The 55,848-nt window shown below is 70.9% G+C and carries 56 protein-coding genes and 3 tRNA genes; 38 read left to right on the plus strand and 21 right to left on the minus strand.

The genetic code is table 11. From position 1 onward, the window contains the following. The coding region (locus HZF19_RS10140; RefSeq protein WP_208028663.1) for a DUF11 domain-containing protein at positions 1-2,359 on the plus strand (2,359 nt) is incomplete at its 5' end. Positions 2,360-2,388: 29 nt separating this feature from the next. Continuing rightward, positions 2,389-2,793, plus strand: a complete 405-nt coding sequence (locus HZF19_RS10145) for a hypothetical protein (RefSeq protein WP_208028664.1) — start codon at positions 2,389-2,391, stop codon at positions 2,791-2,793. Between the two features lie 9 nt (positions 2,794-2,802). Here the strand turns inward: HZF19_RS10145 and HZF19_RS16875 are convergent, their stop codons facing one another. Further along, a complete protein-coding gene (locus HZF19_RS16875) occupies positions 2,803-3,003 on the minus strand; it encodes an EAL domain-containing protein (RefSeq protein WP_307781199.1) in 201 nt (66 codons plus the stop codon). Positions 3,004-3,316: 313 nt separating this feature from the next. Here HZF19_RS16875 and HZF19_RS10155 point away from each other — a divergent pair, with 313 nt between their 5' ends. Genes HZF19_RS10155 through HZF19_RS10195 form a run of 9 tightly spaced genes read left to right on the plus strand, consistent with a single transcriptional unit; the run spans position 3,317 to position 10,461 of the window. After that, a complete protein-coding gene (locus HZF19_RS10155) occupies positions 3,317-4,498 on the plus strand; it encodes a 4Fe-4S dicluster domain-containing protein (RefSeq protein WP_208028665.1) in 1,182 nt (393 codons plus the stop codon). Beyond that, positions 4,495-4,974 carry a cyclic nucleotide-binding domain-containing protein gene (locus HZF19_RS10160; RefSeq protein WP_208028666.1) on the plus strand — a complete coding sequence of 160 codons (480 nt, stop codon included), beginning with the start codon at positions 4,495-4,497 and terminating at the stop codon, positions 4,972-4,974. The genes HZF19_RS10155 and HZF19_RS10160 overlap by 4 nt, the downstream gene beginning before the upstream one ends. Then, positions 4,964-5,818: an FAD/NAD(P)-binding protein gene (locus tag HZF19_RS10165; protein ID WP_208028667.1), complete on the plus strand. Its 855-nt coding sequence runs from the start codon at positions 4,964-4,966 to the stop codon at positions 5,816-5,818. Before HZF19_RS10160 ends, HZF19_RS10165 begins: the two co-directional genes overlap by 11 nt. After that, positions 5,815-6,666 (plus strand): NADH-quinone oxidoreductase subunit B family protein, encoded by an 852-nt coding sequence (locus tag HZF19_RS10170; RefSeq protein WP_208028668.1) that lies wholly within the window; start codon positions 5,815-5,817, stop codon positions 6,664-6,666. Before HZF19_RS10165 ends, HZF19_RS10170 begins: the two co-directional genes overlap by 4 nt. Then, on the plus strand, positions 6,663-7,964 hold the full coding sequence (locus tag HZF19_RS10175) for a Ni/Fe hydrogenase subunit alpha (protein WP_208028669.1): 1,302 nt from the start codon (positions 6,663-6,665) through the stop codon (positions 7,962-7,964). The genes HZF19_RS10170 and HZF19_RS10175 overlap by 4 nt, the downstream gene beginning before the upstream one ends. Next, complete coding sequence (locus tag HZF19_RS10180; RefSeq protein ID WP_208028670.1) at positions 7,961-8,479, plus strand: hydrogenase maturation protease; 519 nt, start codon at positions 7,961-7,963, stop codon at positions 8,477-8,479. Before HZF19_RS10175 ends, HZF19_RS10180 begins: the two co-directional genes overlap by 4 nt. Further along, the gene (locus tag HZF19_RS10185) at positions 8,479-8,724 is read left to right on the plus strand and encodes a HypC/HybG/HupF family hydrogenase formation chaperone (protein ID WP_208028671.1); all 246 of its coding nucleotides are present in this window, start codon (positions 8,479-8,481) and stop codon (positions 8,722-8,724) included. Before HZF19_RS10180 ends, HZF19_RS10185 begins: the two co-directional genes overlap by 1 nt. Next, entirely contained in the window at positions 8,717-9,676 is a 960-nt protein-coding gene (locus tag HZF19_RS10190; RefSeq protein ID WP_208028672.1) for a DMT family transporter, read from the plus strand. Before HZF19_RS10185 ends, HZF19_RS10190 begins: the two co-directional genes overlap by 8 nt. Continuing rightward, positions 9,673-10,461 (plus strand): DUF6390 family protein, encoded by a 789-nt coding sequence (locus tag HZF19_RS10195; RefSeq protein WP_208028673.1) that lies wholly within the window; start codon positions 9,673-9,675, stop codon positions 10,459-10,461. Before HZF19_RS10190 ends, HZF19_RS10195 begins: the two co-directional genes overlap by 4 nt. 52 nt (positions 10,462-10,513) lie before the next feature. On the opposite strand, the gene HZF19_RS10200 is transcribed toward HZF19_RS10195, so the two are convergent. Then, positions 10,514-10,747: an amphi-Trp domain-containing protein gene (locus tag HZF19_RS10200; RefSeq protein ID WP_208028674.1), complete on the minus strand. Its 234-nt coding sequence runs from the start codon at positions 10,745-10,747 to the stop codon at positions 10,514-10,516. Positions 10,748-10,904: 157 nt separating this feature from the next. On the opposite strand from HZF19_RS10200, the gene HZF19_RS10205 reads away from it, so the two are divergent. The 4 genes from HZF19_RS10205 (at position 10,905) to HZF19_RS10220 (ending at position 17,376) form a co-directional block, all read left to right on the plus strand. Next, on the plus strand, positions 10,905-14,396 hold the full coding sequence (locus HZF19_RS10205) for an ATP-binding protein (protein WP_208028675.1): 3,492 nt from the start codon (positions 10,905-10,907) through the stop codon (positions 14,394-14,396). 68 nt (positions 14,397-14,464) lie between these two features. Further along, positions 14,465-16,441, plus strand: coding sequence for an RCC1 domain-containing protein (locus HZF19_RS16880; protein WP_208028676.1), 1,977 nt, complete (start codon positions 14,465-14,467; stop codon positions 16,439-16,441). A gap of 47 nt (positions 16,442-16,488) precedes the next feature. After that, positions 16,489-16,677, plus strand: a complete 189-nt coding sequence (locus HZF19_RS10215; RefSeq protein WP_208028677.1) for a hypothetical protein — start codon at positions 16,489-16,491, stop codon at positions 16,675-16,677. Positions 16,678-16,746: 69 nt separating this feature from the next. Beyond that, a complete protein-coding gene (locus HZF19_RS10220; RefSeq protein WP_208028678.1) occupies positions 16,747-17,376 on the plus strand; it encodes a VC0807 family protein in 630 nt (209 codons plus the stop codon). Between the two features lie 72 nt (positions 17,377-17,448). Here HZF19_RS10220 and HZF19_RS10225 read toward each other — a convergent pair whose 3' ends face one another. Beyond that, positions 17,449-17,931 carry a flavin reductase family protein gene (locus tag HZF19_RS10225; protein WP_372443455.1) on the minus strand — a complete coding sequence of 161 codons (483 nt, stop codon included), beginning with the start codon at positions 17,929-17,931 and terminating at the stop codon, positions 17,449-17,451. A 72-nt stretch (positions 17,932-18,003) separates the two neighbouring features. Next, positions 18,004-19,611 carry an SGNH/GDSL hydrolase family protein gene (locus HZF19_RS10230; protein WP_208028680.1) on the minus strand — a complete coding sequence of 536 codons (1,608 nt, stop codon included), beginning with the start codon at positions 19,609-19,611 and terminating at the stop codon, positions 18,004-18,006. Between the two features lie 179 nt (positions 19,612-19,790). On the opposite strand from HZF19_RS10230, the gene HZF19_RS10235 reads away from it, so the two are divergent. After that, positions 19,791-21,284 carry a flavin-containing monooxygenase gene (locus HZF19_RS10235; RefSeq protein ID WP_208028681.1) on the plus strand — a complete coding sequence of 498 codons (1,494 nt, stop codon included), beginning with the start codon at positions 19,791-19,793 and terminating at the stop codon, positions 21,282-21,284. A gap of 22 nt (positions 21,285-21,306) precedes the next feature. On the opposite strand, the gene HZF19_RS10240 is transcribed toward HZF19_RS10235, so the two are convergent. After that, complete coding sequence (locus HZF19_RS10240; RefSeq protein ID WP_307781200.1) at positions 21,307-23,004, minus strand: phytoene desaturase family protein; 1,698 nt, start codon at positions 23,002-23,004, stop codon at positions 21,307-21,309. Positions 23,005-23,156: 152 nt separating this feature from the next. On the opposite strand from HZF19_RS10240, the gene HZF19_RS10245 reads away from it, so the two are divergent. After that, the gene (locus tag HZF19_RS10245; protein WP_307781201.1) at positions 23,157-23,492 is read left to right on the plus strand and encodes a DUF167 domain-containing protein; all 336 of its coding nucleotides are present in this window, start codon (positions 23,157-23,159) and stop codon (positions 23,490-23,492) included. A 494-nt stretch (positions 23,493-23,986) separates the two neighbouring features. Here the strand turns inward: HZF19_RS10245 and HZF19_RS10250 are convergent, their stop codons facing one another. From HZF19_RS10250 to pheA, 6 genes are all read right to left on the minus strand, one after another. After that, the gene (locus HZF19_RS10250; RefSeq protein WP_208028682.1) at positions 23,987-24,238 is read right to left on the minus strand and encodes a hypothetical protein; all 252 of its coding nucleotides are present in this window, start codon (positions 24,236-24,238) and stop codon (positions 23,987-23,989) included. Positions 24,239-24,331: 93 nt separating this feature from the next. Continuing rightward, positions 24,332-24,405, minus strand: a tRNA-Arg gene (locus HZF19_RS10255). Between the two features lie 170 nt (positions 24,406-24,575). Beyond that, entirely contained in the window at positions 24,576-25,055 is a 480-nt protein-coding gene (locus HZF19_RS10260; protein WP_208028683.1) for a transglycosylase family protein, read from the minus strand. Positions 25,056-25,493: 438 nt separating this feature from the next. After that, positions 25,494-25,582, minus strand: a tRNA-Ser gene (locus HZF19_RS10265). Positions 25,583-25,646: 64 nt separating this feature from the next. Next, positions 25,647-25,734: transfer RNA gene (locus tag HZF19_RS10270), tRNA-Ser, on the minus strand. Between the two features lie 25 nt (positions 25,735-25,759). Further along, entirely contained in the window at positions 25,760-26,731 is a 972-nt protein-coding gene (gene pheA, locus HZF19_RS10275) for a prephenate dehydratase (protein ID WP_208028684.1), read from the minus strand. A 19-nt stretch (positions 26,732-26,750) separates the two neighbouring features. Between pheA and larB the strand changes: the two genes are divergently transcribed. Together larB and larC are read left to right on the plus strand one after the other, a co-directional pair. Continuing rightward, positions 26,751-27,509, plus strand: a complete 759-nt coding sequence (gene larB, locus HZF19_RS10280; RefSeq protein ID WP_208028685.1) for a nickel pincer cofactor biosynthesis protein LarB — start codon at positions 26,751-26,753, stop codon at positions 27,507-27,509. Next, the gene (larC, locus tag HZF19_RS10285) at positions 27,502-28,755 is read left to right on the plus strand and encodes a nickel pincer cofactor biosynthesis protein LarC (RefSeq protein WP_208028686.1); all 1,254 of its coding nucleotides are present in this window, start codon (positions 27,502-27,504) and stop codon (positions 28,753-28,755) included. Before larB ends, larC begins: the two co-directional genes overlap by 8 nt. Before the next feature lie 12 nt (positions 28,756-28,767). Here the strand turns inward: larC and HZF19_RS10290 are convergent, their stop codons facing one another. Next, a complete protein-coding gene (locus HZF19_RS10290; RefSeq protein ID WP_208028687.1) occupies positions 28,768-29,817 on the minus strand; it encodes a fatty acid desaturase family protein in 1,050 nt (349 codons plus the stop codon). A gap of 40 nt (positions 29,818-29,857) precedes the next feature. Here HZF19_RS10290 and HZF19_RS17145 point away from each other — a divergent pair, with 40 nt between their 5' ends. Beyond that, entirely contained in the window at positions 29,858-30,655 is a 798-nt protein-coding gene (locus tag HZF19_RS17145; RefSeq protein ID WP_208028688.1) for a PaaX family transcriptional regulator C-terminal domain-containing protein, read from the plus strand. Positions 30,656-30,718: 63 nt separating this feature from the next. Here HZF19_RS17145 and HZF19_RS10300 read toward each other — a convergent pair whose 3' ends face one another. After that, positions 30,719-31,690, minus strand: coding sequence for a putative 2-dehydropantoate 2-reductase (locus tag HZF19_RS10300; RefSeq protein WP_208028689.1), 972 nt, complete (start codon positions 31,688-31,690; stop codon positions 30,719-30,721). A 23-nt stretch (positions 31,691-31,713) separates the two neighbouring features. Here HZF19_RS10300 and HZF19_RS10305 point away from each other — a divergent pair, with 23 nt between their 5' ends. Together HZF19_RS10305 and HZF19_RS10310 are read left to right on the plus strand one after the other, a co-directional pair. After that, positions 31,714-32,433: an MBL fold metallo-hydrolase gene (locus HZF19_RS10305; protein ID WP_208028690.1), complete on the plus strand. Its 720-nt coding sequence runs from the start codon at positions 31,714-31,716 to the stop codon at positions 32,431-32,433. 218 nt (positions 32,434-32,651) lie between these two features. Beyond that, on the plus strand, positions 32,652-33,923 hold the full coding sequence (locus tag HZF19_RS10310) for a diguanylate cyclase domain-containing protein (protein ID WP_208028691.1): 1,272 nt from the start codon (positions 32,652-32,654) through the stop codon (positions 33,921-33,923). 22 nt (positions 33,924-33,945) lie between these two features. On the opposite strand, the gene HZF19_RS10315 is transcribed toward HZF19_RS10310, so the two are convergent. After that, positions 33,946-34,305 (minus strand): hypothetical protein, encoded by a 360-nt coding sequence (locus HZF19_RS10315; RefSeq protein ID WP_208028692.1) that lies wholly within the window; start codon positions 34,303-34,305, stop codon positions 33,946-33,948. Positions 34,306-34,379: 74 nt separating this feature from the next. Here HZF19_RS10315 and HZF19_RS10320 point away from each other — a divergent pair, with 74 nt between their 5' ends. Then, entirely contained in the window at positions 34,380-35,666 is a 1,287-nt protein-coding gene (locus HZF19_RS10320) for an alkyl sulfatase dimerization domain-containing protein (protein WP_208028693.1), read from the plus strand. After that, a complete protein-coding gene (locus tag HZF19_RS10325) occupies positions 35,663-36,907 on the plus strand; it encodes an alpha/beta hydrolase family protein (RefSeq protein WP_208028694.1) in 1,245 nt (414 codons plus the stop codon). The genes HZF19_RS10320 and HZF19_RS10325 overlap by 4 nt, the downstream gene beginning before the upstream one ends. A 16-nt stretch (positions 36,908-36,923) precedes the next feature. Here HZF19_RS10325 and HZF19_RS10330 read toward each other — a convergent pair whose 3' ends face one another. Continuing rightward, positions 36,924-37,718: an SDR family NAD(P)-dependent oxidoreductase gene (locus HZF19_RS10330; RefSeq protein WP_208028695.1), complete on the minus strand. Its 795-nt coding sequence runs from the start codon at positions 37,716-37,718 to the stop codon at positions 36,924-36,926. Between the two features lie 111 nt (positions 37,719-37,829). On the opposite strand from HZF19_RS10330, the gene HZF19_RS10335 reads away from it, so the two are divergent. Further along, positions 37,830-39,017, plus strand: coding sequence for an acyl-CoA dehydrogenase family protein (locus tag HZF19_RS10335; RefSeq protein ID WP_208028696.1), 1,188 nt, complete (start codon positions 37,830-37,832; stop codon positions 39,015-39,017). Between the two features lie 19 nt (positions 39,018-39,036). Here HZF19_RS10335 and HZF19_RS10340 read toward each other — a convergent pair whose 3' ends face one another. After that, positions 39,037-39,519, minus strand: a complete 483-nt coding sequence (locus HZF19_RS10340) for a hypothetical protein (RefSeq protein WP_208028697.1) — start codon at positions 39,517-39,519, stop codon at positions 39,037-39,039. Positions 39,520-39,657: 138 nt separating this feature from the next. Between HZF19_RS10340 and HZF19_RS10345 the strand changes: the two genes are divergently transcribed. From HZF19_RS10345 to HZF19_RS10360, 4 genes are all read left to right on the plus strand, one after another. After that, on the plus strand, positions 39,658-41,175 hold the full coding sequence (locus HZF19_RS10345) for a sigma-70 family RNA polymerase sigma factor (RefSeq protein ID WP_208028698.1): 1,518 nt from the start codon (positions 39,658-39,660) through the stop codon (positions 41,173-41,175). Between the two features lie 65 nt (positions 41,176-41,240). After that, positions 41,241-41,873, plus strand: a complete 633-nt coding sequence (locus HZF19_RS10350; RefSeq protein WP_208028699.1) for a TetR/AcrR family transcriptional regulator — start codon at positions 41,241-41,243, stop codon at positions 41,871-41,873. Beyond that, positions 41,870-42,847, plus strand: coding sequence for an AurF N-oxygenase family protein (locus HZF19_RS10355; RefSeq protein ID WP_208028700.1), 978 nt, complete (start codon positions 41,870-41,872; stop codon positions 42,845-42,847). The genes HZF19_RS10350 and HZF19_RS10355 overlap by 4 nt, the downstream gene beginning before the upstream one ends. Positions 42,848-42,852: 5 nt before the next feature. Then, positions 42,853-43,665, plus strand: coding sequence for a carbon-nitrogen hydrolase family protein (locus HZF19_RS10360; RefSeq protein WP_208028701.1), 813 nt, complete (start codon positions 42,853-42,855; stop codon positions 43,663-43,665). Positions 43,666-43,676: 11 nt separating this feature from the next. On the opposite strand, the gene HZF19_RS10365 is transcribed toward HZF19_RS10360, so the two are convergent. After that, positions 43,677-44,150 carry a hypothetical protein gene (locus HZF19_RS10365; RefSeq protein WP_208028702.1) on the minus strand — a complete coding sequence of 158 codons (474 nt, stop codon included), beginning with the start codon at positions 44,148-44,150 and terminating at the stop codon, positions 43,677-43,679. Positions 44,151-44,201: 51 nt separating this feature from the next. On the opposite strand from HZF19_RS10365, the gene HZF19_RS10370 reads away from it, so the two are divergent. Further along, positions 44,202-45,440, plus strand: coding sequence for an aminotransferase family protein (locus HZF19_RS10370; protein WP_208028703.1), 1,239 nt, complete (start codon positions 44,202-44,204; stop codon positions 45,438-45,440). Here HZF19_RS10370 and ald read toward each other — a convergent pair. Continuing rightward, the gene (gene ald, locus HZF19_RS10375; RefSeq protein ID WP_208028704.1) at positions 45,430-46,563 is read right to left on the minus strand and encodes an alanine dehydrogenase; all 1,134 of its coding nucleotides are present in this window, start codon (positions 46,561-46,563) and stop codon (positions 45,430-45,432) included. The two genes, HZF19_RS10370 and ald, sit on opposite strands and share 11 nt — an antisense overlap. Positions 46,564-46,686: 123 nt before the next feature. On the opposite strand from ald, the gene HZF19_RS10380 reads away from it, so the two are divergent. The 6 genes from HZF19_RS10380 to HZF19_RS10405 all read left to right on the plus strand — a co-directional run bounded on the left by HZF19_RS10380 (position 46,687) and on the right by HZF19_RS10405 (position 52,261). Beyond that, positions 46,687-48,114: an aldehyde dehydrogenase family protein gene (locus HZF19_RS10380; RefSeq protein ID WP_208028705.1), complete on the plus strand. Its 1,428-nt coding sequence runs from the start codon at positions 46,687-46,689 to the stop codon at positions 48,112-48,114. 52 nt (positions 48,115-48,166) lie between these two features. Beyond that, positions 48,167-48,541, plus strand: a complete 375-nt coding sequence (locus HZF19_RS10385; RefSeq protein WP_208028706.1) for a hypothetical protein — start codon at positions 48,167-48,169, stop codon at positions 48,539-48,541. Between the two features lie 11 nt (positions 48,542-48,552). Continuing rightward, positions 48,553-49,503 (plus strand): CHAD domain-containing protein, encoded by a 951-nt coding sequence (locus HZF19_RS10390; RefSeq protein ID WP_208028707.1) that lies wholly within the window; start codon positions 48,553-48,555, stop codon positions 49,501-49,503. A 93-nt stretch (positions 49,504-49,596) separates the two neighbouring features. After that, the gene (locus HZF19_RS10395; RefSeq protein WP_208028708.1) at positions 49,597-50,892 is read left to right on the plus strand and encodes a class I SAM-dependent methyltransferase; all 1,296 of its coding nucleotides are present in this window, start codon (positions 49,597-49,599) and stop codon (positions 50,890-50,892) included. Positions 50,893-50,946: 54 nt separating this feature from the next. After that, entirely contained in the window at positions 50,947-51,885 is a 939-nt protein-coding gene (gene gluQRS, locus HZF19_RS10400; RefSeq protein ID WP_208028709.1) for a tRNA glutamyl-Q(34) synthetase GluQRS, read from the plus strand. After that, positions 51,875-52,261: a limonene-1,2-epoxide hydrolase family protein gene (locus tag HZF19_RS10405; protein ID WP_208028710.1), complete on the plus strand. Its 387-nt coding sequence runs from the start codon at positions 51,875-51,877 to the stop codon at positions 52,259-52,261. The genes gluQRS and HZF19_RS10405 overlap by 11 nt, the downstream gene beginning before the upstream one ends. A gap of 83 nt (positions 52,262-52,344) precedes the next feature. Here the strand turns inward: HZF19_RS10405 and HZF19_RS10410 are convergent, their stop codons facing one another. The 3 genes from HZF19_RS10410 to HZF19_RS10420 are packed head-to-tail and all read right to left on the minus strand — an operon-like array spanning position 52,345 to position 54,771. Continuing rightward, positions 52,345-52,833, minus strand: a complete 489-nt coding sequence (locus tag HZF19_RS10410) for a nuclear transport factor 2 family protein (protein ID WP_208028711.1) — start codon at positions 52,831-52,833, stop codon at positions 52,345-52,347. A gap of 22 nt (positions 52,834-52,855) precedes the next feature. Next, positions 52,856-53,857 (minus strand): aldo/keto reductase family protein, encoded by a 1,002-nt coding sequence (locus HZF19_RS10415; RefSeq protein WP_208028712.1) that lies wholly within the window; start codon positions 53,855-53,857, stop codon positions 52,856-52,858. Between the two features lie 29 nt (positions 53,858-53,886). Continuing rightward, positions 53,887-54,771: an LLM class F420-dependent oxidoreductase gene (locus tag HZF19_RS10420; RefSeq protein WP_208028713.1), complete on the minus strand. Its 885-nt coding sequence runs from the start codon at positions 54,769-54,771 to the stop codon at positions 53,887-53,889. A 164-nt stretch (positions 54,772-54,935) separates the two neighbouring features. On the opposite strand from HZF19_RS10420, the gene HZF19_RS10425 reads away from it, so the two are divergent. Continuing rightward, the gene (locus HZF19_RS10425; protein ID WP_208028714.1) at positions 54,936-55,262 is read left to right on the plus strand and encodes a helix-turn-helix domain-containing protein; all 327 of its coding nucleotides are present in this window, start codon (positions 54,936-54,938) and stop codon (positions 55,260-55,262) included. Next, positions 55,259-55,804 carry a nucleotidyl transferase AbiEii/AbiGii toxin family protein gene (locus HZF19_RS10430; protein ID WP_208028715.1) on the plus strand — a complete coding sequence of 182 codons (546 nt, stop codon included), beginning with the start codon at positions 55,259-55,261 and terminating at the stop codon, positions 55,802-55,804. Before HZF19_RS10425 ends, HZF19_RS10430 begins: the two co-directional genes overlap by 4 nt. The last annotated feature ends 44 nt before the right edge of the window (positions 55,805-55,848 follow it).

A 55,848-nucleotide genomic window follows, 5' to 3' on the forward strand; every position in this document is an offset into this window, starting at 1 on the left:
GGTCCGGTACTGCTACGTGGTCACCAACCCGGGGAATGCGCCGTTGCTGAACGTGGCGTTGGTCGATGACAACGGCACGCCGGGGAATCCGGGGGATGACTTCGCGGTGACGCTGTCGGGTCTGTCGGATCAGGACGGTGACGGCCAGGCGGACGATCTGGCGGTTGGCGGCACCGCCACCGGCCAGTCGGCGCCCAAGGTGTGGAGCACCGCCGGTTCGATCACGAATGTGGCGAGAGCTTCGGGCTCGAGTGCGTCTGGCCAGCAGTTCACCGATACCGACGACGCGGTGGTCATGGTGACCCGACCGGCGGTGGCGGTGGTGAAGACGGCGGTGCGTGAGGGTCAGTCGTGTCCGGGAGTCGACGGCGTCACGCTCGTGGTGGAGGAGGGCCAGCAGGTCCGGTACTGCTACGTGGTCACCAACCCGGGGAATGCGCCGTTGCTGAACGTGGCGTTGGTCGATGACAACGGCACGCCGGGGAATCCGGGGGATGACTTCGCGGTGACGCTGTCGGGTCTGTCGGATCAGGACGGTGACGGCCAGGCGGACGATCTGGCGGTTGGCGGCACCGCCACCGGCCAGTCGGCGCCCAAGGTGTGGAGCACCGCCGGTTCGATCACGAATGTGGCGAGAGCTTCGGGCTCGAGTGCGTCTGGCCAGCAGTTCACCGATACCGACGACGCGGTGGTCATGGTGACCCGACCGGCGGTGGCGGTGGTGAAGACGGCGGTGCGTGAGGGTCAGTCGTGTCCGGGAGTCGACGGCGTCACGCTCGTGGTGGAGGAGGGCCAGCAGGTCCGGTACTGCTACGTGGTCACCAACCCGGGGAATGCGCCGTTGCTGAACGTGTCGTTGGTCGACGACAACGGCACCCCGCTGATCCTCGGCGACGACTTCGCGGTGACCCTGTCGGGTCTGTCGGATCAGGACGGCGACGGGCAAGCGGACGATCTCGCCGTTGGCGGCGCCGCGACCGGGCAGTCGGCGCTCATGAGCTTCGAACCGGGCACCGTCATGAACGTGGCCACCGCCAGCGGATCGAGCAGGTCGGGTGAGCACCTCTCCGACACCGACACCGCCGTGGTACGGGTCGACGACGTCGCGCCGACGATCGTGGTGACCAAGTCCGCCGACCCGACGTCGGTGCCGGAGCCAGGCGCGCCGGTGACCTTCGCCGTGTCTATCCACAACACGTCGTTCGAACCGGTGATGGTCACCGCGATCACCGATTCGATCGATGAGAGCACCCCGTTCGACGCCACGGTAGCGATAGCACCGATCACCGCGACGACCTGCGAGACCGGCGTGTGGATCGCACCAGGATCCACGTACTCCTGCGAGTTCACCCTGGTCGTGTCGGGCAACGCCGAGGAAGTCGTCACCGACGTGGTACGAGCAACCGTCATCGATGATGACGGCACGACTGCCAACGGCGAGGACGATGCCTCGGTCATCATCACCGATGTGCCGCCGACGGTCGAGGTCACCAAGGACGACGGTGGCGCGAGCGTGGCGGCACCGGGTGGTGAGGTCACCTATACCGTGTCGATCCACAACACGTCCTTCGAGCCGGTGACGATCACTGCCGTCACCGACTCAATCGACGGCGGCACGCCGTTCAGCGTGACGGCACCCGCTACCGATCCGGTACTCGCCACCACGTGCGAAGCGGGCGTGAGCATCGGTCCTGACGAGATCTACACCTGCGAGTTCACGGTGCGGGTCGAAGGCTCGGGTGGTGAGGTCGTCACCGACACGGTGGTGGCTTCAGTCGTGGATGACGACGGCGCTCCAGCCTCTGACGACGACGACGAGCAGACCCCGGTCACACCGGTCGCGGATCTGGCCATCGTCAAGGAGACACCTGCGACGATCTTCACCGTCGGCGAGCAGGCGACCTACACGCTGCGAGTCACGAACAACGGACCGTCCACCGCTACGAACGTGGTGGTGACCGACCAACTGCCGGCCGGATTGACCTTGGTGTCGGTCCAGCCGCCGAGTGGGTGGAGCTGCGCCGGCACCACCACCATCACCTGCACCGTGCCCTCGATGGCCGCCGGCACCACCGTGGAGATCACCCTCACGGTCCTCGTCGGCTCCGGTGCCCAACCGTCCGTGACCAACGTGGCCGAGGTTCGTGCCGACGAGCCGGACGAGATCCCGTCGAACAACCGTGACGACGTCACCACCCCGGTCGTCGCGGTGGCGGGCGTGACTCAGGCACGACCGACGGTGCAGGCGGCGACCCTGCCGCGCACCGGTCTCGACCTCGCTCGGGGCGTGGGCGCCGGCGTGCTGTTCGTCGGAGTCGGGCTGGTGCTGGTGTTGGCCGGGCGCCGGCGTCGAGCGTGACGGTAGGGGGCCGTCGCGCACGGTATGTGGTGGGTGCAGCCCTGTTGCTCGCCGGATGTAGGGCCGGCGAGCAACAGGCGGGCCCGCCCATCGCGACCAACTTCACCGGTGGAGGTCCAGCCCGGCTCGAGCTGGCGGGCGAGACCTTCACCTTCGCCGTGGCTTGCGAATCGACCGGGGGTGACGGCACCGGCACGTTGCTGATCTCAGGTCGGGGCGCACGCGCCGATCAGGTCCCGATCGCGGTCAGCGCGGAGATGTCGCTGGGTGACGGCACCGGCTCGATGGGTGCCAACCTCGGTGGCGATCCGCCGAAGGTGGTGCGTGCCCCGGACGCTGCTGTGGAGAGCGGTCCACCGCTTCGGATCACCGGGGACTTCGAAGGCATCGGGGTGGGCACCCTCGTGGTGGAAGGCTGCAGCCCCGGCCCGTGAGACCGTCGATCAACGCAAGATCGCCGCGAGGGCATCGGGTGGGACCGCGGAGGCGAACAGGAACCCCTGAGCGAGGTCACAGCCGAGCCCACGCAGCAGCTCCAATTGCTCCGCGCTCTCCACCCCTTCGGCGACCACGCTGAGATCGAGCTGACGCCCGAGGCCGGTGACCGCCGCGACGATCGCTCGATCGGCGCCAACCTCCGGCACTGGAGGGTCCTCGGAGTGGAGGTGTGGTGGTCTGGGACATGGCGGCTCGGTCGATCGCGGCGCGAATGCCAGTCAACCGACCGTGGCGGCGAACAGGCAGGGGTGTGCGTCACATGGTCTAGCCCCCGGGCTGCGAGCTGGTCGGGTCGAGCGCTCCGGTTGGCGCTGTCCGCCCGGCGATTCCGAGCTCGTTCTATTCCCCCCCCAGGCCTTGACACGGCCCGAGGGTTGCCACGTTCATTAGGCGGTGCCTCCAAGCTCGCCAGACCTTCGGCCGATCGCTGCTGGCCCGGTTCGCACCGAAGGTGCGCCCATGCTGCCTTCCGCCGTGGTTCGTGCCCGGTTGGTGGTCGACAGCACCGGCCTCGAGCAACTCCTCGGGTTGCTGCGCGAGGCGGGCTACCGGGTGCTCGGCCCGACGGTGCGCGACCGCTCGATCGTCCTCGACGAGCTCCGGTCGGTCAGCGATCTGCCCCGCGGCTGGACCGACGACCAGGAACCCGGTTCGTATCGGCTCCGGCGCCGGGAGGACGGCGCGTACTTCGGCTGGGCCGTCGGCCCTCACGCGTGGCGCCAGTTCCTGTTCCCACCTCGAACCCGCCTCTGGCGGGCCGAGCGCTCCGATGACGGCTTCGATGTCGTCATCGATGACCCGAGCAGCGAGCCGCCCTTGGCGTTCGTCGGTGTGCGCTCCTGCGACCTGCACGCCATCGCCATCCAGGACCGGGTGTTCATCGGGGGCGGCCCGACCGATCCTCTCTACGCTCACCGGCGGCAAGGGTGCTTCGTCGTGGCCGTGCACTGTTCCGATCCGGCAACCACCTGCTTCTGCTCGTCCATGCGGGCCGGACCTCGGGCCGAAGGCGGCTACGACCTCGCGCTCACCGAGCTGCTCGGGCCCCCGCACGAGTTCCTGCTCGAAGCCGCCACCGAGAAGGCGGTCGCGCTGCTCGATGGCATCGACGGGCGGCCGAGCACACCCGAAGACATCGCGGCCTCGCTCGAGGTCACTGCCCAGGCGGCCCGGCGCATGAGCCGCCGAGTCGAAACCGAGGGCATCGCCGAGCTGCTCGCCTCCAACCTGGACCACCCCCGATGGGACGAGGTGGCCGAGCGGTGCCTGGCGTGCACGAACTGCACGCTGGTCTGCCCGACCTGCTTCTGCAGCAGCGTGGAGGACGTCACCGACCTCACCGGTGCGGAGGCCGAGCGATGGAGGCGGTGGGATTCCTGCTTCACCCTCGATCACTCGTATCTCAACGGAGCCAGCGTCCGCGGCACCCACCGCGACCGCTACCGCCAGTGGCTCACGCACAAGCTCGGCACCTGGATCGAGCAGTTCGGCAGCTCGGGTTGTGTGGGCTGTGGACGCTGCATCACCTGGTGCCCGGTGGGGATCGACCTGACGGAGGAGGTGGCTGCCATCTGGGCGGAGCCCACTCAGGAGCCCGATCCCGCCGAGGTCGCCATGCCCGTTCGTGAGGGCCGCGGATGAAGGGCATCCGCGAGCTGCTCGCCGAGCATCCGGTGTTCGCCGATCTCCCCGAGGGCGATCTCGACCTCATCGCCGGCTGCGGTGTCAACGTCCACTTCGACGAGGGTGAGCAGATCTTCGAAGAAGGAGGACCGGCCGACACCTTCTACGTGATCCGCCACGGGCGGGTAGCGCTCGACGTCCACGCACCGGGACGAGGCTCGCTCGTGGTGGCCACGTTGCGCGACGGCGACGTGGTCGGCTGGTCGTGGCTGTTCCCGCCCTACCGCTGGAGCCTCGGCGCCCGGGCCACGGCCGAGACCTCGGCCATCGCGCTCGACGGCGCGTGCCTCCGCGGCAAGTGTGACGACGACACCGCCCTCGGCTACCGGCTGATGCAACGCTTCGCTCGCATCGCCCAGGAGCGGCTCTTGCAGACCCGTCTCCAGCTCCTCGACGTCTACGGCAACCCGGTGGGTGACGGGCATGTCGGTTGAGCTCCAGCACGCTCCGGTCGGCGGTCCGCCGATGGTCCCGTCCCGCCACCGGGTCGTGGCGGTCACCCGGGAGCTCGCTGACACGGTGACCTTCGAGCTCGAGCCGATCGATCGAGCACTCGACCCGCCGGAGCCCGGGCAGTTCAACATGGTGTACGCGTTCGGTCAGGGTGAGGTGCCGATCTCGGTGAGTGGCGACCCGGCGAGGGGCGACACGGTCGTCCACACCGTCCGCTCTGTCGGTGCGACCACCCAGGCGCTGTGCGCGCTCGGCCCTGGCGAGGTCGTGGGATTGCGCGGACCCTATGGGCGAGGGTGGGACGTCGAGCGGGCCCGAGGGCGTGACGTGGTGGTGATCGGTGGAGGCATCGGTTTCGCCCCGCTCCGGCCGATCATCTACCGAATCCTCGAGGATCGCCAGGCGTATGGGCGTGTCAACGTCCTCGTCGGCGCTCGGTCCCCCGAGACACTGCTGTACCGGGCCGAGCTCGAGGAGTGGCGGTCACGCTCCGACCTGTCGGTGGAGGTCACCGTCGATCGCGCCGGTCCGGATTGGCGGGGTGATGTCGGAGTCGTCACCGCGCTGATCACCCGAGCCACCATCGATCCGGCTGGCACCGTCGCCTTCCTCTGCGGACCCGAGATCATGATGCGGTTCGCGGCGAACACCTTGACCGGACGGGGCGTCTCGCCGGGCGACATCGAGGTCTCCCTCGAACGCAACATGAAGTGCGCCGTCGCGCAGTGCGGCCACTGCCAGCTTGGCCCGATCTTCGTGTGCCGCGAGGGACCGGTCGGAACGTGGGAACGGCTCCAGCCGCTCCTGGCGGTGCGAGGCCTGTGAGCACCCGCCCGAAGCTCGCGGTGTGGAAGTTCGCCTCGTGCGACGGGTGCCAGCTCACCCTGCTCGACTGCGAGGACGAGCTGCTCGACGTCTCCGGCGCCCTCGACATCGCCTACTTCCTCGAGGCATCGAGCGCGCCGGTCGCTGGCCCCTACGACTTGTCGCTGGTGGAGGGCTCCATCACCACGCCGTCCGATCGGGACCGCATCCGCCGCATCCGTGAGGCGTCGGCACGGCTGGTGACGATCGGTGCCTGTGCCACGGCGGGAGGCATCCAGGCGCTGCGCAACTTCGCCGACGTGGAGGGGTTCCTGTCGATCGTGTACGCGCAACCGTCGTTCATCTCCACCCTCGCGGAGAGCACGCCCATCGCCGCTCACGTGCCGGTGGATTTCGAGCTGCGGGGCTGCCCGATCGACAAGCGGCAGCTCCTCGAGGTCCTTTCGGCCTTCCTTGCCCGCCGCCGGCCGGCGGTGCCGGCCCATAGCGTGTGCGTCGAGTGCAAGGAGCGGGGCAACGTGTGCGTGATGGTGGCGCACGGCACCCCCTGCCTCGGGCCTGCGACCCACGCTGGATGCGGCGCGCTGTGCCCCACCTACCACCGGGGCTGCTACGGATGCTTCGGTCCGATGGAGTCCCCGCGGTCCCGAGCGCTGGCAGAGCGCTTCGAGCAGATGGGGGTCACCGACCGCGACATCAGCCGTGTGCTACGCACCTTCAACGCGTGGGCTCCCGGTTTCCGGGAGGAGGGCACCCGGCGAGCGGAGGCGGCCACCGTGGCCGTGACCTTTCGGGGGAACAGGGCCCGAAGTGGACACGAGTCGGACCGTGCGGAGGATCGGCGATGACCCATCGGGCGCCGGCCGGGCGCACGCTGAAGGTCGACAGCCTGGCTCGGGTCGAGGGTGAGGGGGCGCTCTACATCGAGACCGTCGACGGCCGAGTGGCCGACGTGCAGCTCCGCATCTACGAGCCCCCGCGGTTCTTCGAGGCGTTCCTGCGGGGGCGTTCCTACCTCGAGCCTCCCGACATCACGGCCCGGATCTGCGGCATCTGTCCCGTCGCCTACCAGATGAGCGCGTGCCGGGCGATCGAGGACGCCTGTGGCGTGGTGGTGGACGGCCCGCTCGAGCTGCTCCGGCGCATCTTGTACGCCGGTGAGTGGATCGAGAGCCACACCCTGCACATCTACCTGCTGCACGCGCCGGACTTCTTCGGGCTCGACTCCGCCGTGGCGCTCGCCGGGCGCGACCGGCCCAGCGTGGAGCGAGGCTTGCGGCTGAAGAAGGCGGGGAACCAGCTCATCGAGTTCATCGGCGGTCGGGCCATCCACCCGGTGAACGTGCGGGTCGGCGGCTTCCACCGCGTCCCCACCTCGCGCGAGCTGCAGCGTCTCCGCCCCGGGCTCGAGCGCGCCCGCGACGACGCCCTGGCCACCGTCGAGTGGGTCGCCGGTTTCGAGTTCCCCGATGCGGGGCACGACTACACCTTCGTCTCGGTGCGGGAGCCGGATCGCTACCCGGTCCTCGGCGGCCGGGTGGTGTCGAACCGGGGGCTCGATATCAGCGATGCCGAGTTCCTCGATCGAGTGACCGAGGAGCAGGTCGAGCACTCGAACGCGCTGCACGCCACCCTGGACGGGGATCACTACCTGTGTGGCGCGCTGGCCCGCTACTCGTTGAACCACGACCGGCTCCGCCCTGTCGCATTGGACGCGGCACGGCGGGCCGGTCTCGGAGCGACCTGCACCAACCCGTTCCGCAGCATCGTGGTTCGGGCCGTGGAGGTGCTGCACGCGTGCGAGGAGGCACTGGCGGCCATCGACGCCTACGAGGAGCCCGACACCCCCGCGCTGCGGGTGGAGCCTCGGGCCGGTGTGGGGCACGGTTGCACCGAGGCGCCACGAGGGCTGCTGTACCACCGCTACGTGCTGGAGGAGGACGGCACGATCGCCGATGCGGTGATCGTCCCCCCGACCTCGCAGAACCAGCCGACCATCGAGCACGATCTGTGGCACCTGGTGGAGGACAACCTGGCGCTGGACGACGAGGCATTGACCCGACGGTGCGAGATGGCGATCCGCAACCACGACCCGTGCATCTCGTGCGCGACGCACTTCCTCGAGCTCGAGCGGGTCGATCGGTGACCGGCGACCCGGCAGCCGTGGCGCACCGCGGTGGGCGTGAGCAACCCGCTCGGGCGGCGGTGGTCGGCGTCGGCAACCCGTGGCGGCGCGACGACGGCGTCGGTCATCGTGTGGTGGAAGCTGCCCGCCGGTGGCTTCCGCCAGAGGTGGCGGTGGCGCTGGTCGACGGGGAACCGACCCGGTTGCTCGAGGCGTGGGAAGGGGTGGATCTGGCGGTGGTCGTGGACGGGATCCGCGCCGGTGGCCGGGCAGGGGCTGTCCGATGCGTCGACCTGCTCGCTGGCCCCCTGGTGACCGTCCCGGCGGTGAGCAGCCACGGCGGCGGCGTGGCCGAGGCCGTCGAGCTGGGTCGGGTGCTGGGGCGCCTGCCGGCGAGCCTGGTGCTCATCGGCGTGGAGATCACCGACGAGGCGGATGGGCCAGGGCTCTCGCCAGCGGTGGCGGCGGCGGTCGACCAGGCGGCGCGGCGGGTGGCCGAGGTGGTGTCCTGGGCGAGAGCGGGGGGTGGGGGCTGATGTGTCTGTCGCTCGTGGGACGGGTGTGCGAGGTGAACGGTGAGCACGCTCGAGTCGACGCCGGCGGCACGATCCGCTCGGCGTCGATCGCCATGCAGCTGATCGAGGGCACCGATGTGCGCGAGGGTGACTGGGTGCTCGTCCACACCGGTTTCGTCGTGACCGTGCTCGGGGAGGACGACGCCCGGCAGATCGCGCGCGCCCGCGCCGCACTGGCGGATCTGGAGGGAGCCACGGATGCGTGAGCCAGTGGGGGAACGCCGCCCGAGTTGGATCCCGCACACCCGTGCCTGGGGCATCGGCCTGGCGGGCGCGACCGCGGTGATCAGCGGTATTGCGGTCTTCGTCAACGGCTACGCGGTCAAGCAGTTCGACAACTCGTCTGCCTACACGACGGCCAAGAACCTGGTGGCCGCAGCATGCCTGGGCGCGTTGCTCGTGGCGGCCACGGCTCGACGCTCTGAGGACGGTTGGACCCCGCCGCGGACCAGCGCGCAGAAGCTGGGCCTGCTCACGGTCGGGGTGATCGGCGGGGGCCTGCCTTTCCTGCTGTTCTTCGATGGACTCTCCCGGGCCACGTCCACCGACGCGGCCTTCATCCACAAGACCTTGGTCGTGTGGGTGGGGGTGCTGGCGGTGCTGTTCCTGCGGGAGCGGCTGGGATGGCCGCACGTCGCGGCCATCGGCGCCATCGTGGTCGGTCAGGCCTTGCTGGCGGAGGACCTGGCCTCGTTGCGTCTCCGGTCGGGCGAGCTGATGATCCTCGCAGCCACCCTGTTGTGGTCGGTCGAGATCCTCGTGGCCAAGCGGCTGCTCTCGTCGTTGTCGCCGCTCACCGTGGGCGTCTCGCGGATGGGCATCGGGGTGGTCGTGCTCGTGGCCTGGCTCGCCGTCACCGGCCAGCTCGACGCGTTCGCCGGGTACAGCGCGTCGCAGTGGGGGTGGGTGCTCGCCACCGGGGTCATCCTCACCGCTTACGTCGCGACGTGGTACTCGGCCCTGGCGCGAGCCCAAGCCGTCGACGTGACCGCGGTGCTGGTGTTCGGCGCGGTGATCACCGCGGCCCTCGACGCCTCGGTGCGGGGCGTGTCCGTGCAGGCGGACCTCGCCGGTTTGGCAGCCATCGCCGCGGGCACGATGGTGATCGTGGTCCTGGCTGTCCGACCGCACGAGAGCTCGGATCGGGGACCAGCATGACCTCCACCCTCCACTGCTCGGGACCGCTCGCGGACGGGGAAGACGGCGCGCTGCTCTTCGCCCGTTTCGCCTACCCGCCGAACGAGCTCGGCTACTGCGGACCCGACGACGACGGATCGCTTCTCGAGTACGCGGCCAGCGGTGCCACCGACGGCGGGTTGCGCCAGCTGTGCCGGGGCTTCGAGGGCGCATGGCCCTACCTCGAGGTCATCGCCGGAGCGTCAGGCCTCGATCCGCTCGACCGGAGGGTGGTGGAGGCCTACTGGCTGGGAAGCCCCCTCCTCGACCAGGTGGCGATGCACGATCTCGGTGGCTCGGTGGAGGACCGGTTCCGTGGTCGGGCCGGCGCAGACTGGAATCGGCTGGTGGCCGCCATCGACCCTCGGGCCCGGCTGAGCCACGCGTTCCACGTGTTCGCCGTGTACCCATGGGTGGGCCTGCTCCGCGGCGGCACGGTCGAGCAGCCGCTCCACGTGCTGGATCGCTGTCGCATCCGCTGGGGGGTCGTCGAGCGAGTCGACGGCGACATGGCGGTCGTGCGGTGCCGGCCGCTGGCGTGGAACGGGATGCGACTGACCCTCGGGCGACCCACCAGCGAAGAGGTGGTCGGTGCCCGAGGTGGCCTCGCTCTGGCGGGACCGGTCCGGGAAGGCGACGTGGTGGCGCTGCATTGGGGATGGATCTGTCTCACCCTCGACGCCAGACGGCTCTCGCACCTGAAGCACTACCACCAGCTCCAGCTCGACCTGGTCAACCAGACCGGGGTCGCCGCACGGCTCTCCTAGGTGCTCGCCGCCACCACGCAGCCGGGGCCGCCCATGGCTCGGCTGGCGCGGCTCAATCCTCGGGGATCGGCCACTTGAGCGAGACCTCGATCTCGCTCTCCCCCTCGCCCACCTCGATCTCGATCTCGAGGAGCACCTCGTCGGGCACGTCGATCGTGAAGCGGGTGCCGTCCCGGACGAAGGACAGGTCGTTGTTCGACGCCAGCTCGTCGGCGATGGCCCGCAGGCGTGCCGCGGCCTCCTCTCGCCGGAGGGTCTCGGTGATCTCGTGCTCGATGAGGTTCATGGGTCCTCCCTGTGCGAGTGGCGTGACGACGGCCGATCTCCAGCCTGCACCCCGGCGGGGTCACCGGCCCGACCAGGCGGTCGTGCCCGTCGCCGGTCGGACGGGGGCCGGGACCGACCGGTAGGATGCGGATCGTTCGCGCTGGGCAGCTTCGACGGTGGGAGTCGAATCAGTGCTCGACGATATTGCCGATCCGGCAGCTGCTCCGAGTCCCACCCCGGAACCGAGCCGGCTGTACCTGACCGGCCGGGTGTCGGTGGTGGGCGTGGACGGGGCGGAGCACGATCTGCCCGAGGGCAACGTCCGGCTGGTGTTCGCGGCTCTGGCGTTGGCCGGCGCTCCGATCTCCCGCCACGAGCTGGCCGAGATCGTCTGGGGTGAGGCCCTGCCGGCTTCGTGGGAGGCGTCGCTGCGCAACACGGTGTCGCGTCTGCGCAGCTTCCTGAAGGCAGCGGTGGGTGAGGGGGCGGCGATCGAGAGCGCGGCCGGCTGCTGGAAGCCGTGCCTGCCGAGGGGGATGGTCACCGATGTGGAGGTGGCTCGGGTCTCGTTGCAGCGCGCCGAGGCGGCAGTGGCAGAGGGTGACTGGGCGGCGATCGAAGCTGCGGCGGTGCCGGCCAGGGCGATCTGCTCCCGACCGTTCCTGCCCGGTGAGGAGAACGACTGGGTCGACGGCTGGCGGGCGACGCTGCACGGATGGCGGATTCGGGCTCTGGACCTGCTGACCGACGCCCGGTTGGCCCGGGGAGAGCTCTCGACGGCTCTCGCCTCCGCTGAGGAGGCGACCCGGATCGAGCCTTACCGGGAGCTGGGCCACCGGAACCTCCTCCGGGTGCACCTGGCTGCGGGCGATCGCGGTGCGGGACTGTCGGCCTACGAGCGGTGCCGGCGGGTCCTCGCCGACTCCCTCGGGGTCTCTCCCTCGGCAGAGACCGAGGCGTTGTACGTCCAGCTGCTCGGCACCGAGGAGCGCCCCCCGGGTCGGGCCGTTCGCCCGTCAGATCCCGAAGGCAGGTCGCGCCGCTCCACGCGGTCGTGCGTGCCGCCCCGGCCACCGGTGTTCACGGGTCGCCGCGAGGAGCTCAGGTGTCTCGAACGGCAGTGGGAGGCGGCGGCCCGTGGTGAGGCGGGTGTGGTGCTGGTGACCGGTGAATCGGGCATGGGCAAGACCTGGTTGGTGCTGGAAGCTGCGCACCGGATGCACGCTATGGGAGCCACGGTCCTCTACGGGTCCTGCGACGACGATGGGCCCCCGTACCAGGCCATCGCCGAGACGCTCAGCGGCTACGTGAACACCGTCGGGGACGAGGTCGTGGAGCAGCTCGGGTCCGCGGCGCGGCCCCTCGCCGTCATGGTGCCGGCGCTGCGGGCGAGGATCCGCTCGGACGAGACGGCCTGGCACCGGTCCGACGAACCGGCCGATCGCCTGGAGCTGTTCGAGGCGGTCGCCGTCGCCTACACGATGATCGCTCATCGGTCTCCGCTGGTGGTGGTGATCGACGATCTGCAATGGGCCGGCCCCGAGACGGTGGCGTTGCTGCGCCACCTCGTCGGTGCGTTGCGCGGGGCGCCGATCCTGCTGGTGGCGACCGCTCGGCCGCACGTGCTGCTCGAGGGCCCGATGGGTGAGCTCGCCGAGCGGCTCGACCGCGAACCGTCGACCGTGACGATCGCCCTGCCAGGCCTCCCACGGCAGGACCTGCAAGCGCTCGCCGACCGGCTGCTGCCGGACCGATCGGAGCACGAGCGCTCAGAGGTCGTCGGTTGGGTCGAGGATTCGACCGACGGCAACCCGTTCCTGGCCACGGAGTTGATCCGCAGCGCCGCCGAGCGCCAGGCCTCACCGCTGGCCGAGGGCCCGCTGGGGATCCCACAAGCCGTCCGGGACCGCATCGAGCGCCGGCGCCGCATGCTGCCCGCCCCGGGCGCACACTGCATCGCCGTGGGTGCCGTCGCCGGCTCCACGTTCGATCTGGCGACCGTGTGCGCGGTGGCCGGGGTGGCCGAGGACGACGCCATCGATGGTCTCGGCGCGGCGAGCCGAGCCGACCTCGTTCGCCCGATGGAGGGACCGGTCGCCCGCTGGACGTTCACCCACGGGCTGGTTCGGGACGCGGTGTTGCACGCCCTCGGGCCCGCCCGTCGAGCGCGACTGCACGCGCTGATCGCCGACACTTGGAGCCGGCGCCCCGACAGCACGGCGCGAGCGGGCGAGATCCTCCACCACGCGCTGGGCGCGGGTCACCTCGTCGAGTCGTCGAGGATCTATGAACTGGCCATGCAAGCCGGGTGGCTGGCTTTGACCGAACGGGCGTGGGAGTCCGCCTGGAGCCGCTTCACCATCGCGCTCGAGCACGCGGCTGACGCCCGGGCCCAGGCGCGAGCGCGTCTGGCGCTCGGGCGCTGCGCGACGGCTAGTGGCGCGCTCGAGGCCTCCCGCTCAGAACACGTCGCCGCCGCGGAGCTGGCGCGGGCGTGTGACGACTCGTCCTTGTTCGCCGAAGCCGTCTTGGGCCTGGCTGGTGGGACCGAGGAGACCTCGGCCTGGTTCGTCTCCGACGAGCACCGGGCGCTCCTCGAGGAGGCGCTCGAGCGATTGGGACCGGATGACGACGCCGGCCTGCGCATCCGGGTGATGGGTGACCTGGCGTTCGCGCTCTACCGGCCGGACGAGCTCGACCGGCGGGTCGACCTGGCGACCAGCGCGGTCCGGCAGGCTCGCGAGTTCGGGGATGAGGGTGTGGTGTGCGCGGCGCTGGTGGCGAGTCGGATCGCCTTCAGCCATCCGGTCCAGACCGATCGGCGGATCCAGATCGCTGACGAGGTGGTCCGCCTCGCCGTGCGACGGGGTGACCGACGCACACTGTTCGATGCTCGCCTGGCCCGCCTGTCCGATCTGGCCGAGCTCGGCGAGCGCCAGCGGGTCGAGGACGATCTCGCCGCCGCGGCGCTCGAGGCCGACGCCTCCGGGGAGCTCATGGACCGCTGGCGGGTTGCCGCCTGGCGGGCGCTGCTCACCATCGTCGACGGCGATGTCGAGGCCGGCCGGCGACTCGCCGACGAGGCGCTGGCCATGTGGCGGGACCGGGGCAACGCGACCGCCCTGCGGACCTGGGGTGGCCACCAGCTCACCTGGATGACCATCGCCGGGCGGCCCGATGAGGCCGCCGCGATCGCCCGAGCCGGGGTGGCCAGCTACGGCCACGAAGTCCCCGCGTATCGCTGTGCCCTCGCACTCACGCTCGCCCTGTCCGGGGCGCTGGACGAGGCCGCCGACGAGATCCGCGCCTTCAGCCGCGATCCGGGGTTGGACGGCTGGCGGGTCGACGCCTCCTGGCTGTGCGGCGCGGTCACCCTGGCCGAAGCGGTGGCCCTGGTCGGTGATCGGGAGATGGCGGCAAGGATGCTCCCGCTGCTGCAACCCCTCGCCGGGCGGTTGGCCTTTGCCGGCGGGATCGCCGGCCTGGCGTTCTGGGGTTCCACCGCCACGGCGGTGGGCATGCTCCTGCAGACGCTGGGCCGGCGTGGCGAAGCGGTGGAGGCGCTGCGCGCCGGGGCGGTGGCGTGTGAGGCGTTCGGCGCCCGGCCCTGGCAGCGTCGGGCGGAGGAAGCCGTCGCCGAGCTGACGGGCGCGGAGCTGACGGGCTGAAGCACCGCGCGCTCGCGCCACGGGTTCGTGTTGCGCTGGTGTTGCGCTCGATCCGTACCGTCCTCGGCATGCCTGATCATCATGGAGCGCAGTCGCGTCGGCACGGGGTCTCAGGAGCGGTGGGGATGCCCGGGAGGCCGGCCCGGTCGGTGGTGCTGGTGGGCGTCATGGCGGTGCTCACCGCCGCGGCGGTGGTGTTCGGTGCGGGTCCCGCCGTGGCGAGCTCGCCGGCGACGGTGTCGATGGGGTCGGTCGTCGTACCCGCGCCGATGCGGAACACGACGGTCAAGGTGCCGATCACCCTGTCAGGACCGCAGGCGTCGGACGTGTACGTGAGCTGGCAGGTCACCGGGGGTGTGCTCGGCGTCGACTACGCAGCACCGGCGGGAATCAGGACGACGAGGATCCCTGCGGGCCGCACCCGGGGATTCGCCTCCGTGAAGTTGTTCGGCATGTACTCGGGTTGGTACTTCTTCCCGCCGCCGTTGACGGTCAGCATCACGGGGGTGAGCGGTGCGCCGGTCGGCGTCGGCACGCCGTCGGGTGTGCTCGACGTCATGGCTGAGTACAAGCCGCCCGCCGCCATCTCGATCGGCTCGGTCAGCGTGTTCGAAGGGGACCAGACCAAGCCCCAGACCGTGAGCGTGCCCATCGTGTTCACCGAGTTCTGGGACTACCCGCCCGGCACCGAGGTGCAGGTGACCTGGCAGGTGACACCGGTCAGTGCCACACCCGGCGCCGACTACAAGGCGCCGACGATGCCGAAGACGACCCGGATCAGGTCCGGCTACCGCGGCTTCGCAAACCTCGCCGTCCTCGGTGACGTCGACCGGGAAGGCGACGAGGTCTTCGAGGTCACGATCCTGTCGGCGACCGCGGTGCCGACCCCTCCCCCGCCGCCGGGTTGTGAGTACGACTGTCACCCCGAGGACATCACCATCCTCAACGGGACGGGGACCGTCACCATCCTCGACGATGACGACGGCACGGCCAACCTGAAGGCGTGGGGCTACAACGGGCTCGGCTCGCTGGGCCTGGGCGACACCACGAACCGTCACCGCCCGGTGCCGGTCGGCACGAACCCGGACTGGCAGCACCTCTCGGTCGGGCAAGGGTCCGTGCTCGCCATCGACGGTGACGGCTCACTGTGGGCATGGGGAGACAACTGGATGGGTCAGCTCGGCACCGGTGACACCGACGACCGGCTGACGCCCACCCAGATCGGCACCGACACCGACTGGGTGGCGGTGGACCAGGGTTCGCTGCACGTGCTGGCGTTGAAGTCCGACGGGTCCCTCTGGGCATGGGGGACGAACGGTCGGGGTCAGCTCGGCACCGGTGACACCGACGACCGGTTGACGCCCACCCAGATCGGCACCGACACCGACTGGGTGGCGGTCAGTGCCGGCTCGGGCTTCTCGCTCGCCCTGAAGGCCGATGGTTCGTTGTGGAGCTGGGGTGAGAACAGCTTCGGCCAGCTGGGCCTCGGTGATCTCGACGACCGCTGGGTCCCCACCCGTGTGGGCCTCGATGACGGATGGGTGGACATCTCGGCCTCCCCGAACGGCTCGCACGCTTTCGCCCGGAAGGCCGACGGAACCCTCTGGGCGTGGGGCTTCAATGAGGACGGCGAGCTCGGCCTGGGGGACCTCGACCCCCATCTCGAGCCCACATCGCTCGGTTCCGAGTCGGACTGGGCTCACGTCGAGGCGAGCTATTCCGGTGGCTTCGCCCTCAAGGCCGGGGGCACGCTGTGGGCCTGGGGGGCGACCAACTTCGTCGGCCAGCTCGGCGTCGGTGACACGAACGGGCGGGGCGTGCCCACCCAGGTGGGGACCGACACCGACTGGGTCACGGTCGCTCCGGGTGCTTCCCACACGTTGGCCCTGAAGGCCGACGGCACCCTGTGGGTGTGGGGTGGGAACCACGTCGGCCAGCTGGGGCTGGGCGATTTCCGACATCGGCTCAGCCCCACGATGGCCGGTTCGGCCACCTGGCAGGCCATCGCGGCGGGTGACGGCTTCTCGCTGGGGTTGAAATCCTGAGAAGAGCCCCGGTGTCCGGGATGCTGCGGCGGCAAGGAACCCGTACCGTGGCCGACGAGGTGGTCTACGAGGTGCCGTGTGACTGCGGCCACGTCACCCGTGACGTCGCCGGGAAGGTGATCGACGCGGCCATCGCCCACGCTAGCGAGGCGCACGACGTGGAGGTCGGGCGCGACGTGCTGTGGGCGATGGCCGTTCCCTCCCGGTCCAGGTCGGCTGACGGTCCACCGTCCTAGCCGCACGCCGGCCCTCCGCCCCATAGATTCCCGTCAAGGTCGGCGCCGCCACCGCCGAAACCCGAACGGATGGCCGCGTTCGAGATTCCACGCCTGCGTGACCTGGCGCGCCACGCTCTGCCCCACCTGCTCGAGGCCACCCTGATCCCGCTGGTGCTGTTCTACGCCGCGCTGTGGGCGATGGGCGTGTGGGCGGCGATCCTCACCGGGCTGACATGGTCCTACGGCTGCATTGCCCGTCGGCTGATCCGGCGGGAGCGGGTTCCCGGCGTCCTCGTGTTGGGCTCGGTCGGGATCACCACCCGCTTCGCGGTCGCGCTGGCCACGGGCAGCGTCTTCGTGTTCTTCCTCCAGCCCACGCTCGGCACGTTGCTGGTCGCTGGCGCGTTCCTGGTGTCGCTGCCTGCGGGGCGCCCGCTGGCCCAGAAGCTGGCTGCAGACTTCTGTCCCCTGCCCGACCACGTGCTCGCCCACGCCAGCGTGCGGCGCTTCTTCGAGCGCATCACGTTGCTGTGGGCGTTTGTGCAGGTGGCCAACGCCGGTGCGACCCTGCTGTTGCTGCTCACCCAGCCGATCGGCGTGTTCGTGGTGGCCAAGACCGCCACCGGCTGGGTCCTCACGGGCAGCGGCATCGCGGTTTCCGTGGTGTGGTTCCGCCGCCTGGTGGCTCGGCACGACCTCGTGCCGGCCACGGCGTGACCCGGTCGCCACGGGTGGTGTGAGTCGACGGGGGCGCTCGTCCTGCCCGATCGAATCACCTCGGTACCGCGCCTAGCCGCCGTAGTTCATGCCGGTGTCGCGCAACACGAGGGGAAGCACGGTCTCGTCCCGTACCCCGGCGCCGACCGTCTCCGCCACGAACACCGTGTGGTCACCGCGCTTGACCGTGTCGGTCACCCGGCACTCGAACCAGTACGGCAACTCGACGATGAGCGGGCAACCGGTCTCGGGACCGGGCTCGAAGCGGTAGCCGTTGATCGTGTCGCCCTCCACGGTCGAGGTGCGGAAGAACGCCTTGCCGATGTCGAGCTGGTCCTTACCGAGTACGTTGACCGCGAAGACCCCACTGGCCTCGATGAGCCGGTGCGACTCGTTGTCGGTCTTGATGGCGGTGACGACCAGCGGTGGTTCGAACGAGGCCTGGGTGAGCCAGTTGACGCCGGCGGCGGCCAGCTCGTCACCGTCCCTGGCGGTGAGGACGTACAAGCCGTAGGTGATCGCTCGCAGGGCGGTCTTCTTCGCGTGCGGGTCCAGCGCCATGTCGCCTCCTCGTGGGTCGATCGGGTTGCGCCGACCCTAGCGTCAGCTCCTCGGAGGCTTGCGCCCTCAGCGGTCCGGTTCGGCCTCGGGGCACGGGACGGGTCGGGCCAGCGTGCCCGGCGCGGGCGCGGCGTCGGTTACCCCCGTCTCCCAGGGCAGGCGCACGAGCTCGCCCGGCGCGGGTCGTGACGTGGTGTCCAGATAGCAGGCGACGAGCGTGGCCAGCGCCCGTTGGCCGGCCCGGTTCGGGTGGAAGCTCCCGTCGAACACGATGGGGTTCAACGCGTTCGTGTACTGCCCCCGATCGCCGCAGGGCTCGTGGCCGTCCCAGACCGCCGCCGGCGAGATGAACTCCACGCCTGCTGCGATGGCCTCCCGGTACAGGCGGGCGGTGAGCTCGTCCTGGAGCTCTCGGAGGTGAACCCGCTCGTAGGTGCTGACCCGGCGCAGCACCGTGTCGCAGTCGCTGAAGCGAACGCCTGCTCTGCCCCCGGGGAAGAGGTACGGGTATCCGATCACCACGATGCGGGCCTGCGGGTAGGCCTCGCGCAGCCGACGGTAGGCCATCCTCAGCCGATCGGCGAGCGCGTCGGCCTCCACCATCGCCCAGTCGTGGAGCTTCGGGTCCTCGTCGTAGCGGTCGAAGGGATCGAACGGTGCGTCGGTGCAGCTGTCGAGCTCGAAGCAGTGTCGCACGATCTGCGAGAACGCCACGTCATTGCCGCCCATCGTCAAGGTGACCAACTCGACGCTCGGATCGGGCACCGTTCGAGGATCGACCTGTGCACTCACGACGACGGAGCGGGGGCCGCCGGTACGGGGTTCGGTGCGGTCGTTGAACAGGTCGTCGGTGACGGCACCCGAGCAGGCCCTGAACGTCACGGTGGGCTCAGGGCTCTCGAAGACGAGCTGGAGCGGGTACGCGGCCGGGGAGCGATGGCAGCGGTCACCGCCCTCGTCGAGGTTCCGGGTCTCGGGGAAGTAGCGGGGGATTCCCTCGCCGGCCGAGTACGAATCGCCCAGGGCCACGTAGTGGTCGTAGGCGTCGCCGATCGGTGGCGGCACCGGGAGGGTGACGTCGTCGCGAAGGGTCCGGAGCGCGCCCACCGCCACCACGGGAGCGATGGCGAAGAGAACCCCGACGGCCAGACCGATGCCGGCGTTGATGAACCACACCGCCACCTCGGTGCGCGCACCTTCCAGCCTCTGGTCGTCGGTGGCTGCCGAGGTGATGACGGCCCCGACGAGCGCGGCCGAGGCCATGCCCGCGGTGATCGCCACCTTGGCTGTGGTGCCGAAGTCCGAGCCGAGCACCAGCCACCACGCGCCCCATACCGACAGGAGTGTGAGCGCTCCACCGAAGATCGCGAACCACCACCGCAGCAGGTGTGGCAGTGGGATGCGCGAGGGGTCGCGCCGTTCGACGACCGCCGCGGTGATGGTGGCGCCCGCGGCCGCTGCAGCCAGGAGGGTGAACGCCACTGCCGCGACGACGACGGTGTCTTCGCCGAGGAAACGGACGTCGAACGCGGCGAGCACGGCGAGCAGGAAGCCGGCCCCGACCATGGCACCGAAGAAGCACCAGGCGGCCGGACCGACGGCGCGAGGCGGGATCCGGCCAGGTCCAGGTGGGGTCTCGGGTGGCTGTGGTTCGGGGGCGGTCGCCTCGGTCACCGGTCCTCCCTCGTCGTCCGCCACGCCAGGCACCGGACGCCAGGACTGTGGAGCATGCTGCCACCCGCTTGGTCGTCTCGGGTGGAATGTGATCCGCGCATTCAGCTCGCCGGGACCTTCTCCCCTGGGCGTGGCAGTCGTGCAGTCGTAGTGTCCGGCAAAGCCAGCCCGGGGGGAACGTGGAAACCGCGACCGAGACAACCGACATCGCCGAGGCCAGCGCCCGGCCTCTGCGCTTCGCCATCATCGGCGCCGGCATGGCCGGCATCCTCAGCGCCATCAAGCTGATCGAGGCCGGCCTGACCGACTTCACCGTCTACGAAAAGGCCGACCGGGTCGGCGGGACGTGGCGCGAGAACACCTACCCGGGCGTCGCCTGCGACGTGCCGTCGCACCTCTACAGCTACTCGTTCGATCTGAACCCCGAGTGGAGTCACCTCTTCGCGCCCGGGTCGGAGATCCAGACCTACTTCGAGCGCGTCGCCGACAAGCACGATCTCGACCGCTACATCCGTTTCGGTGACGAGGTGCTGCGCTGCGAGTTCGACGGAGGACGCTGGCACCTGGAGACCGCGTCTGGGCACACCGACACTGTCGACGTGGTCATCGCGGCCACCGGTGTGTTGCACCACCCGCGCTATCCCGACATCGAAGGGTTGAACACCTTCGCCGGGGACGCGTTCCACAGTGCTCGCTGGGACCACGACGTGCCATTGATCGGCCGGCGTGTGGGGGTGATCGGCACCGGTTCGACCGCGGTGCAGATCGTCTCGGCCATCGTGGGCGAGGTCGGGCACCTCACGCTGTTCCAGCGCACCGCGCAGTGGATCCTGCCCCAGGTCAACCCGGCGTACAGCGACGCGGAGAAGGCGGCCTTCCGCGCCGATCCGGGACAGCTCGTGCAGCTCCACGACTCGCTCTCGCAGCTCTTCGAGGAGAGCTTCGCCAACGCGGTGGTCGACGCCGACTCCCCGCAGATCAAAATGATCGAGAAGGCCTGTCTCGACAACCTCGAGAACAACGTCACCGATCCGGAGCTGCGCGAAGCCCTCCGACCCGACTACCGAGCCGCGTGCAAGCGGCTGGTCATCTCGGAGGACTTCTACCAGGCGATCCAGCAACCGAACGCCGAGCTGGTCACCGCCCCGATCGAGCGCATCGAACCCGGAGGGGTCCGCACCGCGGATGGCGTGCTGCACGAGCTGGACGTGCTGGTGCTCGCCACGGGCTTCCAGGTCGACGCCTTCATGCGCCCGATGAAGGTCATCGGCCGAAACGGGGCGGTGCTGGAGAAGGTGTGGGCCGATCGGCCGGTCGCGTACCTGGCCATCTCGATCCCCGACTTCCCGAACCTGTTCATGTTGAACGGTCCAAACGGCCCGGTCGGGAACTTCTCGCTGATCGAGGTGGCCGAGTTGCAGTTCCGCTACATCATGCAGCTCGTCGAGCTGCTGCGCACCCGACGCGCCCGGGAGGTGAGCGCCACCCACGAAGCGCTCGACGAGTGGGAGGCGGCCCGCGAGGAGGCCGCCAAGCACACCGTGTGGGTCACGGGGTGCCGCAGCTGGTACCTCGACGACCGGGGCATCCCGGCTGTCTGGCCATGGACGTTCTCGCGGTTCCGGGAGGAGATGGCCGCACCCAAGCTGGAGGCGTTCGAGCTTGTCGAGTGATGACGGGCCGGCCGGTGGATGCTCAGGAGCCGGTCTGGGCCCTGGCCCTTCGCCCTTCCGCCCGCCGTTCGCGCAGGACTCGGCCCCGGCACTGCTCGACCGGGTCGAAGTCGTCCGGATCCGGTGGCAGCGACTCGGGTTCGACGAGCCGGGTGCCCATCATCATCTCGACCAGCAGCGGCCGCCCGAGGATCTCCCCGGCGCAGTTCACCCCACCGACCATCGTGCCGGCGATGCCGTGTCCCTCGGTGGTACCGGCGCCCACCAGCCACAGCCCCTCGATCTCCGTGCGATGGTGCGGACGGTTCGTGCCGCTCTGGTCCGGTGAGTGCAGGTAGCCGTAGCTGGTGCCACCGGTGGAGTGGGTGTAGCGCTCGTGGGTGATGGGCGTGGCGGTCTCGAGGTGCACGATGTGGTCGCGGAAGGGGCCGAGCACCTCCTCGGCCAGATCGAGCAGCCGCTCAGTGAGCTGCGCTTTGCGCTGGCGGTAGGTCTCGTCGCGGCGGTACCGGCCGCCCTCGGCAGGCCCGCGTTCGATCCCCCAGAACCCGTAGCCCCGCGGTGCGAGGGTCATGATCTGGAAGTTGGTGTGGCCGGGTGGGCAGAGATGCGCGTTGCCGGGGTCCTTGCGCGAGGCGATGGCGACGTAGGCGAAGATGTCGTCGAGGTCGAGCACCCCGCCGTCGAGCCGTTCGTAGAGGCGCTCCACGTCGTAGGACGGGAAGACGAAGTAGTTGGTGTTGGGCCGGTCGGTGAGGTCGATGTCGACCACGACGTACACGCACACCAGACCGACCGTCATCGTCGCGTGCTCGACCCAGTGGACCGTGGCCGGCTCCCAGTGCTCGCGGCCGACCAGCTCGAGCACGGTGCGGGAGTGATCGGCGTTGGAGATCACGATCGGCGCGGTCACGACGTGGTCCCCCGCGAGGCGCACGCCCCGGACCCGACCCTCCTCGACCATGATCCGCTCCACCGAGCCGAGGGTGCGGACCTCCCCTTCGTTGGCCTCGATCACCTGGGTGAGCCTGGCGGGGATCACCTGGCCTCCACCTTCGGGGTAGTAGGCGCCCCTCATGTAGTGGTCGATGATCGCCGCGTGCATGGCGACCGCGGTGGCGGACGGGGGTCCGGCATACAACCCGGACCAGTGGTCCAGCACGGCGCGGGAGCGAGGGGTGAGCTCGCACGCGTCGAACAGATCGGCGAGCGGGCGGAACGCCCATTCATCGAAAGTCGGCGTCTCCGCTCCTGGGAGCAGCCGGGAGCGGGACTCCTCGGCCACCTGCCGGAGGATGTCGAGGCACCGCTCGATTCCGGCTCGCTCGGTGGGGAAGGCGGCGATCAGCCGGTCCCGGTACGCCTCCCATCCAGCCGGGACGGCGAGCTCCAGGTCGGGGAAGCGCAACGTGTCGAAGCCGTCGGAGTCGAGCGGGCGGAACCGGATCCGGTCGCCGACACCGAGGGCGGCGAAGATGCTCGGGAACAGTCCCCCGGGTCCGCAATCGCCCAGGTAGTGCACGCCCACGTCGAACTCGAACTCGGCGCCGTTGTGGTGCCGGCGGAAGACCTGGGCGTTGCCGCCCGCGAGGTCGTGCCGCTCGAGGACGAGCACCCGATGCCCGGTGGCGGCCAGGCAGGCGGCGGCGGTCAGCCCTCCCGGGCCGGACCCGACCACCACCGCGTCCCACGATTCGGCAGTGGCGGACGTGGCAGGCACGTCCGGAGTGTAGGGGTCGGTCGGTCCGTGGTTCTCCACCGGGGGGCGGGCGAAGTGGCGCTCACACGCTTTCGGGCACTGCGCGGTGGCGACCGGTACGGTGGGTGGTGACCGGGTCGGGGTCTCGCTGGCGGATCCCTCGGGGAGGTGACGTGGTGTTCGCGTCACGGTTGAAGCGCAAGGGCGTGCGGGGCGAGTCGGTGGGGCACACCTGGTGGGAGGCGAGGGGTGACGGCATCACGGTCGCGGTGCGGGTCACGACCGGCGCCGCCCGGTCGCAGGTGATCGGTGTGACTGAGGGCCGGTTACGGGTGCGGGTCGCAGCCCGGCCGGTCGAGGGGCAGGCCAACGCCGAGCTGGTCCGCTACCTGGCTGAGCGGCTGGGTGTGCGGCGGTCGGCGGTCAGCATCCTGCGCGGCGAGCGCGCCCGGGAGAAGATCGTCCACGTGACGGGGATCACCGCCCCCCCGGGCGATCTGGCGGGGTAGCGGCGTCCACATCGAGCCCGGCGCCGGGTCGTCGACCTGGGCTGTGGCAAGCGAGCGTTCCTCCTGCCAGCCGCCGGGGCGGCCGGTGGATCGGGCAGCGGGACGGGCGTCGACCGCAGTGGGTCACGACAGATGCCGACCGGCTGGAGAGCGCGCTGCGAGCGGCGAGCGCCGACCCGTCGGTGGACAGTTGGGCCGGTACCGGCCGTCCGCGAGGCGCGGGAGGTAGTGGCTGCCGTTGGGGCGTTGCCCGGGCAGACACGCGCCGGGCTGAGGACCTGGTTGAAGGGGTGCGTGCCCGGCAACGCGTCGGGCCACAATGCGGTCTTCAGCGCTTGCTCGTCCACGCCGCGGGGATGGAGCGCGAGGTGGACGACCAGCTCCCCGGACTGGCGGCGGTCCACCGCCCGCGGCGCGCCGTCGAACTCGACAGGACCGAGGACGCGGACGAGCACAGCTCTGTCGGGCAGGGGCCCGGCGTCGTCCACGAGTGCCTAGGACGGGGACAGTAACCGCGGGGCCGTGAGGTCGATGAGCTCCTCGCCCTCGGCGGCTCGCTCGGGAAGCGAGACCCGGACGAGGTCGCCACAGACCTCGCGGAACGTCTCGTCGAGGTAGAGGGACGCGGCGGTGACGCCGGGCGCCGCACCCGTGACAGCCCCACCGCGCGCGACCGCCCGCCTGTCGGCATCCGGGCGGTCTCCCTCGAGGACGAGGGTGAGCCCCGCTCCCTTCCGCGCCAGCAACCCTCAGCAGCGAACGATGCTGCAGAAGGCCTTGGTGACGTACTGGGTCTGGAGCCGCGGCCCCCGATCAGGCCGCTGACCAGGGACTTCCTGCGCGCTCGGAGGGACTCGAACCCCCAACCTTCTGATCCGTAGTCAGATGCTCTGTCCAATTGAGCTACGAGCGCAGGGACGCCGAGTGTACGGGACCCCGCGGCACGGAACCACCCGGCGTCCCGCCCGCCCGCCCGCTCGCCTCAGGCCCGTGCGTCGGCTCGGTCCGCTTGGGATGCGACCGTGTGTCACCGACGGCCGGCGGGCCCGTCGCCGGGCCCGCCGCCGCGGTCGACCGATCAGGTCAGACCCGGTAGCCGCACACCGGCCACGGCCGGGGTCCGTTGGTGGACCACAGCGCCCGGGCCATGGCGTCCTGCTCCTCCGGTGACGCCCAGATGGGATCCACCCCGACCAACCAGGGGAAGTGCCGGGCCGCGGTGGCGTTCCAGGTGCTGATGGTGAACTGGTACGCACCCCGGAACGCGCCTCGGCCGCCGATGGCGGCGTAGTTGCCGCCCGACTCGCACCACCGCAGCTTGGCGAGCTGCTGGTCGCTCAGCACGTGGTTGTACTTGCTCAGCTCGGCGAGCTGGGCGAACTTGCGGTCCCAGTACTTGGTGACCTCGATGGCCTGCTGCTCAATCTCGGCCTCGGTCCACTGGCTGTAGTCGATGCCGTTGTCCCGGTACCACTGCTTGAGCTCCTCGGGCGTGCACGCGGCGGCGGCGATCAGCACCGCCACCGCGAGCGCGATCTTGGGGACCCAGGCAATCTTCATCATTTCGGCGTCTCTCCTTCCCGGGCCTGTGCTCCCGGGCGCGCCGGGCGTCCTGCCGTCGGCACGAGGGGATCCACGAGGGGGAGCCGGGGGCGGGGCGAACGGGCGCTCGGTGCGGGCGGTGAGGGAGCCGGTTGGTGGTCGGTGCGGTGCACTCGCCTGCAGTACTCGTCTGCAGTCAATCCAGCCGGCGTGCCCGAGCACGGGCCGTATGGTTCGTCGTCCGTAACAGAATCGGCGGAATCGCAATCGTTCTGCAATATTTCGGCCGGTGACCTTGGTCACAGCGTGGACACGTAGGCCTTCCGACCTACGGACCGTGGCCGAGCTCGGCGAGGGGCGGCGTGGCCGACGGAGGGCCCACGACCGCCACGGCCGGGTCGACAGACGCCCGCCGGACGCGCAACCGGGCCCCGTCCGATCGGCGGGACCCGGTGGGAGCGGAGAGGGTGGGATTTGAACCCACGGAGGGCGTGAACCCTCACCTCCTTAGCAGGGAGGCCCGATCGACCAGACTCCGGCACCTCTCCTCGTCGCGGGTACGCATCGTACACACGGGCCGATCACCGGCGAGTGGCGAGCCCGAGGTTCGGCTGGCGGAGGGAGGGGGATTCGAACCCCCGGAGGGTTGCCCCTCAACGGTTTTCAAGACCGTCGCAATCGTCCGCTCTGCCATCCCTCCGGGCACGACCCTACCTGCGCCGGCATCACCGGCGGACCTGGGCCCGCAGGGCGGCGACCCACTCGTCCGCCGCTCGCCAGGCCACCTCCGCCTCACGCCGGACCTCGGGGCCGTGCTCGCCCGCCGCGGGGTACGACCCCAGGAACTTCACGTCGTGCTGCTTGCTCTTGAGGTTCCGCAGCGCATCGGCCACCAGCTCGTCGTCGATGTGGCCCTCGAGATCGATCAGGAAGCAGTAGTCGCCGAGCCCGCGCTTGGTAGGCCGGGACTCCAGCTTCGACAGGTTGATGGCCCGGGCCGCGAACTCCTGCAGGATCGACAGCAGGCTCCCCGGGACGTCCGCGCGCTGGAACACCACGATCGAGGTCTTGTCATGTCCAGTGCGCGGCGGGATGCCCTCACGAGCCACCACCACGAACCGGGTGGCGTTCTCCGGGTGGTCGGCGATGTTCGACGCCAGCACTTCCAACCCGTAGACCTCCGCGGCCCGGGCGGTGCCGATCGCCGCGGTGCGCTCGTCGCCGTCCTCCGCCAGCGAGCGGGCCGCGTCGGCGGTGGAGTTGGAGGCCTGGGTCTGCACGCCGGGCAGGTGCCGGTTGAGGAACAGGCGGCACTGCGCCGTGGCGTGGGGGAACGACACCACCGTCTTGACGTCGTCGATCTTGACCCCCGGCCGGGCGAGCAGGCACAGGTCCACCGCGATCACCACCTCGCGCTGGATCAGCAGCTCGGCCTCGAAGGCCAGCGTGTCGAGGGTGACGTTCACCGAGCCCTCGATGGCGTTCTCGATGGCCACGAACCCCGCGTCGACCTCACCGGAGGAGGTGGCCGCCAACACCTCGGGGATGGACCCGATCGACACCAGCTGCGCCTGCAGCAGGTCGGGCTGGGTGCGCAGCGCCTCCTCCGTGAAGGTCCCCGCGGGCCCGAGGTAGCCGACCCGCAACGACGCCATGTCTGCGGCCAGCGGCGGGGGAGATGCGGCGGCGTCGTCCACGAACGAGCAGGATAGTGACGTGGACGAAGCGGCCCTGAGGGAGATGCTGGACGCGGTGCGCTCGGGGGAGATGACCTCCGACGACGCGGTGGCCGTGTTGCGCCGGCTGCCGTTCGCCGACCTGGGGTTTGCACGCGTCGACCACCATCGGACGCTTCGGCTCGGCATGGCCGAGACCGTCTACGCACCGGGCAAGACCCCCGAGCAGTGCGCCGCGATCGTGGCCGAGCTACTGGCGCAGCCCGGCTCGTCGCCGGTGATCCTCTCCCGCGCCGACGACGAGCAGGCCACGGCTGCGCTGGCTGCCAACCCCGGCGGGGCGCGCACCCGCGCCACCGTGGTGTGGCGGCCTGCGGCTGAGCGCTCCGAGCGAGTGGTGGTCGTCACCGCCGGCACCGCCGACCAGCCCGTCGCGGACGAGTGCGCCTGCACCCTCGCTGCCCACGGCTTCCGGCCGGTGCGCATCAGCGACGTGGGCGTGGCCGGCCTGCACCGGATCCTCGACGCCCTCGAGGAGCTCGCGGCCGCGGACGCGGTCGTGGTGGTGGCCGGCATGGAGGGTGCGCTGGCGAGCGTGGTCGGCGGGCTCACCGCCGCACCCGTGGTGGCGGTGCCCACCAGCGTCGGGTACGGGGCGAGCCTCGCTGGGGTCACCGCGCTGTTGAGCATGCTGGCCTCATGCGCCTCCGGGATCACGGTGGTGGGCATCGACAACGGCTTCGGTGCGGCCTGTGCGGTGGTGCGCCTCCTTCCCTCCGCGGTGACCACCCGTGTCTGAGGTCGCCTGGTTCCACTGCTTCTCGGGTATCGCCGGTGACATGGCCATGGGCGCGCTCGTCGACGCTGGTGCCGACATCGCCGAGGTGCGGGCCATCTGCGAGCGGCTCCCCGTGGGCGGGTGGGTCCTCGAGGCCGAGCCGGTGACCCGGTGCGGTATCGCCGGCACCAAGATTCACGTGCACGCGGAGGAGACCACGGTGGTGCGCACCGCGGCCCACGTGCGCGCGCTGATCGAAGAGGCTCGCCTCCCCGAGCGGGTGCGCCGGCGGGCACTCGCCGCCTTCGATGCCCTGGCCCGGGTCGAAGGCCGCCTCCACCGGCGCCCGCCCGAGCAGGTGCACTTCCACGAGGTCGGCGCCATCGACGCCATCGTCGACGTGGTCGGCACCTGCGCGGCGCTCGAGCTGCTCGACGTCGACGAGGTCGCGTCCAGCCCGGTGGCGCACGGTCTCGGCATGGTGCGCACCGCGCACGGGCTGCTCCCCAACCCCGCCCCCGCGGTGACCGCGTTGCTCGAGGGTGCGCCCACCTACGGCCTGAACGTGGCCAGCGAGCTCACCACCCCGACGGGTGCCGCGCTCCTGGCCGCGCTGGCCAGCGAGTGGGGTCCCCTGCCGCCCATGACCGTCACGGCCACCGGTTTCGGGGCGGGGACGGTGGAGCTCGACGACCGGCCCAACCTGGTGCAGGTGGTGGTCGGCGACCGCCGGTCGGTGCTCGATCCCGGCCAGCCGGTCGTGCTCCTCGAGACGAACGTCGACGACGCCACCGGTGAGCAGCTCGCCCACGCGGTGTCCGCCCTGCTCGAGGCCGGGGCGCACGATGCCTGGGTGACACCGATCCTGATGAAGAAGGGCCGGCCTGCGCACCAGGTCAGCGCGCTGGCCGACCCGTCGCTCGGTGAGCAGGTGGCCCGGGTTCTGGCCCGGGAGACGGGATCGCTCGGCGTGCGGGGCCGGACCATGGAGCGTTGGCCACTCGCCCGCCTCACCTCACAGGTCGACGTCGACGGCTATCCGGTGCGGGTGAAGGTGGGCGCGGGGCGGGTCAAGGTCGAACACGACGACGCGGTGCGGGTCGCCCGGCGTACGGGTCGCTCACTGCGCGAGGTCACCTCCATCGCGGAGGAGCGCTGGCGGCATCGCCACGACCACGACCATGACTCTCACGGCGGCGAGCCGCCCCGGCGCCGGACCAGCTCCGACGACGGCCCGGGAGGCGAGCTCCCGAACGACGCCAGCTGATCCCGATGCGGGTCAGGCCGCGGGCGGGCGGGACGACAGCGCTCGCCAGAGGGCCCGGTAGCTCGGATACTTCAGCTCTTCGGTGACCCAGCCCTCCTCCACGAGCACCCGGTGCAGTGCCGGGAGCCGCTGGAACGGCACGCCCATGTCGACGTGGTGGGCCAGGTGCCAGCCGGTGTTGAACGGCACCATCCAGAACCGGGCCATCCACGACTGGCGCACCACGTGGGTGGTCATCCGCCGGTCCTTCGAGCGGGTCATCCCCCCGTGCTCGGCGATGGAGCGCAGCCGGTTGATCACCCGCCACACGGTCATCCACGGCGCCAGCCAGAACAGCGGATAGAGCCACCACCGCCCGGACGCGAGCCACAGGCCGGCGAACAGCACCACCTGCACGGCGACGATCCGGATGGCCACCGGGCGGGCCTGATCGCTGCGGAAGGCGAGCAGCAAGCCTTTGAGGTTCTTCCAACCCGAGATCCCGATGGCGTCGCGGGTGAGCTTGCGGCGCATCGACGCCCGGGTGATGGGGTAGCCGAGGTAGAGGTTGAGATCGGGCTCGTTGGGGCCCATCTCGTCCTTGTGGTGAGCGAAGTGACCCCGCCGGTAGGCGTGGAACGGCACGAAGGCGGGGTAGGCCAGCAGCCATTGGCCCACCAGGTCGTTGACCTGCTTGCGCTTGAACAGCAGTCGGTGCGCCGCTTCGTGGCTGAGGATCGCGAACAGCGCGAACGCCCGACCCATGAGCAGGAACGTGGCCACCCATACCACCAGTGCCGCCCCCAAGGGCAGCCGCACCGTGACCCAGCACGCCAGCGTCAGCAGACCGACCGACTGGAGCCACACCGAGGCCACGTTGAGGGCGTTGCGGACATTCGGGATGCGGCGGAGCTCCTCGCGCAACCGGGGGACCGGCATGCCACTGGCCGTGAGCCGCTCGGTGGGAAGCACGTCCGGGAGCAGGTCGGGGACCGGGACCATGTCCTCGGCTCGATGCTGCGGGAGGTCGATCGTGGCGGCGCTCACGACCGAGATATTACATAATCTGATCAGGTAATCCAAATCCGTAATCCCGGGCACTGACCGGTACGCTCCCGGTCTCGTGGAGCAGCTCGGCGCCAACCGGCCTCTCACCGCTCGCTCGGTCATCGCCAGCACGCTGCTCGGCACCCACCCCCCGCAGTTGCCCAGCCGCCTCCTCGTGCGCTCCGGCGAGCTGTTCGGCATCACCGAGGGGACGGTTCGCACCGCGATCTCCCGGATGCTCGCGGCCGGCGAGCTCGAAGCGGTCGATGGCGCGTACCGCCTGGCCGGTGCGCTCCTCGAACGGCAGGCTCGCCAGGACGCCAGCCGTCGGGGTGACCGGCGCCGGTGGACCGGTAGCTGGGAGCTGGCCGTCGTCCCCGGGAGGGAGCGGCGCGACGCCGCCACCCGCGGGCAGCTGCGGGACGCCATGCGGCGGCTGCACCTGGCAGAGCTCCGCGAAGGCGTGTGGCTGCGCCCGGACAACCTCCACCCCCGCCGCGCGCCGGAGGCGGCGGCCATCGTCGCCGAGCAGTGCACCCGCTTCTCGGCCCGCCCCGGTGGCGACCCCGGGGCTCTTGCCGCACGCCTGTGGGACCTCGACGGGTGGGCCGCGACCGCCACCCGGCTCGAGCGCGAGCTGCGCCGGCACCTCCCCCGGCTCGAGCGAGGCGATGCCAGCCAGCTGCGGGACGCGTTCGTGGTCTCCGCCGCGGTGCTGCGGCACCTCCTCGCCGATCCGCTCCTGCCGGAGGAGCTGCTCCCCGCTGACTGGCCCGGCCAGCGGCTCCGGGTCACCTACGAGCGTTTCGACGCGGCGTTCAAGGCCACCTGGCGAACGCACTTCCGCGCTCAGGGCAGCACCACCACCGCGTAGCGCGACGACCTCCTCCGAACTGTTCATCGCAGCGCGGTCAGCGGCCGCGCTGCGATGAACGGTTCAGTGGAGGGGAAGGGAGGGGGAGCGGGGCGGAGGTGCTGCTCGGTCGAGGAACCGGAGCTGGTCGTGCAGCATCGACACCCGAGGCAGGTCGCGCCCCGCGGCCCGGGCCGCAGCCAGCGGCGCGGCATAGATCGCGTCCAGCTCCATCGGCCGGCCGGCCTCGAAGTCGAGCTTCATGCTCGGCGCGTACGGTCGCATGCGCTCGGTGTCGGCCAGCATCTGCTCGGCGAACGACCGGTCGATGTCCTTCCCGCACGCCGCCGCGCCGTCGAGTACCTCGTACATCAGCTCGGTCACCAGCCGTCGGGTCGGCAGGTGTGCCACCAGCTCGTCGGTGCCGGCGTCGAGCACCACCGACAGGCCGTTGAAGGGAACGTTCCACACCAGCTTCCGCCACCGTCCCTCGACCAGGTCCTCGATGGGTACCGCCGGCACCCCCGCGCCGGCGAGGTCGTCGGCCACGGCCTGCACCGCGCCGGCGATCCCGGCCGCTTCGCCATCGTCACGATGCTCGCCGAGGGTCACTCGCCCGTAGTCGAGGTGGCGGATGTGGCCTGGCCCCACCTTGTTCGAGCACAGGAAGCACATCCCCCCGAGCAGGGTCGTGCCGGGCAGGGCGCGGGCCAGCACCTCCTCGACCCCGAGCCCGTTCTGGAGCACGACGACGACCGGATCGTCGCTCGCGGCCACCAGGCCACGCACCACGTGGAGGGCGCCCGCGGTGTCGGTGGTCTTCACCGCCACCACCACCACGTCGACCGGGGGCACGGTATCTGGGGCGCCATGGACCGAGACCTGCTCGAACCGGAGGTCACCCAGGGGCGACTCCACCAGCAGACCGTGCTCGCGGACGTGGTCGAGGTCGCTGCGGGCGACGAAGTGCACCTCGTGACCCGCGGCCAGCAGCCGGGCGCCGTAGAAGCCACCGACCGCGCCCAGACCCACGATGGCGTACGAACGGTGTGCCATGGACTCACCCTACGATGCACGCCATGGCCTCGGACCGCTTGTACTTCCGCCAACTCCTGGCCGGCCGCGACATCGCCCGCACCGATCCCCTGGCGCGCCAGATGGTCAACTTCGTGTACCTCATCGGCGACCGGGAGACCGGCGAGGCGGTGGTGGTCGATCCCGCCTACGACATTCGTGGCATCCTCGACGTGCTCGCGGCCGATGGTATGCGTCTCACCGGCGCCCTGGCGACCCACTACCACCCCGACCACGTGGGCGGGGACATGATGGGCTACCGGATCTCCGGCGTGCGGGAGCTGCTCATGCTGGAGCCGGTGCCGATCCACGTGCAGGCCGAGGAAGCACCGTGGGTCCAACGGGTGACCGAGGCGTCGGCGTCCGATCTGGTCGAGCACTCCAGCGGCGACACGGTGATGGTGGGTGACATCCCGATCCAGCTCATCCACACCCCCGGTCACACGCCGGGCAGCCAATGCTTCTTCGTCGACAACCGGCTGGTCTCGGGCGACACGCTCTTCCTGGAGGGGTGCGGGCGCACCGACCTGCCCGGTGGCGACCCTCGGGCCCTGTACGAGAGCCTGACCCAGCGGCTGGCCAAGGTGCCCGATGACGCCCTGCTCTTCCCGGGCCACCTGTACTCGCCCGAGCCGAGCGCGTCGATGGGCGAGACCCGGCGGCTCAACTTTGTGTTCCGGCCGCGCAACGAGCAGGAGTGGTTGCGCATGTTCGGCGGCGGCTGAGCCAGCCGCCGCCCGCCGTTCGAGCCTCGGGAGCCCGTGCGGGGCCGTCGCGGGCGTCAAAGCTCGGTGGAGAGGGCCGTTCGGCCCCCGTGAGCGAGTCCTGAGACCTATGAATCACCGACCGGTCGGCGACGATCTTGAACCCACGGGAAGGTGACCGGTCGCGCCCGTCCCCGGCACCGACCGATCCGCAACCCTCAGCGTGGTCGGAGGCGACCTTGGAACCGGATCATCCTGAGACTGGCCGACCGGCCCCGACAACGGAGGAGATCCGGCGGGCCCTTCGCCGTTACGCGACCGAGTTCCTGCTGCTGCTCACGCCTGACGGCCGGCTGATCGCCTCATCGGAGGCGGTCACCCTCGGCTACCCAGACGACCAAGGCGGTCGTCACATCGGCGAGTTCGTCCACCCCGACGACCTCCCCGGGCTGTTCGAGGCGATCGAGCAAGCTCGGGTCGAAGGCGCCTACGGGCGCAGCTGGCGCTCCCGGGTGCAGCGGGCCGACGGCACCTGGGGGGTCTTCGAAGGGACGTTGATCGACGCGGAGGGTGATCCAGTGCTCCGCGGTGCGGTGCTGCGGGTCCGCGAGGTCTACGACGACGAGCTAGCGGCCGGCGGGCACGGCACCCCGGAGGACCCTGACGGCAGCGACCGGTTCCATTCGCTGGCCGAGGCGCTGCCGCTCGGCATCCTCTCCGCGGACGCCCGCGGCTGGGTGGTGTTCTGCAACGAGGCCGCCGAGCAGATCCTGGGCCTGCCTGCCAGTGAGCTTCGCGGCCGGGGGTGGGAGCGGGCCATCGACCGGGAGGACCGCTTGGAGGTCGTGGCCGCGGCCGGACACGTGGTGACCCTCGGAGTCGGCCAACAGGTGACCTTCCGGGTCGCGAGCGGGGAGGGGCCGAGGTGGGCCCATGCCAAGTTCGTGCCGCTCGGTGGGGAGCAGCGCACGGGTTGGATCGCCACCATCGAGGACATCACCGACCGCCGCCGGGCCGAGTCGGAGCTGGCGCACCGGGCGACCCACGATCCGCTCACGGGACTGCCGAACCGGTTGCTGCTCGATGACCGTGTGCGTCAGGCGTGCGGGCGCCTGCGGCGGGGAGCAGAGGCGGTGAGCGTGGTGTTCATCGACCTCGACGGCTTCAAGTCGATCAACGACACCCATGGTCATCGCACGGGCGATGCGGTGCTCGTCGAGGTGGCGAGGCGCCTGCGCCAGGTCGTGCGGGCGGCCGACACGGTGGCTCGGTTCGCAGGAGACGAGTTCGTCGTGGTCTGCGAATCGATCACCGACGACGAGCGGGCGTCACTGGTCCGGCGGCTGCGGGAGGTCATCACGGCGCCGATGGTGGTCGAGGGGGTGCGGGTGACGGTCGACGCCAGCATCGGGGTGGCGACCACCCATGACCCGGGCGCGGCGGCCGACGAGCTGCTCGTGTTGGCCGACCAGCAGATGTACCGGGAGAAGCGCGCTCGCGGTGAGCGCTGAGGGCGCTGCCGGCGGGGCTGTCTCAGCGGGGCCGTTGCACCTCGAAGAGGTGTGCGCACGCGAGGCAGGTGTAGTGGTCCACGCCCCCGACCACGTCCGTCACGTCGAGCCGGGACTCACCACCGCACACGGGGCAGACGATGCGGTCGTCGCCTGCTGGGTGGAGGACGGTGACCGGTGCAGGCTCGACTTGCTCAGGCATCCGCTCCCGAAGGTCGAGCACTGGGGAGCTGCCGGTGAGATCGAGACGTGGAGCTGTGTCGGGGGAGCTGCGCAGCTGGTCGAGCCGGTGAGGCCGAGCAGGCTCCCGGCGGAGCGGCGGGAGCCCTGCTGCCCGTCGCCGCTCGTCCTCTGCGGCCGCGAGGCGTTCCTGCAGGCTCACGGTGCGCAGTCTAGCGAGCATGGGCTGTTCGGCCCACCTGCCAGGCAGGGCGAGCTCTCGTAGGCTCGGTCGTCATGACCGACCTGCTCGCGCTCTCCGCTCGGGTCATCGACGAGGGCGACCACGACGTCGCAGGGCCGGCCGCCCGGGTGACCTTCGAGCTGTCGGAGCTCACCCCGGGGGTGGCGATGGTGGAGTCCTTCTCCAACGTCGTGGCCTTCGGCAGCGGCGAGGGCCTCGTGCTGTTCGACACCTCGATGCCCCAGTTCGCCGGCGCCGTGGTGGAGGCCCTGAGACGGTGGTCGAACGACGCGGTGCACACCATCGTCTACACCCACGGGCACGTGGACCACGTGGGCGGTGCGCCCACCTTCCTGGAGGAAGCCGCGGCTCGCGGTGACAGGCGACCGGAGGTCGTGGCCCACGAGGCGGTCCCGGCCCGGTTCCGGCGCTACAACCTGACGAACGGGTACAACGCCCTCATCAACGACCGCCAGTTCCGCCGGGCGGGCGTGCTCGACGAGCAGGCGGCCCAGCCCCGATTCCCGCGGCGCTGGGTGGAGCCCTCCGTCACCTACCAGGACCGGATCGGCCTGCGGGTCGGTGACCTGCAGATCGAGCTCCACCACGACCGTGGGGAGACCGACGATCACACCTGGGCGTGGATCCCGGGCCATCGCGCGATCTGCGTAGGAGACTTCATCATCTGGGCCTTCCCGAATGCAGGCAACCCGCAGAAGGTGCAGCGCTACCCGCTGGAGTGGGCCCGTGCCCTTCGACGGATGCAGGCGCTGGAGCCTGAGCTGCTGCTTCCCGCGCACGGTCTGCCGGTCGGCGGTCGGGAACGGGTCAGCCAGGTGCTCGACGACACCGCCTCCGTCCTCGAGTCCCTGGTTCACCAGACGTTGGATCTGATGAATGCAGGCGCGACGCTCGACACCATCATCCACACGGTCACCCTGCCGGATGAGCTACTCGCCCGCCCCTACCTGCGGCCCGTCTACGACGACCCTCAGTTCGTGGTCCGCAACGTCTGGCGGCTCTACGGCGGCTGGTGGGACGGCGACCCGTCACGACTCAAACCGGCACCCGATCACGACGTGGCCTGCGAGCTGGTGCACCTGGCGGGGGGTGCATCGCAAGTGACGGCCCGGGCGCTGGCGCTCGCCGAGGCCGGCGACGCGCGGCTTGCCTCGCACCTGGTCGAGCTGGCGGCGCGCGCCGCGCCCGACGACTCAGGCGTGCACGAGGTCCGGGCGGAGATCTACCGCCGCCGTCGATCCGAGGAGCAGTCACTCATGGCCAAGAGCATCTTCGACGCAGCGGCACGCCAGTCCGAGCAACGTGGTGGTGAGCGATGAGCGGGCCGAGTCGTCGACGGCTCGTGGCCTCCACGGCGGTGGTGAGCGTGGGCTTGGTGTTGTCGATGGTCGCCGTGGCGGCTTGCAGCGCGGACCGCCTCGATCGCTCGACCACCACGTCCCAGGTGGTGGAGCCCGTGCCCGTCGACTATTCGGGCCGTGGACCGTACCCGGTCGGGTTCGCTCGGTTGTCGCTGCCCGATCGTGAGGTGGCGGTGTTCTATCCCGCCGACGGTGACCGGCTCGAGGGGACCACTCCGGTGACCGCGTACACCAGCGCGGAGGTCCTCCCGGAGCAGGTCCGTGGGCTGGTACCCCCCGAGTTCTCTCCGGTGATCCCGCTCGATGCGCACCTTGATGCTCCGGCCAACCCCGATGGCCCGTTCCCCTTGGTGCTCTACAGCCACGGCTTCGGGGGGTTCAACCTGATCGCCTCGCAGCAGGCGGAGCACCTCGCATCGTGGGGCTTCGTGGTGGCCGCGCCCGAGCACAAGGAGCGTGACCTGCTCGCCGTGGCCCTCGGTCGGGTGGACACCCAGGGAGACCCCGATGTGCGGGACCTGCGCGACACCCAGGCTCTCCTCGAGGTGGAGAACACCCGAACCGGGGGTCCTCTGCTCGGAGCCGTCGATCTGGCCCGGGTCGCGGCGATCGGCCATTCGGCCGGTGGCCGGGCGGCGGGTCTGCTGGCTTTGGAAGGAGCGGTCCAGACCTGGATCGGTCAAGCGCCCGTGCCGCCGTTGCCCCGCACCGGCGACGCTGCTGACGCCGGAGGCCCCGCGCTGCTCGAGGGCTCGGCGCTGGCCGAGCGGCTGGCGGAGCTCGCCCCACCATCCGTGCCCTCGATGATCATCGCCGCCCAGGACGACGGCGCCATCCCACTCGCCAGCGTGCAGCAGGTGTTCTCCTGGCTGGCGCCGCCCAAGACGTTGGGGGTGCTCGCCGGCGCGGGCCACAACGCCTTCACCGATCTGTGCGCGCCAATCCGAGCACAGGGTGGGCTGACCCGATTCGCGGCGTCGATCCCGGTTCCGATCCAGATCCTCCAGCTCGGCGAGGACGGCTGTACCGCGTCCAGCCCCGATCCGCAGATCGCCTACCGAGTGATCGATCACCTCATGACTGCGCAGCTGCGTTGGGTGTTCGGTGACGATCCCACGCCCGTGTCGCTGTCGCCGGCGTACGTCGAGTCACTGTTCCCCGGCGCGTTCAGCACCTACGAGACGGTGGGTCAACCGTGACCGGCCGACGGTCGGGTCAGCCGGTGGTGGTCCCTCCGTCGATGGTCAGGACGGCCCCGTTCACGTAGTAGGCCTCGTCGCTGCCGACGTACGCGATGAGCGCGGCGACGGACTCGGGTTCTTGCATGTCGCGAGTGAGGAACGATCGCGAGATCAGCGACATGCTCGCTCCCTCCGGTGGGGTGAACGCGCCGAGGATGTTGGTGTTCACCCCACCCGGGCAGACCGCGTTGACCCGTAGGCCGGTGCGGCCGTACTCGATCGCCATCGCCTTGGTGATGCCCACCAGCGCGTGCTTCGACGCGCAGTAGGCGGTGCAGTAGGCCTGCCCGATCACGCCTGCGGTCGAGGCCAGGTTCACGATGTTGCCGGTGCGCTCGAGGAGATGGGGCAGCGCCGCCTGGCTCAGGTAGAAGGGCCCGGCCGCGTTGACCGCGAAGAAGGCGTTGAAGCGCTCGGGTGTCTCCTCGGTGGTGTGTGCGGATCCGCCGATGCCGGCGATGTTGCACAGCACGTCGAGCCCGCCCAGGGCCGCCACGGCGTCTGACACCAAGGCGTGGCAGCGCTTGGGATCGGTGACGTCGACTGCGCTGGCGTGGGCGGTGCCGCTGTGCTCGGTGATCACCCGGGCCGTCGCCTCTGCGCCCTCACCGTTGATGTCGGCGCAGAACACCGAGGCGCCCTCGGCCGCCAGCCGCAGAGCGGTGGCCCGCCCGATCCCCGAGGCGGCACCGGTGATCAGGGCGGCCTTCCCGCGGAACCGATGGGGCAGGTCGGGATCGGCGAACGGATCGGCTGGAGGGTGCGGCACGGTGGCTCCTCGGGGAAGGGCAGGAATGGAACGGGTTCTGATTCTGGCTCGCGCCGCTCAGTGCCGCACCTTCCACCTGACGGGCATGTCAGCTCCCCGTAGGCTGCGACCATGACCGCTCACGCAGACGACCCCCACGCCGAGGTCCGAGCCGAGCTCCTCGACGTGGTGCGCCGGTTCACCGCCAAGGAGATCATTCCCACCGCAGCCGCCTACGACCGCGACGACCTCTACCCCGAAGCGCTGGTCGAGCAGATGAAGGAGATCGGGTTGTTCGGCATCACCGTGCCCGAGCGCTACGGCGGGCTCGGTCTCGACGTGCTCACCTACGCCCAGATCGTGGAGGAGCTGGCCTACGGGTGGATGAGCGTCAGCGGGTTCCTGAACACCCACTTCATGGGCTGCTTCCTCCTCACGACCTACGGAACGGAGGAGCAGAAGGAGCGGTTGCTGCCGAAGATGGCCACGGGTGAGATCCGGGCCGCGTACTCGCTGTCGGAACCCGACGCCGGTTCGGACGTCGCGGCCATCCGCACCCGGGCGGTGCGCGATGGTGACGAGTACGTCGTGAACGGCACGAAGATGTGGCTCACCAACGGGCGCGAGGCCCGGCTGGTGGTCACCCTGGTCAAGACCGCCGACACCGATCCGCCACACCGGGGCATGAGCGTGCTGCTGGTGGAGAAGGAGCCGGGGGAGCGCTTCGAGGGCATCACCGTCAGCCCCAACATCCACAAGCTCGGCTACCGGGGGGTCGAGACCGTCGAGCTGACCTTCGCCGACCACCGGGTGCCGGCCGCCAACCTGCTCGGCGGCGAGGAGGGGCTCGGCTTCCGACAGATGATGACGGCCGTGGAGCTGGGCCGGATCAACATCTCGGCCCGGGCGGTGGGCGTGGCCCGGCGGGCCTTCGAGGAGTCCATCCGCTACGCCCAGCAACGGCACACGTTCGGACGCCCCATCGCCCAGCACCAGGCGATCCAGTTCAAGCTGGCCGAGATGGGCACCAAGCTCCGGGCAGCACGGCTGATGTGCTTCGATGCCGCCCGCCGCAAGCAGGCCGGCGAGCGGGTCGACCTGGAAGCCGGCATGGCGAAGTACTTCTGCTCGGAGGTGTGCTGGGAGATCTGCCAGGAGGCGCTGCGCATCCACGGCGGCAACGGCTATGCCGCGGAGTACCCGATCGAGCGCCTCTACCGCGACGCGCCGCTCATGATCGTCGGTGAAGGCACCAACGAGATCCAAAAGCTGGTGATCGGTCGCCGCTTGCTCGAGGACTACGCGGCTGAGTCGGACTGATCGCCTGGCGCTCGCCGCCTCAGCCCGTGAAGCGGGGCTGGGTGAGGGCAGCGGCCTGGATCGTCGAGGAGGTGGTGGCCGGCGCTGCGGTGGTCGGCGTGGTGGTCGGGGGCGCCTCGCACGAGCCGTCGAGCTCGACGCTCGCTGAACCGTCGACGGTGAAGGTCCCCTTGGTGATGAACTCGATCGTCACATCAAGGGTGACGGTCCCGACCGTGTCGCCGGAGATGGTCGACGTCCCGGTGAGCGCGCCGGTGAAGAACGGGAACGGGTTCGGAGTGAAGGAGACGTCGCCCGAGGCGGCGCCGGATAGCACGGCGGACGTCACCTCCCCTTCGGCCCCTATCGGGAGATCGATCGTCCACGTGATCGTGTACTGACCCGGGGTGGTGCATTCGACCTCACCGGTCACCTGCGCCGTCTCCCCCGCGTTGGCTGGAGGCACGGCGACCAGCGGCGATGCCGCGATGAGGAGCGCTGCGAGCCCGACCTTGATCTTCATTGCTCCCACTCCTCCACTCGTCCTGAGTCCGGGAAAGCATAGTGGCGGCAGTCCATGCCGGCTCGGAGTGCTCCGCAGTGGCCGTAAGCGCGGACCGTCTCGCCGGTCAGGTCGGGTTGACACAATGGATGCAACCCTATGGATCCAAATGCGCAGCGAGCGCGGGACGCCGAGTGGGTCCGAGCGACCCTCGACGGCGATCAGCAGGCGTTCGGATGCCTGTACGACGCCTGGTTCGACCGGGTCTTCGCCTTGGCCCTGGGCATCGTGCACGATCGGGAGACCGCGGCCGACGTGGCGCAGGACACCTTCCTCTCGGCCTGGAAGAACCTCGGCACGCTGGTGGACCCGGACACCTTCGGCGGTTGGTTGCTGCGCATCGCGCGGAACGCCTCGCTCAACCGCCAGGCCCGCGAGTCGCGCAGCACCCCCGTGGATGGCGAGGGGATGGCGGTGATCGAGCGCTCGACCCTCGGCGCGGAGCAGCGCCTCGCCCGCCTCGACGACCCGGCCCGACTGGCGGGGGACGCTGAGTTGGTGGCGCTGGTGCGCGAGGCCGCAGCAGCGCTCGGGGCGCGTGATGCGGAAGTGCTCGACCTGCAACTGCGCTACGGCTTGTCCCCGGCCGAGATCGGGGAGGTGGTCGGGCTGAACCGAAACGCGGCCAACCAGCTCTGCCACCGCATCCGCGCCCGCTTCGCCACCGCGGTGCGCGCCCGGGTGCTCTGGAACGGCTCCGAGCCGGCCTGCGAACAGCTCCGGGCGGTGCTGCGATCGGCGGGCGTCGAGCGGTTCGACGCGGAGGCCGTGCGGCTCGCCGACCGGCATGCCGACACCTGCCCGGCGTGCTCCGAGCGGCGGGAGCTGCGGCTGCAGCCGGCGGCCATGTTCGCCTCTCTGCCCCTCGTCGCCGCGCCGGTGGCGCTCAAGGCCAAGGCCGCGGCGGCGCTGGAGGCGGCGGGGGTGCCCATGGGAGGCTCCGCGTTCGGCTCGGGGTCGGGACCGGGCGCCTTGCCGGGGAGGTCCCGGCGGGCCGGGCGGCTGGCGCTCATGGCCGCCGCCGCGGTGGTGGTGCTCATCGCCGCGGTCGTGCTGCTGGCCGAGCGCCCGCACGACGGTGTCGTCCGAACGACGGAGATGGCGGCTGCCCCCACCACCGCAGACCCCACCTCGTCGCTGGCGGCGGAACCAGTCGCGCCGGTGGGCCCGACCGTGCGCGGGGCACCCGATCCGACCACGGCGGACCCGGGGATCGAGCAGCCGACCCACGTCGAGGAGCCGCCGGGGACCGCTCCCCCTTCGCTGGTGGTGCGCTTCGAGCTGGTGCCGTCGCAAGTGGACCGGACGAGCTGGCCGCTGGCCGGCGTCGAGCCCGGTTCCACCCCGACCCTGGTGTGGGAGGTGTCGGGCGAGGCAGCCAGCCGGGTGGTGCTGGCCGGTCCGGCGACCGATCGCACCCCGGGCCTGGCGGCCACCGACGCGCTCGCCGGTTCGCTGCCCGTCTGCCCCTTCGCCTACCGGGCGGGAAGCGATCGCTGCGACGTCAGCGGGGACACCGCGACCACCTACGAGTACCGGCTGACCGTCTACGGCCAGGGAGGCGAGGAGCTGGCCACGGCGACGGCGGTGCTCACCGTGAGCCGTCCGATCCTGTGACCAGGTGACACTCGCCACTTACATGCAGTCTTGACTGTTTGTTGGGGTCGGCGTACAAGACGAGCATGCCCACCCAGGCTGAGCGATCGGCCACCACCCGAGCGAAGCTGCTCGACGCCACTGCGGAGTGCCTGGCCGAACTGGGCTACGCCCGGACCTCGACCACCGAGGTCGCCCGGCGAGCCGGTGTGTCGCGGGGCGCGCAGCTCCACCACTTCCCCACCAAGGCCGAGCTGGTCGCCGCCGCGGTGGATCACGTGCTCGAACGCCGGGTGGAGGAGTTCCGTACCTTGATCGCCACCGTGCCCGACGGGCCGGGCCGCGTCGAGGCCGCCATCGACCTGCTCTGGTCGATGTTCCAGGGCCCGACCTTCGACGCCTGGTATGAGCTGACCACCGCGGCCCGAACCGACCCCGATCTGCGGCCCCACGTCGTCCGGGTGGCGGACCTGCTCGACGAACGGGTCCGGGACGTCTTCCACGACCTGTTCGCTCCCCCTCCCGGGCAGGTGGCCACGCCCATCTACCACGACGTGGCCCCCGCGTTCCTGTTCGCCGTCCTCGAAGGGTTGGCCACGCAGCGGGTGACGGGCGGAACCCGTGCGGGCCCGAACGCCGAGAAGGTGCTCGCCGCCCTCAAGTACCTGGCCTCCGAGTTCCCCATCCACACCCCCTCCACCGGCGAGGTGCAGCCATGACCACGACCCCCACCCTCGACGAAGAGCTCTCCCTGTCTCCGGCCGAGGTCGCGACCCGCGACCGCTTCGAGCAACTGGTGGCACGCCTCAGCCACCAGTCGGTCGTGAAGCACTACGACGCGTACGCGGACATCCCCTGGGACGACCCCGCCTACGCGATCGACCCCGACGACCCCCGCTGGGAGCTGAGCCGGGCCGCCGACCCCCTCGGGGCGACCGGGTGGTACCAGTCGCAACCACCGGGCGTGCGCAGCCGGATCGGGTTGTACCGCTACGCCTCCGCCATGAAGATCGGCCTCGAGTTCGAGAACATCCTCAAGCGCGGCCTGCTGGAGTTCGCGTTCGGTCTCCGCAACAGCGACCCCACCTTCCGGTACGCCTACCACGAGGTCATCGAGGAGGCGCACCACGGGCTCATGTTCCAGGAGTTCGTCAACCGCGCCGGCTTCGACGTGCCCGGCATCGGCCGTCGCGAGCGGCTCCTGTCGCAGCGGATCGTGCGGCTGGGCCGGAGGTTCCCGGAGCTGTTCTTCCTGTTCGTGATCGGCGGCGAAGACCCGATCGACCACCTCCAGCGGGAGACCCTCCGCCAGCGCTCCGAGCTGCACCCGCTGTTCGAGACCATCATGCGCCACCACGTCACCGAGGAGGCCCGTCACCTCTCGTTCGCCCGCCATTACCTCAAGATGCGGGTGCCGCAACTCTCACCGCTGCGGCGGTTCCGGCTCTCGATCGCCGCGCCGACCATCCTCGGGGAGATGGCGAAGCTCATGATGCAGGCACCCCACGACCTCATCCGCGAGTTCGGTGTGCCGGAGGCGGTGGTCCGCGAGGCATACACCGAAAACCCGGAACACCGCCGCCAGACCCAGGACGCGCTCCGCAAGGTGCGCCGGCTCTGCCGGGAGACGGGCCTCATCAACCCGGTCTCCCGGTGGGTCTGGCAGCGACGAGGCATCTGGGCCGATGATTGAGCCCGATGCGGGTCGCGGCCGTCCAGCTCCACTCGACGCCTGACCGCGACCGCAACCACGAGACTGCAGAGCGCCTGATCGCCCGAGCCGCCGGCGAGGGCGCCCGGTTGGTCGCGCTGCCCGAGCTGTTCGGCTTCCTCGGTCGAGGCGCGGACCTGGCCGCGGGCGCCGAGCCCCTCGACGGCCCCACCGTGGCCTGGGCGCGGCAGCTCGCCACCACTCACGACGTGTGGCTGCTGGCCGGCAGCTTCGTCGAGCGCGACGGCGATCACCTCTACAACACGTCGTGCCTCGTCGGGCCCACCGGGGAGCTGGTGGCGACCTACCGGAAGATCCACCTCTTCGACGTGGAGGTGCCCGGCACCGGCGGGCACGAGAGCGACCTGTACACCGCGGGCACCACCCCGGTGAACGCCACCGTCGACGGCATCGGGGTCGGGCTCTCGATCTGCTACGACCTGCGGTTCCCCGAGCTGTACCGGATCCTCACCCTGCGCGGCGCGTCCGTGCTGGCCCTGCCGTCCGCGTTCACCGCCGCCACCGGCCGGGACCACTGGGAGCTGCTGGTGCGGGCGCGGGCGGTGGAGAACCAGGTGTACGTCCTCGCGCCGGACCAGTGCGGCACCAGCGCGGACGGCACGCCACGCCACGGGCACTCCCTCGTCGTCGACCCGTGGGGCCGGGTGCTCGCCGACGCCGGTGAGGGCGAGGGCCTGGCCATCGCGGACGTGGAGCCCGCCGAGCTGACGCGGGTGCGGAAGCTGCTGCCGAGCCTGGTCAATCGCCGACCGCAGGCCTACCGCTGGCCCGCGCCCTAGCCGGGACGTGGTCAGTCGCCCTCGCCGCCGATGTCCGCGTCGTAGGACTCGAACACCAGGTCCGCGCCACGGTGCCGATGCCGGCTGATCTGCTTCAGCAACTCGAGTGCCTCCTCGCGGGCCTGCTCGATGTGGCGGGCGTCGACCGGATCGGCGAGCAGTGGCTGGATCGCCGCCAGTCGATCACGCAGCTCGCCGTGCTCGCGCCGGAGCAGGTCGATGCGATGTGCCAGCCGCGGCGTGCGCTCGAGGATCTCGGCATAGAGACCGTCCGGGCCCTCGACCTCCTCGATGTGATCGGCGAGCGCCGCGTCGAGCGCGTCGAGCGCGCTCGCCACCCCGTCACGCCAGGCGGGCGCGTCACCCGCCGGATGAGCCAGCGCGGCTTCGAGGCCGTCAGCGGCGCCGGCGAGGGCGTGGCGGCGCGCCCTGGCCCGTGCCAGCGCGTCGGGTGATCCGGCCGAGGGTTCCGACAGGTCGCTCACCGAGCCAGCATGCCACGGTCTTCCCGGCGGGTCGCGGGCAGACTTCCCCCCATGCGCCCATCGTTCCTGCACCCCTTCGCCAAGCCCGCCGCGCCCGCGGACTCGTTCATCTCGATCGTCAGTGGTGACGGCGTGTGGGTGGTGGACCGCGAGGGCCGGCGCTTCATCGATGCCACGGCGAGCCTGTGGTACTGCCAGGTGGGGCACGGCCGGGTCGAGATCGCGAGAGCCATCGAGCGCCAGCTGCGCGAGCTCGAGGCGTTCCACACCTTCGACATCTTCACCAACCCCCGAGCCGACGAGATCGGCGACCGGATCGCCGAGTTGTGCCCCATCGCCGATGCTCGGGTGTTCCTCACGGACTCCGGCTCGGAGGCGGTGGACACCGCGCTCAAGCTCGCGCGGCTCTCGTTCGCGCTCGCGGGCCGGCCGGAGCGCACCGTCGTGCTGGCCCGCCACGACGCCTACCACGGCGTGACCTACGGCGGTACCTCTCTGCAAGGGCTGCCCCTGAACCGGGAGGGGTTCGGGCCCCTGCTCCCAGCCGTCGAGCATGCCCACCCCCACGATCTGGCCGAAGTCGAGGCGCGTTTCGCCGAGCACGGCGATCGGGTGGCGGCGGTGATCGCCGAGCCGGTGCTGGGTGCGGCAGGGGTGCACCCACCCCGTCCCGGCTACCTGGAAGGGCTGCGTGCCCTGTGCGACCGCCACGGCGCGCTGCTGATCCTCGACGAGGTGATCACCGGGTTCGGTCGGATGGGCGCCTGGTTCGCGGCCCAGCACTACGGCGTCACCCCCGACCTCATCGTCTTCGCCAAGGGCGTCACCTCGGGCTACCAACCCCTCGGCGGGGTCGTCGTCGGAGCGAAGCTACGGGAGGTGCTCGAGGGCGACCCCGACTTCGTGCTCCGTCACGGGTTCACCTACAGCGGCCACCCGCTGGCGTGCGCGGCGGCGCTCGCCAACATCGCCGTGCTGCGCGACGAGGACCTGCTGCCCCGGGCCAAGGCCATCGGCCGCCGGCTCGGTCCCGCGCTCGCCGCCCTGCGCGACCAGGGTCTGCTGGCCGAGGTGCGCGGCGAGGCCGGCATCTGGGGTGCTGGGCTGCCCCCGGACGTGAACGCGGCGGCGGTGCGGGACCGGATGCTCGAGCTCGGTGTGCTCGCCCGGCCGATCGGTACCGCCACGATCGCCTTCTGCCCCCCGCTGGTGATCAGCGACGCCGAGCTCGACCGGTGCGTCGACGCGTTGGCTCGATCGGTGCGCGCCGCCCGGGAAGTCACGACCTGAGACCGGCCAGCGCCTCCTCCAGTGGGAGGTACGGCTTGCCGAGCGCCTCGGCTACCGCCGGGTTGACGACGTGCCCACCGGCGGTGTTCACCCCCGAGACCAGCGACCGGTCGAGCGCGAGGGCGCCGGCGACGCCGAGGCGCGCCAGGTCCGACAGGTACGGCAGGGTCACGTTGGTCAGCGCGTAGGTCGAGGTGTTCGGCACCGCACCGGGCATGTTGCCCACCGCGTAGTGCAGGACACCGTGGCGCTCGAACACCGGATCGTGATGGGTGGTCTCGTGTGAGGTGGCGATGCAGCCGCCCTGGTCGATGGCGATGTCGACGATGACCGCCCCGGGCTTCATGGCCCGCACCAGATCTTCCTCCACCAGCACCGGCGCGCGCCCGCCCGGCACCAGCACCGCCCCGATGAGCAGGTCGGCCTCCACCACGGTGCGCTCGATCACCCCCCGGTTCGACGCCAGCGTGGTGATGCGCCCCATCTGGACCTGGTCGACGAACCGCAGCCGGTCGACGTTGCGGTCCAGCAGGTGCACCTCGGCCTCCATGCCCGCCGCGATCCACGCCGCGTTCCACCCCACGTTGCCCGCACCGAGCACCACCACCTTGGCTGGCTGCACCCCGGGGGCGCCGCCCAGCAGCACACCACGGCCGCCGTTGTGGCGCTCGAGGAAGTGGGCGCCCACCTGCGCGCTCATCCGACCGGCCACCTCGCTCATCGGGGCCAGCAGGGGCAGCGCGCCGGTGGAGGTCTGCACGGTCTCGTAGGCGATGCCAACCACCTCGTGCTCGAGCAGCGCGTCGGCCACGTGGGGGTAGGCGGCGAGGTGGAGGTAGGTGAACAGGCACATCCCCGGTCGGAGCATCGGGAACTCGCGGGCCTGGGGCTCTTTCACCTTGCACACGATCTCCGCCCGCTCCCACACCTCGGAGGCTTCGCTCACCACCTCCGCGCCTGCCCGGCGGTAGCTGTCGTCGGCGAAGCCGGAGTCGACGCCCGCGCCGGCCTCGACGAGCACGGTGACGCCGTGCTGCTCGAGCTCCCGTACTCCGTCGGGGGTGATCGCCACCCGGTGCTCGTCGGCCTTGATCTCCCGGGGGACCCCGATGATGCAGGTCATCGGGTCACGTCCCGGGCGCGCGTGCGGCGCTGATCGGTCCCGCCGTGCCCTGCGCTCGTGGTCGCGGTGGTCTCATCGCACCATGATGCCCAGCTCGCGCTCACGAGGCGCGAGAGTGAGGCCATGAGCCTTGCCGTCACTCCCATGCGTATCGGCTCCCGGTCGGTGACCACCGATGAGGTGATGCTGGTGCGCTCCCCGTATGACGGCCGTGAGGTGGGGATGGTGCCCGCAGGCACCGCGGGGCACCTGGACGCCGCGGTGGAAGAAGCCCGCGGTCGCCTCCTCGACGGCCCGCTGCCCGCGCACGAGCGCGCCGCGATCCTCGACCGGGCCGCGACCGTGCTGGCGGCGCGACAGGAGGACTACGCCCGGCTGATCTGCGCCGAGTCCGCCAAGCCGATCAAGACCGCCAGGGTGGAGGCGGCCCGGGCCGTGGACACCTTCCGGTTCGCCGCCGCGGTGGCCCGCACCCTGACCGGCGAGACCGTGCCGCTGGAGGCCAGCCCGGCCGGGGTGGGCAAGGTCGGGTTCGTGCTGCGGGTGCCGATCGGGGTGGTGGGGGCGATCTCCCCGTTCAACTTCCCGCTCAACCTGGTGGCCCACAAGGTGGCCCCGGCCATCGCCGCCGGTTGCCCGGTGGTGCTCAAGCCGGCGTCGGCCACCCCGCTCACCGCGCTGGCGCTGGCGGGGTTGCTGCTCGACGAGTGCGGCCTGCCCTCCGGGTGGTTGCACGTGGTCACCTGCCCCGGTGCGGTCGCGGACCACCTCGTCACCCATCCCGACGTGGCGATGATCACCTTCACCGGGTCGCCGGCGGTCGGCTGGCGGATCCGTGAGCGGGCGCCTCGCAAGAAGGTGAGCCTGGAGTTGGGGAACAACTCACCGGTGGTGATCGAGCCTGACGGTGACTGGCGGGCCGCGGCGTCGAAGATCGCGGTGGCGGGCTACTCGTTCGCTGGGCAGTCCTGCATCTCGGTCCAGCGGGTGTTCGTGCACCACTCGATCGCCGAGCCGTTCACCGAGGCGCTGACCGCGCAGGTCGCGGACCTGGTGGTGGGCGACCCGGCCGACGAGGCCACCGACGTGAGCGCGCTGATCACCCCGGACGAGACCGAACGGGTGCACGGCTGGATCGACGAGGCGGTGGCGCAGGGGGCGGAGCTGCGGACCGGTGGGGAGCTCACCGCCGATCAGGTGCTGCGACCCACCGTGCTGTTCGGGGTCCGGCCGGAGATGGAGATCTGCCGAACGGAGGTGTTCGGGCCGGTGGTCGGGGTACAGGCCTACGACGACTTCGACCACGCGCTGCGTCTGGCCAATGACACCCGCTACGGGTTGCAGGCCGGCGTGTTCACCGGGGAGCTGGCGAAGGCCCTGCACGCGGCGCGAACCCTGGACTTCGGCGGGGTGCTGGTGAACGAGGTGCCCACTTGGCGAGCCGATCAGATGCCCTACGGAGGGGTGCGGGATTCGGGGAACACCCGTGAAGGGCCGGCCTACGCGGCGCGGGAGATGACCGAGGAGCGGCTGGTGGTGTTGCAGGGCTGAGCGCTCGCCCGCCGTCGCCGCCGCCCGCTTCGGTCTCTAGCCTGGAGCACCTATGGCCGTGGAGGTCTTCGTCTACCAGGATCACGTGACCGTCGATTTCACCGGAACCGAGCGGATCCTCACCCTGAAGGGCCACCTCGACCTCTCGATGTACGAGATCGAATCGGCCCGGGTGGCGCCGGTCGACGAGCTGCGCGCCGAGCTCGGGTGGCGGGTGGGTGGCGGGTACCTTCCCGGCTTCTTCATCACTGGCTGGTTCACGGTGCCGGGCCGCAAGGGTGCCCGCCAGCTCTGGTGCGTGTACCGAGATCGGGAAGCATTGGTGATCGAGACCCGGCGCGACAGCCCGCGCCGGGTGGTGCTCCAGCATCCCTACCGCCACGACCTGGCATGGCTGATCGCCGAGCGCGTGCCCCACTACTCGTAGGGCGCGGTGCGGTGACGGGTCGTGTGGTGCTCGACCGCGATGCGACGGCCCTCGATGCCTGGACGGCCGTGCTGCGCGCCGAGCTGGACGCGATGGTCGCCAACGAGTCCGGGGTGCGCGCCGGGGTGGATCCCGCGTGCCTCCACGACTTCCGGGTGGCGGTCCGTCGCAGCCGTTCCGTGCTCCGGGAGAGCAAGCGGGTGCTGCCGCACCAGGTCATCGACCACGCCCGCCGGGAGCTCGGATGGCTGGGCAGCGCAACCAGCGCGGCGCGGGATCTCGACGTGTTGGTACACGACACCCTGCCGTCGCTCGTGGAGGGGCTGGATGCAGGCGAGCTCGCCGAGGTCGACGCTGCGGTGCGGATCCTCGAGCGCCAGCGCGCCGCCGCCTACGAGGAGCTGGTGGCGGACCTCGAGAGCGAGCGCTACGCACGATTCGTCGAGTGGTGGCGGGCCTTCCTCTATGCCCCGGAGGTCGGCTCGCACGAGACGCCGAGAGCCACGGAGCCGGCCCGGTCCGTGGCCGCGAAGCGGATCCGCTCGGTGCATCGGAGGCTGCTGCGCGACGGGCGCCGGGTCACCCCCGCGTCGGCGCCCGAAGCGCTCCACGAGCTGCGCAAAGACGCCAAGCGACTCCGCTACCTCCTCGAGTGCTTCGGCAGCCTGTACCGCCGGAAGCTGATCGCTCCGATGGTGAAGGAGCTGAAGGCGCTCCAGGACGTGCTGGGCACCTACCAGGACTGCCAGGTCCAGATCCGCCGGCTCGAGCAGGTCGGCGCGGTGCTGGCAGAGCTCGGCCCGCCGCCGGTGGCGATGCCGGAGGGGCTGGGGCGGGTGCTGGCGCGCCTTGCCGCTCGCGAGCAGCAGGTCCGGTCCGCCTTCGAGGAGCGCTTCGCTCGCTTCTGCCGGGTGCCGATACCCGCTCAGCACGTGTGGGTGGAGGCGAACGGGATGACCTGACAGGCACCGAGCTTTCAGGTACTGCCCCTTGTCTCGACCGTGAGGTCGTTGGACGATGAACCCGACGCAGGTCGACCACCGGGAGGAGGGCTCGTGGGACTGGCCTCACTCGTCGAGCGCGCGGTCGGGGGTGCACTGCCGGTGCAGCTGGAGGTGTACGACGGGAGCCGCGCCGGACCGCCCGACGCTCCGGCCAGGGTGGTGATCCACCGGCCGGAGGCGTTCAGCCGGCTGCTGACCCGCCCCGGTGAGCTCGGTCTGGCCCGGGCGTACGTGGCTGGCGACGTCGATCTCGAAGGCGACCTGTTCGCCCTGCTCGAGTCGCTCGACGACCTCGAGCTGCGGGTCGACCTGCGTGCGCTCCCCCCGATCGTGCGGGCGTTGGGGCCCGGTGCCCTGCGGCCGTTGCCCCCGCCACCGGAGGAAGCCCGGCTGTCGGGCCGGGTGCACTCGAAGTCGCGCGACCGGCGGGCGGTCATCCACCACTATGACGTCTCCAACGAGTTCTACCGTCTGGTGCTCGGTCCCACCCTCACCTACTCGTGTGCGGTGTTCGGCTCGCCCGAGGACTCGCTGGAGGTGGCCCAGACCAACAAGTACGACCTCATCTGCCGCAAGCTGGGTTTACAGGCCGGGCAGCGTTTGCTCGATGTCGGCTGCGGCTGGGGTGGGATGCTCCTGCACGCCGCCGGCCGCTACGGGGTGAGCGGCGTCGGGGTCACCCTCTCGCGGGAGCAGGAGGAGTTGGCCACCAAGCGGGTGGCCGAGGCCGGGCTGGCGGAGCGGATCGACATCCGGCTGCAGGACTACCGCGACGTCACCGACGGCCCCTTCGACGCCATCAGCTCCATCGGCATGTTCGAGCACGTCGGTCGGTCGCGCATGGAGGCCTACATGCGTCGTCTGCACGACCTGCTCCGCCCAGAGGGCCGCCTGCTGAACCACGCCATCAGCCGTCCGGGCTACACGCAGCCCGACACCACGAGAGGGCGAGCGGTGGCACTGGGGCGGCGGGTGCTCACCGCCGCGGGCTCCCGGCTCACCTCGCGCATCGACAGCGACTTCATGCAGCGCTACGTCTTCCCCGACGGTGAGCTGCACGAGGTCGGGGTGGTGGTGTCGATGCTCAACGAGACTGGCTTCGAGGTGCGCCACGTCGAGAACCTGCGCGAGCACTACCCGCTCACGCTGCGGCGGTGGGTCGCCAACCTCGAGGCCCACTGGGACGAGGCGGTGGAGCTGGTCGGGGCAGGGCGGGCCCGGGTGTGGCGGCTGTACATGGCCGCCTCGGCGGTGAACTTCGAGCGGGGCAACATCGAGATCCACCAGGTCCTCGCGGTCCGCCCGGAGGGTGGCCGCAGCGGCATGCCGTTGCGGCCGTCGTTCTGATCGCTCATCGACTGATCGGCTCGTCGGCTGATCGGGTGCCATCATCGACATCCCATGTCGCCATCCACGCACGACGGCCGGTTCGCGCCCAGCCCGTCGGGTCCGCTGCACGCGGGCAACCTCCGCACCGCGCTGCTGGCGTGGCTGTTCGCCCGCCACGCCGGCGCCCGGTTCGTCCTGCGGATCGAGGACCTCGACCGCGCCGCCACCCGCCCGGAGCACGAGCGGTCCCAGCTCCGGGACCTCGCCGCGATGGGTGTGGACTGGGACGGGCCGGTGGTGCGCCAGTCGGAGCGCGTCGACCGCTACCACGACGTGATCGACGAGCTGGTCGGTCGTGGGCTCACCTATCCCTGCTACTGCACCCGCCGAGAGGTGCTCGAGGCCGCGTCGGCCCCCCACGAACACCTCCCCGAGGGGGCGTACCCCGGGACCTGCCGGCGGCTCTCCTCGGCGCAGCGAGCCGAGCGGGAGGCCGCGGGCCGATCACCGTCGTTGCGGTTGCGGGCCGAGGCTGCGAGGGTTTCCTTCATCGATCGGGTGCACGGGCCGTTCGAGGGAATCGTGGACGACTTCGTGATCCGGCGCGGCGACGGCACCCCGGCCTACAACTTGGCGGTGGTGGTCGACGACGCCGAGCAGGGCATCGGCGAGGTGGTGCGTGGCGACGACCTGCTGGCAGGCACGCCTCGCCAGCTCCACCTGGCCCGGCTGTTGGGCCTGCCGGAGCCGTCCTACGCTCACGTGCCGCTGGTGCTCGGTCCCGACGGTGAGCGGCTGGCCAAGCGGCACGGGGCGGTGACGCTGGAGGACCTGGCCGCCGCCGGGATGACCCCGGTGACGGTGCGGTCACTGCTCGCTGCCAGTCTGGGGCTGGCCGAGCCCGAGGAGCCGGTCACGATGGCCGAGCTGCTGGCTCGGTTCGATCCCTCCGCGGTGCCCACCACGGCGTGGGTGTTCGAGGCGTGCCAGGCTGGTGACCATGAGCGCTGAAGCGGTGGTGGGCGAGTTCATCCGGCGGATCGAGGCGAAGGACCTCGACGCGGCGTGCGAGCTGGTCACACCCGACGTCGAGTACGACAACGTCCCCATGGACACCGCCTACGGCCCTGAGGGCATCAAATCGGTGTTGGGAGCGATGGTCGCGGTCGACGAGGTGGAGTTCCGGGTGTTGCGCCAGATCGCGGCCGGGGACACGGTGATGAACGAGCGGCTCGACCGGTTCCGCATCGGCGAGACGTGGATGGAGTTGCCGGTGGCGGGCGTGTTCGTGGTGAACGGCGAGGGTTTCATCACGCTGTGGCGGGATTACTTCGACATGCAGACCCTGACCGAGCAGATGAATGCGGTCGCCGCGGCCCAGGGCTGACCACACCGGGGTGGCTCGCGATCGGTGCCCTGTCGAACCGGTGGCGCTCGAGCGCCTCACCCGCGCCGCGACCCATGAGGTCGTCAGGGCGAGGGCGGTCGGCTGAAGTCGCGGTCGGGGTTCGCGGGCGGGGGCACGAAGCCGGGGCCGGGGCGCCAGCCACTGGCCTTCAGGTCGTCGAGCACGTGGACCATGTTCAACAGGTCTTCCTCGTAGGAGAACCGGCCTGCACCGGCATAGACGAGGGTGGAGCAACCGGACTGGCGGTAGGGAGTGCCGTCCGGGCGGCTGGCGGGGAGGATCTGGGTCCACTTGACCACCACGGTGTCACCGTCGATCGCCGTGTACTCGATCGGGAAGCGCCAGTCCTCCAGTCCGCGCATGCTCTCGTCGAGGAACCGGCGGATCTCTTCGATGCCTCGGATGCGACCCCAGGCGGGGTCGATGTAGACGGCGTCGTCGGTGAACAGCTCCGCCAGGGCGGTCCAGGTCGCCTCCCCACGCTCGATGCGCGCCCGGAGCTCCACGTAGTGGGCGACCGCGGCCTCGACCTCTTCTCGGGGATGGCTCATGTGAGCTCCTCGCTCGGCGCCGCTACGGGCGCTCCTTCGGGGTGAACTCCGCGGTGATCGCTGGATCGTCGACCACCACCGGGGCCACGATCTCGTCGATGCGGGCCAGCACCTGCGGCTCCAGCGTCACCCCGGACGCTGCCACGTTCTCGCGGAGCTGCTCGGGACGGGTGGCTCCCACGATGGCGGAGGCCACGTTGTCGTTGGCCAGCACCCACGCCACCGCCAGCTGAGCCATGGTCAGCCCGCAGTCCTGCGCCACCGGGCGGAGCTGCTGGACCCGTTCGAGGACCTCGTCGCGCAGGAAGCGCCGCACGAACCCACCACCCACCTCGTCGGTGGCCCGTGACTGCTCCGGGGGCGGCTGGCCGGGCAGGTACTTGCCGGTCAGCACCCCTTGCGCGATCGGGGACCAGACGATCTGGCCGATACCCAGCTCCCGGCAGGTGGGGACCACCTCGCCTTCGATCACCCGCCACAGCAGCGAGTACTGCGGCTGGTTGGAGACGAGTTGGATGCCGAGCTCGCGGGCCAACGCGTGTGCAGCGCGGATCTGCTCAGCCGTCCACTCCGACACGCCGATGTAGAGGGCCTTGCCGTGGCGAACCACGTCGGCGAAGGCCTCCATCGTCTCCTCGAGGGGAGTCTGGTGGTCGTAGCGGTGAGCCTGGTACAGGTCGACGTAGTCGGTGCGCAGCCGCCGCAGGGAGCCGTCGATCGACTCCATGATGTGCTTGCGCGACAGGCCTCGGTCGTTGGGTCCCGGGCCGGTCGGCCAGTACACCTTGGTGCAGATCTCCAGGCCCTCCCGCCGCTGGCCGGCGAGGGCCCGCCCGAGCACCTCTTCGGCACGGGTGTTGGCATAGACGTCCGCGGTGTCGAAGGTGGTGATGCCGACGTCGAGCGCGGCGTGCACACACCCCAGCGCGGTGTCGTCGTCGATCTGGCTGCCGTGGGTGATCCAGTTGCCGTAGGAGATCTCGCTGACCTTGAGGCCGCTGCGACCGAGGAAGCGGTGATTCATGGCGGAACCCTACGCCCCCGGCGTGCCGCTCAGTCGAGCAGCTCGGCGAGGGTGTCGAGGGTGCGTTGGCGTTCGGCGAACGGCACGGCGACGAACTCGGTGGCGCCAGCTTCGAAGACGGCTTCGATGCCGGCCCGCACCGTGGCGGCGTCGCCGGCGATGGCCACCTCGGCCGGCCCGGCCGCGCCCTCCCGGTCGAGCATGGCTCGGTAGGAGGGGAGCTGCCCGTAGATCTGGAACACGCCCGCGGCCTGCCCCCGGGCGCGGTCGGGGTCGTCGGTGACCGCGACCGGCAGCGCGACCACGATCCGGGGGTCGGGGCGCCCGTGGTCGTTCGCGGCGCGACGGATGGTGGGGGCCACGTGGGAGGCGATGGTGCGAGGGCCGGTCATCCAGGTCACGGTGCCGTCGGCCATCCGCCCGGTGACGGTGAGCATCTGTGATCCGAGCGCGGCGACGAGCACCGGAACGGGGTCGCACTCGACGCTCAAGGCGAGCTTGGCGGTGAGGGTGTCGCCTTCGAAGGACACCGCGTCGCCCCTGGCGAGGGGCATGAGGATCGACAGGTGCTCGCGCAGGTGCCGTACCGGCTTGTCCCAGGGGATGCCGAGCATCTCTTGGATCACCACCTGGTGCGAAAGTCCGATGCCGAGCGTGAATCGTCCGCCGCTGACCTGCTGCACGGTGCGGGCCTGTGCGGCCATCACCATCGGGTGGCGGGGGTAGGTGGGCACCACCGCGGTGCCGAGGGCGATGCCGGGCACCTGAGAGGCCACGACGGCCAGCGCGGTGAGCGCATCGGGGCCGAACACCTGTGGCGCCCACGCGGAGGCGAAGCCGTGGTCGTGTGCGGAGCGCACTTGCCTGACCAGTGAGTCGACGTCTTGGCCGTCGACGAACACACCGATGCGCACCGTTCGTACCCCCCTTGGCCCTGGCTCGACCGGGCGCAGGCTACCCGGCCGTCCCGAGGTCCCCGCACGAACCGCGGCGCGCAGCGGCCCCGACGACGGGCCGGCCCGGAGTGCGGGCGTAGGAAGATATACAAAGCGATATGTCTCTGGCTAACCTGGTGGAGGTGGAGGTTCCCGACCTGCTCCGGCTCGCTCGTCGCCGGCATGCGTTGAGCCAGGCGGCGCTGGCGGCGCGAGCCGGCACCAGCCAGCCGGTGATCTCCGCGTACGAGCATGGGCGGCGCGACCCCACGACCCACACCTTGCGACGGCTGCTCGCAGCCGCAGGGGAACGGCTGCACGTGGGGCTCGCCGAGCCGTCCCCCGAGATCCCCCCACCTCTCGACGCCCGCGAGCACGGCGAGCGCCTCGTGGAGGTGCTCCGGCTCGCAGACGCGATCGGCCACCGGCCCCGCGGCCCGCTGGCCTTCCCCCGGCTCGACTCGACGTGAGCGAGCCGGCACTGCCCGACAAGATCGTGGCGATCGACCGGGCGCTCGCCGAGGTGCCCCACGCCTTCGGAGGAGCGTTGGCGCTCGCCTACCACGCCGAGCCCCGTGCCACCATCGACATCGACCTCAACGTCTTCGTGCCCACCGGCGAGGCCGAGCGGGTGCTGGCGCCCCTGCGGGACCTGGGAGTCCGCACCGGTGGCGCCGCGGCGGAGGCCTCCCGCTCCGGTCAGGCACGGGTGATGTGGGGGCGGACCCCGGTGGACCTGTTCTTCGCCTACGACCGGTTCCACGCCGCCGTCGACCGTGGCGCGCACCAGGTGCCGTTCCTGGACCGGACCATCCGGGTGCTGTCCCCCGAGCACCTCACCGTGTGCAAGGTCGTCTTCGACCGTCCCCGGGACTGGGTCGACATCGACGCCATGCGTGCCATCGGCACCCACATCGACGCCGCGGAGGTGCTCCGGTGGGTGGGTCGCATCGTCGGGGACGACGACCCCCGCTACGACCGGATCGCGTCGGTGCTGACCTCCACGCCCTGACTGCTCGCCGGTCACGACCGCTGAAGGCCGGCCCGGCGGCAGCG

Origin of the sequence: Rhabdothermincola sediminis, assembly GCF_014805525.1 — a bacterium.
GTDB classification, from domain to species: Bacteria; Actinomycetota; Acidimicrobiia; order Acidimicrobiales; family Acidimicrobilacustridaceae; genus Rhabdothermincola; species Rhabdothermincola sediminis.

What these genes read in the sequence shown, in the direction of transcription:
- HZF19_RS10155 (WP_208028665.1), top strand. Translation starts at nt 3,317, where the DNA reads ATGCTGCCTTCCGCCGTGGTTCGTGCCCGGTTGGTGGTCGACAGCACC.
- HZF19_RS10160 (WP_208028666.1), top strand. Translation starts at nt 4,495, where the DNA reads ATGAAGGGCATCCGCGAGCTGCTCGCCGAGCATCCGGTGTTCGCCGAT.
- HZF19_RS10165 (WP_208028667.1), top strand. Translation starts at nt 4,964, where the DNA reads ATGTCGGTTGAGCTCCAGCACGCTCCGGTCGGCGGTCCGCCGATGGTC.
- HZF19_RS10175 (WP_208028669.1), top strand. Translation starts at nt 6,663, where the DNA reads ATGACCCATCGGGCGCCGGCCGGGCGCACGCTGAAGGTCGACAGCCTG.
- HZF19_RS10185 (WP_208028671.1), top strand. Translation starts at nt 8,479, where the DNA reads ATGTGTCTGTCGCTCGTGGGACGGGTGTGCGAGGTGAACGGTGAGCAC.
- HZF19_RS10190 (WP_208028672.1), top strand. Translation starts at nt 8,717, where the DNA reads ATGCGTGAGCCAGTGGGGGAACGCCGCCCGAGTTGGATCCCGCACACC.
- HZF19_RS10195 (WP_208028673.1), top strand. Translation starts at nt 9,673, where the DNA reads ATGACCTCCACCCTCCACTGCTCGGGACCGCTCGCGGACGGGGAAGAC.
- HZF19_RS10200 (WP_208028674.1), bottom strand. Translation starts at nt 10,747, where the DNA reads ATGAACCTCATCGAGCACGAGATCACCGAGACCCTCCGGCGAGAGGAG.
- HZF19_RS16880 (WP_208028676.1), top strand. Translation starts at nt 14,465, where the DNA reads ATGCCTGATCATCATGGAGCGCAGTCGCGTCGGCACGGGGTCTCAGGA.
- HZF19_RS10220 (WP_208028678.1), top strand. Translation starts at nt 16,747, where the DNA reads ATGGCCGCGTTCGAGATTCCACGCCTGCGTGACCTGGCGCGCCACGCT.
- HZF19_RS10260 (WP_208028683.1), bottom strand. Translation starts at nt 25,055, where the DNA reads ATGATGAAGATTGCCTGGGTCCCCAAGATCGCGCTCGCGGTGGCGGTG.
- HZF19_RS10300 (WP_208028689.1), bottom strand. Translation starts at nt 31,690, where the DNA reads ATGGCACACCGTTCGTACGCCATCGTGGGTCTGGGCGCGGTCGGTGGC.
- HZF19_RS10305 (WP_208028690.1), top strand. Translation starts at nt 31,714, where the DNA reads ATGGCCTCGGACCGCTTGTACTTCCGCCAACTCCTGGCCGGCCGCGAC.
- HZF19_RS10320 (WP_208028693.1), top strand. Translation starts at nt 34,380, where the DNA reads ATGACCGACCTGCTCGCGCTCTCCGCTCGGGTCATCGACGAGGGCGAC.
- HZF19_RS10325 (WP_208028694.1), top strand. Translation starts at nt 35,663, where the DNA reads ATGAGCGGGCCGAGTCGTCGACGGCTCGTGGCCTCCACGGCGGTGGTG.
- HZF19_RS10335 (WP_208028696.1), top strand. Translation starts at nt 37,830, where the DNA reads ATGACCGCTCACGCAGACGACCCCCACGCCGAGGTCCGAGCCGAGCTC.
- HZF19_RS10340 (WP_208028697.1), bottom strand. Translation starts at nt 39,519, where the DNA reads ATGAAGATCAAGGTCGGGCTCGCAGCGCTCCTCATCGCGGCATCGCCG.
- HZF19_RS10345 (WP_208028698.1), top strand. Translation starts at nt 39,658, where the DNA reads ATGGATCCAAATGCGCAGCGAGCGCGGGACGCCGAGTGGGTCCGAGCG.
- HZF19_RS10350 (WP_208028699.1), top strand. Translation starts at nt 41,241, where the DNA reads ATGCCCACCCAGGCTGAGCGATCGGCCACCACCCGAGCGAAGCTGCTC.
- HZF19_RS10355 (WP_208028700.1), top strand. Translation starts at nt 41,870, where the DNA reads ATGACCACGACCCCCACCCTCGACGAAGAGCTCTCCCTGTCTCCGGCC.
- HZF19_RS10360 (WP_208028701.1), top strand. Translation starts at nt 42,853, where the DNA reads ATGCGGGTCGCGGCCGTCCAGCTCCACTCGACGCCTGACCGCGACCGC.
- HZF19_RS10370 (WP_208028703.1), top strand. Translation starts at nt 44,202, where the DNA reads ATGCGCCCATCGTTCCTGCACCCCTTCGCCAAGCCCGCCGCGCCCGCG.
- ald (WP_208028704.1), bottom strand. Translation starts at nt 46,563, where the DNA reads ATGACCTGCATCATCGGGGTCCCCCGGGAGATCAAGGCCGACGAGCAC.
- HZF19_RS10380 (WP_208028705.1), top strand. Translation starts at nt 46,687, where the DNA reads ATGAGCCTTGCCGTCACTCCCATGCGTATCGGCTCCCGGTCGGTGACC.
- HZF19_RS10385 (WP_208028706.1), top strand. Translation starts at nt 48,167, where the DNA reads ATGGCCGTGGAGGTCTTCGTCTACCAGGATCACGTGACCGTCGATTTC.
- gluQRS (WP_208028709.1), top strand. Translation starts at nt 50,947, where the DNA reads ATGTCGCCATCCACGCACGACGGCCGGTTCGCGCCCAGCCCGTCGGGT.
- HZF19_RS10405 (WP_208028710.1), top strand. Translation starts at nt 51,875, where the DNA reads ATGAGCGCTGAAGCGGTGGTGGGCGAGTTCATCCGGCGGATCGAGGCG.
- HZF19_RS10410 (WP_208028711.1), bottom strand. Translation starts at nt 52,833, where the DNA reads ATGAGCCATCCCCGAGAAGAGGTCGAGGCCGCGGTCGCCCACTACGTG.
- HZF19_RS10415 (WP_208028712.1), bottom strand. Translation starts at nt 53,857, where the DNA reads ATGAATCACCGCTTCCTCGGTCGCAGCGGCCTCAAGGTCAGCGAGATC.